42 protein-coding genes and 1 pseudogene (1 of these 43 running past the window's edge) are annotated in these 57,671 nt (G+C 72.1%); 23 read left to right on the top strand and 20 right to left on the bottom strand.

All coding sequences use genetic code 11. The features are described 5' to 3' along the window. The 3 genes in view from ABZ484_RS07950 to ABZ484_RS07940 are tightly spaced (at most 5 nt apart) and all read left to right on the top strand, a layout consistent with a single transcriptional unit that may run on beyond the window. A protein-coding gene (locus ABZ484_RS07950; RefSeq protein WP_358865027.1) for a stealth family protein crosses the window boundary here: on the top strand, positions 1-412 show its 3' portion. Its footprint begins 1,343 nt before the window's first position; only the last 412 of its 1,755 coding nucleotides appear in the window; its start codon lies off the left edge, out of view; its stop codon occupies positions 410-412. Next, positions 409-1,392: a hypothetical protein gene (locus ABZ484_RS07945; RefSeq protein ID WP_358865026.1), complete on the top strand. Its 984-nt coding sequence runs from the start codon at positions 409-411 to the stop codon at positions 1,390-1,392. Before ABZ484_RS07950 ends, ABZ484_RS07945 begins: the two co-directional genes overlap by 4 nt. A 5-nt stretch (positions 1,393-1,397) precedes the next feature. Next, on the top strand, positions 1,398-4,229 hold the full coding sequence (locus ABZ484_RS07940) for a stealth conserved region 3 domain-containing protein (RefSeq protein WP_358865025.1): 2,832 nt from the start codon (positions 1,398-1,400) through the stop codon (positions 4,227-4,229). Between the two features lie 81 nt (positions 4,230-4,310). Here ABZ484_RS07940 and ABZ484_RS07935 read toward each other — a convergent pair whose 3' ends face one another. The 4 genes from ABZ484_RS07935 to ABZ484_RS07920 form a co-directional block, all read right to left on the bottom strand. Beyond that, complete coding sequence (locus ABZ484_RS07935) at positions 4,311-6,812, bottom strand: glycoside hydrolase family 172 protein (protein WP_358865024.1); 2,502 nt, start codon at positions 6,810-6,812, stop codon at positions 4,311-4,313. Positions 6,813-6,884: 72 nt separating this feature from the next. Beyond that, positions 6,885-7,877: a substrate-binding domain-containing protein gene (locus ABZ484_RS07930; RefSeq protein WP_358865023.1), complete on the bottom strand. Its 993-nt coding sequence runs from the start codon at positions 7,875-7,877 to the stop codon at positions 6,885-6,887. 3 nt (positions 7,878-7,880) lie between these two features. Next, positions 7,881-8,993: an ABC transporter permease gene (locus tag ABZ484_RS07925; protein ID WP_358865022.1), complete on the bottom strand. Its 1,113-nt coding sequence runs from the start codon at positions 8,991-8,993 to the stop codon at positions 7,881-7,883. Next, the gene (locus ABZ484_RS07920) at positions 8,990-10,693 is read right to left on the bottom strand and encodes a sugar ABC transporter ATP-binding protein (RefSeq protein WP_358865021.1); all 1,704 of its coding nucleotides are present in this window, start codon (positions 10,691-10,693) and stop codon (positions 8,990-8,992) included. Before ABZ484_RS07920 ends, ABZ484_RS07925 begins: the two co-directional genes overlap by 4 nt. A 270-nt stretch (positions 10,694-10,963) precedes the next feature. Here ABZ484_RS07920 and ABZ484_RS07915 point away from each other — a divergent pair, with 270 nt between their 5' ends. The 4 genes from ABZ484_RS07915 to ABZ484_RS07900 all read left to right on the top strand — a co-directional run bounded on the left by ABZ484_RS07915 (position 10,964) and on the right by ABZ484_RS07900 (position 15,583). Next, the gene (locus ABZ484_RS07915; protein WP_358865020.1) at positions 10,964-12,115 is read left to right on the top strand and encodes an FAD binding domain-containing protein; all 1,152 of its coding nucleotides are present in this window, start codon (positions 10,964-10,966) and stop codon (positions 12,113-12,115) included. Positions 12,116-12,241: 126 nt separating this feature from the next. Then, the gene (locus ABZ484_RS07910) at positions 12,242-14,623 is read left to right on the top strand and encodes a SpoIIE family protein phosphatase (protein ID WP_358865019.1); all 2,382 of its coding nucleotides are present in this window, start codon (positions 12,242-12,244) and stop codon (positions 14,621-14,623) included. Between the two features lie 114 nt (positions 14,624-14,737). Continuing rightward, positions 14,738-15,109, top strand: a complete 372-nt coding sequence (locus ABZ484_RS07905; protein WP_358865018.1) for a hypothetical protein — start codon at positions 14,738-14,740, stop codon at positions 15,107-15,109. A 90-nt stretch (positions 15,110-15,199) separates the two neighbouring features. After that, positions 15,200-15,583: an STAS domain-containing protein gene (locus ABZ484_RS07900; RefSeq protein WP_358865017.1), complete on the top strand. Its 384-nt coding sequence runs from the start codon at positions 15,200-15,202 to the stop codon at positions 15,581-15,583. A gap of 259 nt (positions 15,584-15,842) precedes the next feature. Here the strand turns inward: ABZ484_RS07900 and ABZ484_RS07895 are convergent, their stop codons facing one another. The 4 genes from ABZ484_RS07895 to ABZ484_RS07880 all read right to left on the bottom strand — a co-directional run bounded on the left by ABZ484_RS07895 (position 15,843) and on the right by ABZ484_RS07880 (position 18,695). Next, entirely contained in the window at positions 15,843-16,607 is a 765-nt protein-coding gene (locus ABZ484_RS07895; protein WP_358865016.1) for an alpha/beta hydrolase, read from the bottom strand. 213 nt (positions 16,608-16,820) lie between these two features. Then, complete coding sequence (locus ABZ484_RS07890; protein WP_358865015.1) at positions 16,821-17,234, bottom strand: YrdB family protein; 414 nt, start codon at positions 17,232-17,234, stop codon at positions 16,821-16,823. Then, the gene (locus ABZ484_RS07885; RefSeq protein WP_358865014.1) at positions 17,231-17,731 is read right to left on the bottom strand and encodes a GNAT family N-acetyltransferase; all 501 of its coding nucleotides are present in this window, start codon (positions 17,729-17,731) and stop codon (positions 17,231-17,233) included. Before ABZ484_RS07885 ends, ABZ484_RS07890 begins: the two co-directional genes overlap by 4 nt. Before the next feature lie 40 nt (positions 17,732-17,771). Then, on the bottom strand, positions 17,772-18,695 hold the full coding sequence (locus tag ABZ484_RS07880) for an SDR family oxidoreductase (protein ID WP_358865013.1): 924 nt from the start codon (positions 18,693-18,695) through the stop codon (positions 17,772-17,774). Positions 18,696-18,781: 86 nt separating this feature from the next. Here ABZ484_RS07880 and ABZ484_RS07875 point away from each other — a divergent pair, with 86 nt between their 5' ends. Together ABZ484_RS07875 and ABZ484_RS07870 are read left to right on the top strand one after the other, a co-directional pair. Further along, the gene (locus ABZ484_RS07875; RefSeq protein ID WP_358865012.1) at positions 18,782-19,354 is read left to right on the top strand and encodes a helix-turn-helix domain-containing protein; all 573 of its coding nucleotides are present in this window, start codon (positions 18,782-18,784) and stop codon (positions 19,352-19,354) included. Between the two features lie 500 nt (positions 19,355-19,854). Continuing rightward, complete coding sequence (locus ABZ484_RS07870; protein ID WP_358865011.1) at positions 19,855-21,213, top strand: beta-1,3-glucanase family protein; 1,359 nt, start codon at positions 19,855-19,857, stop codon at positions 21,211-21,213. Positions 21,214-21,719: 506 nt separating this feature from the next. On the opposite strand, the pseudogene ABZ484_RS07865 reads toward ABZ484_RS07870, so the two are convergent. Further along, positions 21,720-22,286: pseudogene (locus tag ABZ484_RS07865) on the bottom strand (class I SAM-dependent methyltransferase); the annotation flags it as partial. Between the two features lie 354 nt (positions 22,287-22,640). On the opposite strand from ABZ484_RS07865, the gene ABZ484_RS07860 reads away from it, so the two are divergent. From ABZ484_RS07860 to helR, 7 genes are all read left to right on the top strand, one after another. Then, complete coding sequence (locus ABZ484_RS07860) at positions 22,641-25,250, top strand: beta-L-arabinofuranosidase domain-containing protein (protein ID WP_358865010.1); 2,610 nt, start codon at positions 22,641-22,643, stop codon at positions 25,248-25,250. A gap of 137 nt (positions 25,251-25,387) precedes the next feature. After that, positions 25,388-28,795 (top strand): glycosylhydrolase-like jelly roll fold domain-containing protein, encoded by a 3,408-nt coding sequence (locus ABZ484_RS07855; RefSeq protein WP_358865009.1) that lies wholly within the window; start codon positions 25,388-25,390, stop codon positions 28,793-28,795. Between the two features lie 55 nt (positions 28,796-28,850). Then, positions 28,851-32,108 (top strand): family 78 glycoside hydrolase catalytic domain, encoded by a 3,258-nt coding sequence (locus ABZ484_RS07850; protein WP_358865008.1) that lies wholly within the window; start codon positions 28,851-28,853, stop codon positions 32,106-32,108. A gap of 157 nt (positions 32,109-32,265) precedes the next feature. Beyond that, entirely contained in the window at positions 32,266-34,818 is a 2,553-nt protein-coding gene (locus tag ABZ484_RS07845; RefSeq protein ID WP_358865007.1) for a trehalase family glycosidase, read from the top strand. Positions 34,819-34,850: 32 nt separating this feature from the next. Further along, positions 34,851-36,926 carry a galactosylceramidase gene (locus tag ABZ484_RS07840; RefSeq protein ID WP_358865006.1) on the top strand — a complete coding sequence of 692 codons (2,076 nt, stop codon included), beginning with the start codon at positions 34,851-34,853 and terminating at the stop codon, positions 36,924-36,926. Positions 36,927-37,037: 111 nt separating this feature from the next. Then, positions 37,038-37,865, top strand: a complete 828-nt coding sequence (locus tag ABZ484_RS07835) for a YhjD/YihY/BrkB family envelope integrity protein (RefSeq protein WP_358865005.1) — start codon at positions 37,038-37,040, stop codon at positions 37,863-37,865. A gap of 173 nt (positions 37,866-38,038) precedes the next feature. Continuing rightward, on the top strand, positions 38,039-40,192 hold the full coding sequence (gene helR, locus ABZ484_RS07830) for an RNA polymerase recycling motor ATPase HelR (protein ID WP_358865004.1): 2,154 nt from the start codon (positions 38,039-38,041) through the stop codon (positions 40,190-40,192). On the opposite strand, the gene ABZ484_RS07825 is transcribed toward helR, so the two are convergent. Continuing rightward, positions 40,179-41,252 carry an NADP-dependent oxidoreductase gene (locus ABZ484_RS07825; protein WP_358865003.1) on the bottom strand — a complete coding sequence of 358 codons (1,074 nt, stop codon included), beginning with the start codon at positions 41,250-41,252 and terminating at the stop codon, positions 40,179-40,181. The genes helR and ABZ484_RS07825 overlap by 14 nt on opposite strands. 100 nt (positions 41,253-41,352) lie before the next feature. Between ABZ484_RS07825 and ABZ484_RS07820 the strand changes: the two genes are divergently transcribed. Continuing rightward, positions 41,353-42,249, top strand: coding sequence for a LysR family transcriptional regulator (locus ABZ484_RS07820; protein ID WP_358865002.1), 897 nt, complete (start codon positions 41,353-41,355; stop codon positions 42,247-42,249). A 28-nt stretch (positions 42,250-42,277) separates the two neighbouring features. Here the strand turns inward: ABZ484_RS07820 and ABZ484_RS07815 are convergent, their stop codons facing one another. After that, positions 42,278-43,519, bottom strand: coding sequence for a SpoIIE family protein phosphatase (locus tag ABZ484_RS07815; RefSeq protein ID WP_358865001.1), 1,242 nt, complete (start codon positions 43,517-43,519; stop codon positions 42,278-42,280). Between the two features lie 406 nt (positions 43,520-43,925). On the opposite strand from ABZ484_RS07815, the gene ABZ484_RS07810 reads away from it, so the two are divergent. Then, positions 43,926-46,715, top strand: coding sequence for a SpoIIE family protein phosphatase (locus ABZ484_RS07810; RefSeq protein ID WP_358865000.1), 2,790 nt, complete (start codon positions 43,926-43,928; stop codon positions 46,713-46,715). 60 nt (positions 46,716-46,775) lie between these two features. On the opposite strand, the gene ABZ484_RS07805 is transcribed toward ABZ484_RS07810, so the two are convergent. The 5 genes from ABZ484_RS07805 to ABZ484_RS07785 all read right to left on the bottom strand — a co-directional run bounded on the left by ABZ484_RS07805 (position 46,776) and on the right by ABZ484_RS07785 (position 50,191). Next, positions 46,776-47,543 carry a thioredoxin family protein gene (locus ABZ484_RS07805; protein WP_358864999.1) on the bottom strand — a complete coding sequence of 256 codons (768 nt, stop codon included), beginning with the start codon at positions 47,541-47,543 and terminating at the stop codon, positions 46,776-46,778. Between the two features lie 89 nt (positions 47,544-47,632). After that, positions 47,633-47,989: a metalloregulator ArsR/SmtB family transcription factor gene (locus ABZ484_RS07800; protein ID WP_358864998.1), complete on the bottom strand. Its 357-nt coding sequence runs from the start codon at positions 47,987-47,989 to the stop codon at positions 47,633-47,635. Continuing rightward, on the bottom strand, positions 47,986-48,435 hold the full coding sequence (locus tag ABZ484_RS07795) for an SRPBCC domain-containing protein (RefSeq protein WP_358864997.1): 450 nt from the start codon (positions 48,433-48,435) through the stop codon (positions 47,986-47,988). The genes ABZ484_RS07800 and ABZ484_RS07795 overlap by 4 nt, the downstream gene beginning before the upstream one ends. 123 nt (positions 48,436-48,558) lie before the next feature. Continuing rightward, positions 48,559-49,569, bottom strand: a complete 1,011-nt coding sequence (locus tag ABZ484_RS07790; protein WP_358864996.1) for a bile acid:sodium symporter family protein — start codon at positions 49,567-49,569, stop codon at positions 48,559-48,561. Positions 49,570-49,759: 190 nt separating this feature from the next. Continuing rightward, on the bottom strand, positions 49,760-50,191 hold the full coding sequence (locus ABZ484_RS07785) for a MarR family transcriptional regulator (RefSeq protein WP_358864995.1): 432 nt from the start codon (positions 50,189-50,191) through the stop codon (positions 49,760-49,762). A 175-nt stretch (positions 50,192-50,366) separates the two neighbouring features. On the opposite strand from ABZ484_RS07785, the gene ABZ484_RS07780 reads away from it, so the two are divergent. Both ABZ484_RS07780 and ABZ484_RS07775 read left to right on the top strand, forming a co-directional pair. Further along, entirely contained in the window at positions 50,367-51,779 is a 1,413-nt protein-coding gene (locus ABZ484_RS07780; protein WP_358865085.1) for a DHA2 family efflux MFS transporter permease subunit, read from the top strand. A 344-nt stretch (positions 51,780-52,123) separates the two neighbouring features. Then, positions 52,124-52,720 (top strand): hypothetical protein, encoded by a 597-nt coding sequence (locus ABZ484_RS07775; protein WP_358864994.1) that lies wholly within the window; start codon positions 52,124-52,126, stop codon positions 52,718-52,720. A gap of 209 nt (positions 52,721-52,929) precedes the next feature. On the opposite strand, the gene ABZ484_RS07770 is transcribed toward ABZ484_RS07775, so the two are convergent. The 4 genes from ABZ484_RS07770 to ABZ484_RS07755 all read right to left on the bottom strand — a co-directional run bounded on the left by ABZ484_RS07770 (position 52,930) and on the right by ABZ484_RS07755 (position 55,440). After that, on the bottom strand, positions 52,930-53,436 hold the full coding sequence (locus tag ABZ484_RS07770; protein WP_358864993.1) for a hypothetical protein: 507 nt from the start codon (positions 53,434-53,436) through the stop codon (positions 52,930-52,932). Continuing rightward, positions 53,433-53,861, bottom strand: coding sequence for an ATP-binding protein (locus ABZ484_RS07765; protein ID WP_358864992.1), 429 nt, complete (start codon positions 53,859-53,861; stop codon positions 53,433-53,435). Before ABZ484_RS07765 ends, ABZ484_RS07770 begins: the two co-directional genes overlap by 4 nt. A 153-nt stretch (positions 53,862-54,014) precedes the next feature. Then, the gene (locus ABZ484_RS07760; protein WP_358864991.1) at positions 54,015-54,812 is read right to left on the bottom strand and encodes a zf-HC2 domain-containing protein; all 798 of its coding nucleotides are present in this window, start codon (positions 54,810-54,812) and stop codon (positions 54,015-54,017) included. Between the two features lie 25 nt (positions 54,813-54,837). After that, positions 54,838-55,440 carry a sigma-70 family RNA polymerase sigma factor gene (locus tag ABZ484_RS07755; RefSeq protein WP_358864990.1) on the bottom strand — a complete coding sequence of 201 codons (603 nt, stop codon included), beginning with the start codon at positions 55,438-55,440 and terminating at the stop codon, positions 54,838-54,840. 259 nt (positions 55,441-55,699) lie between these two features. On the opposite strand from ABZ484_RS07755, the gene ABZ484_RS07750 reads away from it, so the two are divergent. From ABZ484_RS07750 to ABZ484_RS07740, 3 genes are read left to right on the top strand one after another with little or no spacing between them, the layout of a single operon-like run. After that, a complete protein-coding gene (locus ABZ484_RS07750; protein ID WP_358864989.1) occupies positions 55,700-56,257 on the top strand; it encodes a cupredoxin family copper-binding protein in 558 nt (185 codons plus the stop codon). After that, positions 56,254-57,243, top strand: coding sequence for a metallophosphoesterase (locus tag ABZ484_RS07745; protein WP_358864988.1), 990 nt, complete (start codon positions 56,254-56,256; stop codon positions 57,241-57,243). The genes ABZ484_RS07750 and ABZ484_RS07745 overlap by 4 nt, the downstream gene beginning before the upstream one ends. Next, on the top strand, positions 57,240-57,641 hold the full coding sequence (locus tag ABZ484_RS07740; protein WP_358864987.1) for a hypothetical protein: 402 nt from the start codon (positions 57,240-57,242) through the stop codon (positions 57,639-57,641). Before ABZ484_RS07745 ends, ABZ484_RS07740 begins: the two co-directional genes overlap by 4 nt. The last annotated feature ends 30 nt before the right edge of the window (positions 57,642-57,671 follow it).

The following is a 57,671-nucleotide window of genomic DNA, read 5'->3' as shown; positions in this document are numbered from 1 at the left end:
CGGCGACCACATCGTCCGGAAGATGAAGCATGTGCCCCACGCGCTGCACCGCAGCATCCTGCGGGAGATCGAGACGGAGTTCCCCGAGGAGCACCGGCGCACGGCGGCGAGCCGGTTCCGCGGCGTCGACGACATCTCCGTCGCCTCGTCCCTGCATCACTACTACGCGTACCACGCCGGGCGTTCCTTCCCCGGGGAGGGGCTGGTCTACCGGTACTGCGACGTCGGCAGACCGGGCGTGCAGCGGATGCTGGGCAGGCTGCTGGCCAACCGGGACGTGCACGTCTTCTGCCTCAACGACACCACCTCCACGCAGGCCGAACAGGGCCGCCAGCAGAGCGTGATGTCCCGCTTCCTGGACGAGTACTTCCCGGTGCCCAGCCCCTTCGAGCGCGGGTCGGACGACGGATGAGGCGACTTCCCACCCCGCACAAGGTGCTGCGCAAGGGCTACGAAACGCTGCGCTCGGCGCGGTCGCGCCTGGACGCTCTCGTTCTGGTGGGACCGCGCACCGACGACTGGCCCCGCCTCACCGCCGAGCACCTCTCCGTCCTGGACGGCCGGACCCTCAACGTCTGTGTCCGCCTGCCGTGCGGGGCATCGGCTCCTTCCCTGGTGCTGGGGTCGGGCTCCTCGTCCTGTGCCGTTCCGCTGGCCCTCGCCCGGCGCGGCGACGGCGGCGCCGAGGCCCGGGGCACCCTCCTTCTCGGCCTGCGGGAGGGGGACGCCGCCACGGCCGTGCCGGTGCCCGCCGGGGTACACGCGTGTCTCCTGGACGAGGGGCAGTGGCCGCTGTCGGTCGCGTTCACCGACGCGTCGGGCCAGGACCGCCGCTGCGCCCTCGCCAGGGCGCCGCAGCTGATGCCCGACGGGCCCACCCGTCCGCAGCCGGTGCGCGAGGACGGTTCCTTCTGCCGGCTCATCGCGTCGGGCACCGGCCGGGCCCACCTGTCCCTGGGCCACGACGGCCCCCAGGCGGAGATCGTGTCCCTGACCATCGGCTGGTCCGAGGTGACCCTCGAGGGCCGCCTTTTGAACGCACCGGCCGAGGACTGCCGCGGCGGTGTCGAACTGGCTCGCAGGGGTGGCAGGACGACCCGCGTCGTCCCGGCCGCCTGGCACGGCGACACCTTCGTGTGCTCGATCCAGGTGGCCGACTTCGGCGCCCCCGACGAGAAGGAGCGCATCTGGGACGTACGCCTGCACCGCGGGCGGCGCAGGCCGCTGAAGATCTCACGGCGGCGGACCGACGTCCGCAGCCCCGGGGACGTCTTCCGCATGCCGCACCGGCTGCTGGTGGCGGACGACGACACCATGCTCCGCGTCCACCCCTACTACACGCCCATCGGCAGCCTGGCACTGCGCGCCGCCCACCTCGCAACGGGACGTTGACACCCATGAAGATCACCTTTCTGCTCACCTGGGGCGACGAGATGGGCGGCACGGAGCAGGCCGTCTACACCCAGGCGGCGCATCTGGCGCCCCGGCACACCGTCGAAGTGGTCAGCGTGTTCAGGACCCGGGAGCGCCCCTTCTTCACCGTGGACGAGCGGGTCGCCGTGCGCTACCTGGTGGACCGCACGGGCCGGACGGAGCGGCCGGTGCGGCACAGCGAACTGCGGGCCGAGGAGTGCCGTCGCCTGGCCGGCCTGCCGAGCGAACTGATCAACCCGAGGTGGGAGGCCACCTTCGACGCCCTCTCCGACATCGAGATGCACCGCACCCTGCGGACCCTCGACACGGACGTCCTCGTCACCACGTCGCCCGCGCTCATGTCCGCCGCCGCCGATCTGGTGCCGTCCCGTGTGATCACCGTCCACCAGGAGCACCGGCCGTCGCAGCTGCGCGGGGCCACGGGCGAGCCGCTGCTGCCGCGGGCCCCCGAGTTCGACGCCGTCGTGGTGCTGACGGAACGTACGAGGCAGTGGCTGGAGGAGTCGCTCGGCAAGGCGGCACCGCGCCTGGCGGCCATCCCCAACGCCATCCCCGAGGGGTTCCGCCCCCGCTCCAGCCTGACGGGCAAGAGCATCGTGATGCCCCGCCGGCTCGTCCCCGACAAGCAGGTCGACCACGCCGTCGTCGCCTTCTCCAGGGCGCTGCCCCGGCACCCCGGCTGGCGGCTGCGCGTCTTCGGAGACGGCCCGCAGATGTCCCGGCTGCGCAATCTGGTCCAGGGACTCGGCCTGCACGAGTCCGTCGAGATCCTGGGTCCCAGCCGGCACATGGCCGAGGAGTGGGCCAAGGCCAGCCTGACCATGTTGCCGTCACGGGACGGCGAGGCCTTCCCGCTGGTGCTCCTGGAGGCCTTCGCCGCCGGAGTGCCGGCCGTGGCCTACGACATCGTCACCGGACCCGCGGAGATCATCCGGCACGGGGTCGACGGACTGCTCGTCCCGCCCGACGACATCGACGGTCTCGCCGAGGCGATCTCCAAGCTGATGGAGGACAGGGAGCTCCTGTGCTCCTTCGGTGAGAAGGCCTACGAGGGGTCGGCTCGCTTCGCCGCCGACGTGATCGTCGAGCAGTGGGAGGAGCTGTTCACCGGCCTCGTCGGGCGGCGCGACTCCCCCGCGCGGCTGACCGAGCGGGCTGACCGCATGGCCCACCGCCTCGCCCACGGCGGCGCGGGCCGCTTCCACCCCGCGGTCGCGGCGGACCGGACCGCACCGTCCTCCGGCGACCAGCGGGCCCGCGAGGTGGTCATCGGGGCGTCCCACCGCTCCCTCGTCCGGTCCGGCGGCAGACTGTCGGAGGTCCGTGACGACCTTCAGGCCGCGGACATCAGCCAGCGGAATTTCGAGACCGTCGTCACCGCACTGCGGGAGCACGGCGTCCCCTTCGTGGTCCTGCGTGGCAAGGACGACACCCCGAGGTCCCGTGTGGCCGTCGACACCGAGCACCAGGTGCTGGTCCGCAAGGCGCTGGCCGCGACGTACGAGGGCAAGGCGGTGTACGCGGAGCTGCTCAAGCCCCGGACGCACGCCCCGGGTGTGCTCCTCGCCGAACGCCTCGGGGCCGTCGGGGAGGTCGCCGGTCTGCGCGTCTTCCGCCCCGTCGTGACCTCCAGTCGCACGCTGCGCTTCGGGCCCGCCTACGGCTGCGACGTGGAGTTCTGGCGCCGGGTGCCGGCGGAGGAGGGCGGGGACGGGCAGTTCGTCGCGCCGCTGCGCCCGAGCGCCGTGGGGCCCAAGCTGCCGTCTCTGACCGCCGACGCCACGCTGAGGGTGCGCGACCGCGATCACCCCACGCTGGAACCGTTCACCAAGACGCTGGTGAACGACATCACCTTCCCGATCGACGTCGTCTACACCTGGGTCGACGACTCCGACCCCGAGTGGCAGCGGCGGCGGGCCCGGCGACGCGAGGACCTCGGACTGCCGTCCGGGGCCGACGGTGACGAGGCCGCCAGGTTCCGCAACCGGGACGAGCTGCGCTACTCCCTGCGCTCCCTCGCCATGTTCGCCCCCTGGGTGCGGAAGGTCTACGTGGTCACCGACGACCAGACGCCGAAGTGGCTGAACACCACGCACCCGGGCCTTCAGGTCGTGTCACATCGCGACATATTCTCCGACGCCGGCTGCCTGCCGACCTTCAACTCCCACGCCATCGAGACGCAGTTGCACCACATCGACGGCCTGTCCGAGCACTTCCTGTACCTCAACGACGACGTCTTCATCGGCAGACCGCTCGGTGCGCAGAAGTTCTTCCTGCCGAACGGCATGAGCCGCTTCTTCTGGACTCCGACATCCGTACCGGTCGGCGAGCCGACGGAAGCGGACGACGAGGGCTACTTCGCCGCGGCCAGGAACAATCGCAGACTGCTTCAGGACCGCTTCGCGGTGACGGTGACCCATGGATTCGCGCACGCCCCGTGCCCTCTCCGCAAGAGCGTGCTGGAGCGGATCGAAGCGGACTTCGGCGAGGACGTGGCCCGTACGGCGGCGAACCCGGTGCGCGGCCGGCAGGACATCTCCATGGCGGCCTCCCTGCACCATCACTACGGCTATGTCACCGGCACCGCCGTGCCCAGCGGCATCCGCTGCGCCTACATCGACGTGGGCACCTACGCACGTCATCCGGAGCTGACGCGCCTGCTCACGATCCGCGGGCACGACGTCTTCTGCCTCGGCGAATCCCAGGACGCCGAGGTCCCGGCCCAGGAACAGGCCCGCATCATCGCCTCGTTCCTGCCGGCGTACTTCCCGATCAGGAGCCCGTTCGAACGCTGAACGGGGGGATCGGTCCGCCGCGCGGACCGATCGGGCGGCCTCCGTCGCCGGGGCCGCCCGTCCGTCCGGATGGGGAGTGACTCAGCTCAGGCTGTACGCGGTGTACGAGGCGGCCGACCAGTCGGGGGCGCCCGCAGGCGGTGTCAGGGTGATCGTGAGGGCCTTCCCGCCGTGGGTGACGGAGGACGGGATCAGGTAGGTGTCGTCCAGCCAGCGGCGCTCGCCGTTGCCGAGAGGCTGGTACCAGTCCGGGAGCCGGTGGCCGTTCACCCTGACCTCGACCTGTTGGTGTGCGGCCTTCTGGTCGGAGGTGCGGCGCAGCTCGACCCCCTTGTTGCCGGGGTCGACGGCGAGGACGAAGCCGACGGGGGCGTGGGTGGCGCGGGTCGTGGCCGTCAGATGGGCGGGGTCGCGCCGGTCTCCTTCGAAGACGGAGTCGAGGGTGGTGGCCGGCCCGGGGTCGGCCGAGGTGTAGTGGTGGGCGTTCTCGTCGCCGGGGTCGCCGATGCGCAGGCTGTCCGTGCGGTGGGCGCTCGGCCCGTCGGTGCCGTACCAGTAGGCGGTCGACGCGTAGTCGGCCTGCTTGTCGTTGACGGGGCCGTGTTCGATGGAGTACTCGATGGAGCGGGTGAACGGAACGGCGTCGTGGATCTGCAGCCGGTACGCGCCGGTGCAGTCGCGGTCGGCGGCGCACCCCGTGGAGGCGCCGAGGTGCGTCGGGTTGCCGTTGAACGGCTGGGTGTAGGTGTCGCGGTTGAAGTACCAGCCGCTCTGGTAGAAGTCCTCGGTTCCGGTGCCGTGGAGCTGCGGGGTGCGGGAGCCGTCGACGTGGACGCGCTCGTCGCCCTCCAGGTAGTTGCGGTTGGTCTCCCCGGTCATGGTGTGGCTGACGCCGACGAACTTGCCCCGGCCGTCGGCGCTCAGGAAGGGCCAGCTCTCCCCGTCGGTGGTGGGCCCGGCGTGGGACTGGGTCCGGAAGTAGCCCTCGGTCTTGTCCCGCACCGCGCGGGCGTGGGCGGCGGAGGGCGCGGAGGTGACGGCCGCGGTGCCCGTGGTGACAGCGGTGCCGGAGCCGTTGTACAGCTGGACCTCGGCGCTCCGGGCGAACGGCATCGGCCACCACGCCCTGAAGGCACGTGAGTCGGGGTCGATGCCGAACATCAGGGACCGGACGGGCGCCAGGGCGTGCCCGGACCCGAAGAACTCGCCCAGGGGTGAGTCGACGGTGCGGTGACCGTCGAAGGAGATGCGCAGGCGCAGACCCTGAAGGAGTTTCTGAGTCGCGGCGAGCCGGGCGCGCTGCTCGTCGTCGAGCGGGTAGCCGAAGGTGCGTTCACCCTGCCAGGTGGGCGCGGTGATGCGGTACGCGTGGTCCTGTTCGGAGGCGGGTGTGCCGACGTCGACCGTGTCGGTGCGGTGGGTCTGTCCCCCGGTCGCGCTGTCGGCCCAGTAGGTGAACTCGTTGTAGTCCAGGTCCGAGGACACGAAGACGTTCTTGACGGTGATACAGGACTTTCCGGCGGTCAGGGACGCGGGCAGGCGCACGCTCTGCTCGGCCCACAGTCCGCCGCCGAGGGGCTCGTTCGGGCTCCACCGGCCGGCGAGGCGGCCGTCCACGTACACGTCGGCGACCTGGTGGCCGATCCCCGGGTCCAGCCGGCGGGTGAGGGTGACTCCTTGGTTGGCGGGGTCCACGGCGACGGTGAACTCGCTGGAGCCTCCCGTGCCGAAGGCCCGTCCGTTGTCGGTCTCGGTGCGCGGGGTGACGTAGGACGCCTGGGGCAGCCGGATGTCGAGTGCGGTGAGCAGCCCAGGGGCGGTCACCTTCGCGAGGGTCTGGGTCTGTCCGGGGGCGAGGTCGAGGGTGCGTGCGGTGGTGCGGGCGCCGGGCAGCGCGGGCTTGGGGTCTTGTGTCCCGGCCGCCTTGAGTCGGTCGACGACGTCCTGGGCGGGGTCGGAGGGGTCGAAGGTGGTGACGCCGTCGGCGTCCGCGAAGGTGCGGTAGGAGACGTGGTAGAAGAGCGGGTTGTGCTCGGTGGTGATCCGCATGGACCGGCGGAAGGTCATGGGCACTTCGATGAGCACGCCGCCCGAGGAGGCGTCGGCGTCGGCCACGAGCGGCGCCGTGAACGGCGCGCCCAGCTTTCCGTCGACGACGTCCTGCAAGGGTGCGTGCACTACGGTCCGGCCGTCGAGTTCGACGGTGATGGTGCCGGTCCTGGACACGTCGCCGCCGTCGCGGGTGAACCAGATCGCCCCGATCTCGCCCGGCCCGCTGTGCTCGGCGATGACGCAGCCCTCGGTGGTCGTCCGCAGACAGGAGTACGTTCCGTCGAAGCCGTCGTCGTTGCCGCCGGAGCGGTCGAAGCCGGAGAACTGCTGGGTGCGGACACCGCTCGGCAGCTCGCCCAGCCGGTCGAGGTGCCGGTAGGTGTCCCATCCGACGGGGCCGTGGGTGCCCGGCGCGGTGTGCCGGGCCGCGGGGGCGTCGGCGGCGGTGGCCGTCGCCGCGCCGGGTGTGAGCGTGGCCGCGACGGCGACGGCCACCGCGGCCACCCGGCGTGCCCATGTCTCAGCCTTCATGGCGTCCTCTCATGGCGTCCCTTCCTGACAAGCGCCCGGTGGGCGCGGTGGCGTGCGCTGCGACGGCTTTGGTCAGCCGGTCTTGGAGCTCATGTCGAACTCGTCGTAGACCTGGGCGGCGTTCGCCTGGGTGATCTCCACGGTGCCCAGGGTCTGCTTCTTGGTGACCTTCCGGTGCTGCGAGAGGGCGTACGCGGCCTCGGCGGCCTCCTTGGCGCCGGTCGGGTAGACGAACGTGGTCAGCAGGTGGCCCTGCTGCACGGCGCGGATGCCGCCGTCGGGGATCGCCAGGCCGTCGATGCCGATGAACTTCATGCTGTCGGCCTTGCCGGCGCCGGCCGCCGCGCCGTAGGCGCCGATCGCCATGTCGTCGTTGTGGGCGTAGACGAGGTCGATCTTCGTGCCGCGGGCCAGCCACTGGTTCATGACCTGGATGGCGTTGGGCCGCGTCCACTTCGCCTCGCGCGACTCCACGATCTTGATGTCGTGTCCGGCGATGGCGTCGCGGAAGCCCTTGTCGCGGTCGATCTGCGGCTGGGCGGAGAGCACACCGCGCAGTTCGGCGACGTTGCCGCCGCTGGGGAGCGCCTTCACCGCGGCCTCGCCCGCCTTCTTGCCGATCTGGTAGTTGTCGCCGCCGATGAAGGCCGTGTAGCAGTCGGTGTTGACGGTGCGGTCCAGGATGATCACGGGGATGCCGGCCTTGCAGGCCTGCTCGACGGGCGGGGTGAGCGGGGCGGGCTCGTTGGGCGAGACGATCAGCAGGTCGACCTTCTGCTGGATGAAGCTCTGCACCTGGCTGACCTGCGTCGCGTTGTCCTGCTTGGCGTCGGTGATGGGCAGGAGCTTCAGGTTCTTGTGCTGCTTGACGTAGTACTGGAGCTGTTTGTTGAGCTGCTGGCGGTACGGCTCGGCGTTGTTGGACTGCGAGTAGCCGATGACGAACTGGCCGCTGTCACCCTTGTCGCCGCCGGTGCTGCTCGCGGTGTCCGTCTTGGAGGCGCAGCCGGAGGCGAGCGCCGCGACGCACAGGGCGGCGACGGCGGTGAGTGCTTTTCTGGTCATGCCCTACTTCTCCTCGGTCAAGCGGTCGGTGCGGGTGCGGTGGGTGAGGCGGCGGCGCAGTCCGCCCAGCAGGTCGGGGCGTTGCAGGACGACCGCGAAGACGACGATCGAGCCCTTGATGACCAGCTGCCAGTTGTCGCTGACGGCGTTCAGGCCGAGCACGTTGTCGAGCAGGGTGAGGATCAGCGCGCCGACGAACGTGCCGGCGATGGTGCCCTTGCCGCCGGCGAGGCTCGCCCCGCCGATGACGGCCGCGGCGATGGCGTCGAGTTCGTAGCCGTTGCCGGCCATGGGGTCGGCGGAGGCGCTGTACGCGGCGTCGATGGGCCCGGCGAACCCGGCGAGCATCCCGGACAGGGTGAACACGGCGACGACGACGAAGGTGACGTTGATGCCGGACAGGCGGGCGGCGGTGGGGTTGCCGCCGACGGCGTAGATGTGCCGCCCGAACCGGCTTCTGGACAGCACCAGATGGAAGACGACGCAGACCACGAAGAAGGCGAGCACGGGGAAGTAGATGCCGTCCGGGCCGAGAATGCCGACGAGGACGTTGTGCCCCGGGGTCCCCAGGCTCTGGAACGCCTCGGAGTTCGGCGTGAGTTTGCCGTCGGACCCGGCGACGGTGGTGCCGACGGAGGCGTTGTCGGAGAGCTGTCGGTCCAGGCCGCGGGCGATGGACAGCATGGCGAGCGTCATCACGAACGACTGGATGCGCAGCCAGGTGGTGCCCACGCCGTTGACGACTCCGAAGGCCGCGCCGATGAGCATGCACAGGGGGACGATCTGCCAGACCGGCATGTCGTGGTGGAAGAGCATCATCGCCGCGGCCATGGACGCGAACCCCATGAGGGAGCCGACGGACAGGTCGATCCCGGCGGTGATGATGACCAGGGTGACGCCGACGGCGAGGATGCCGCGCGAGGCGAAGTTGCCGATGGCGTTGGTGAGGTTGGTCTGGTCGAGGAAGATGTCGCCCTTGGTGGCGACGCCGACCGCGAAGATGAGGACCAGGCCGATATAGCTCTGCAACGACCCGAAGAGCGGCAGCAGCCGTCGCAACCGCCCGGGTGCGGCGGCGCCCGAGGTGTCCGGGGCGGCCTTGAGAACGCTCGTCATGAGCGGGGCTCCTTGGGGTGGAGTTCGTTGGAGTCGGTGTCGGGTGGGGCATCGGACGCGGTGCCGGATGGGGGGCGGGGCACGGCACCGGTTCCGGGGCCGTGGGCCCGTGGTACGCCGGCGGGTCCGGCCGCAGGCGCGGCGGCCACCGTGCGCCGGGCCATCGCCGCGGTGAGGATCGCCTCCTGGTCGGCGACCGGGCCGCGCGCCGGGTCCCGGTGGAACTCGCCGGTGAGGCGGCCCTCGCAGAGCACGAGGATCCGGTCGCACATGCCGATGAGTTCCGGCAGTTCCGAGGAGACGGCGAGGATGGCGGTGCCCTGGGCGGCGAGGCGGTCCATCAGGGCGTGGATCTGGGCCTTGGCGCCGATGTCGATGCCGCGGGTCGGCTCGTCCACGAGCAGCACACCCGGCCGGGTCAGAAGGCACTTGGCGAGCACGACCTTCTGCTGGTTGCCGCCGGACAGCAGCCCGACGGAGGTCTCCAGGCCGGGCGTGCGGACCGCGAGCGCGGTCATCTGCTCGCGTACGGCAGCGGTCTCGCGCCGGCGTCGTACCGTGCGCCACGGCGTCGCGAACCGGCGGAGCGCGGCGAGCGAGCTGTTGAAGCGGACCGTGTTGCCGAGCACCAGGCTCTGCGCCTTGCGGTCCTCCGCGACGAGCGCGAGGCCGCTGCGGATCGCGTGCCCGGGGCTGCGGGGCACGTAGCGGCGGCCGTCGAGCGTGAACTCGCCGCGGGCCGTTGTCCCGTACTGTCCGAAGACGGCTTGGAGCACCTCGCTGCGGCCGGCCCCCATGAGGCCGGCGATGCCGACGATCTCCCCGGGGGCCACGGTCAGGTCGACGCCGTGCACGGCGGGGCTCCCGTCCGGCGGCGTGACGGTCAGGCCGCGCACCGTCAGCCTCGGTGGCGTGCTCGGGGCCTGCTCCGGGCGGCGTGGATAGAGCTCGTCCAGCGGCCGTCCGACCATGAGGCGGACGAGTTCGGCACGGCTGGTGCGTGCCATGGCGCGGCGGCCCGTGCACGTGCCGTCGCGCAGCACGGTCACCGAGTCGGCGATCTCCTCCAGCTCCTCCAGGCGGTGCGAGATGTAGACGATGCCCACGCCGCGGGCGGTGAGGCCGCGGATCACCTCGTGCAGGCGGCGTACCTCCGCGTCCGCGAGCGCCGAGGTCGGCTCGTCCATCACCAGCAGCCGGACATCGAGACCGAGGGCCTTGGCGACCTCGATGAGCTGCTGCTCGGCGATCCGGCAGTGTTTGACGGCGCGCCGCGGCGGCACGTCGAGGCCGAGTCCGGCGAGCAGCTCGGCGGTGCGGGCCTCCATCTCCTTGCGGCGTACCGTGCCGCGGGCCGTGGTCGGTTCCCGGCCGAGGAACACGTTCTCCGCCACCGACAGCTCCGGCACCAGGTTGAGCTCCTGGTGGATCATGGCGATGCCGTGGCGTGCCGCGTCCCGGGGCGCGTGGATGGCGACCGGTTCGCCCCGGCACTCGATGGTCCCCTCGTAGTCGGCGTGCACGCCCGCGAGGATGTTCATCAGGGTCGACTTCCCGGCGCCGTTCTCGCCGAGCAGCGCGACGACCTCTCCCGCGTGCACCGTGAGATCGACGCCGTTCAGCGCTCTGACGCCCGGGAACGACTTGCCGATGCCCCGCATGGCGAGCAGGGGCGGCGACACCCTTCCGACCGTGGTCACAGGCACTCCTGAGCGATTTGAGACGAAACCGATTTCAGACGTATTTGAAGAGGAATGTCGAGCAGGGAAAGCCGAATGAAGGGCGGTGCGGGCCGGAGCGCGCGTTGGCCACTGAAATCCATTTCACGCGAAGGTAGGTTCTTGCCAGGGACGTGTCAAGACTGCGGGAGGCGACTACCGGGAGGTGTCGGGGACGGCCGGTGGCACGCCGACTGGCGGTGCGTTCACCGGTGCAACACGATGAAACGTGAAGGTGGAGGTGGTCTGTCCGTGTCTGCTGCGCGACACCCCTCGCGGGTGGCCGAGACTCCCGTCCTGCCGGAACGCGGTCCCGGCCCCGTGAAGGTCACCCTGACGGTCAACAGCACCGAGCACGCGCTGGAGATCGAACCACGGGTCAGCCTCCTGGACGCGCTGCGCGAGCGCCTTCATCTGACGGGCGCGAAGAAGGGGTGCGACCAGGGGACCTGCGGCGCGTGCACGGTCTGGGTCGACCAGCGCCGTACCCTGTCCTGCCTCACGCTGGCCATCACCTGCGAGGGGCGCGAGGTGACGACCGTCGGAGGCCTGGCCGAGGACGGCGAACCGCACCCCATCAACAACCTGCCGCTCACCCGGATCGAGGACCGGCCCGACGGCGGCCTGTACATCGGCGCCCTGGCCCGCATGAGCGACGTGGCCGAGGCGCCCATGGTGCGGGAGAGGTTCCCGCTGGTCCGCGAAGCCCTCGTGCTCGGCGCCTTCGCGCAGTTGCGCAACATGGCCGGCACGGGCGGCAACATGGTGCAGCGCACCCGCTGCGCCTCCTTCCGCGACGCCGCCTCGCCGCGCAACAAGCGTGAACCGGGCAGCGGTTGCGGTGCCCTGGACGGCTTCAACCGCGGTCACGCCGTCCTCGGGGTCAGCGACCACTGCATCGCCACCCACCCCTCCGACGTCGCCGTACCGCTGACGACCCTGGATGCCCGCGTCCACACCGAGGGGCCTCGCGGCCGGCGCGTGTACGCCCTCGACGACTTCTTCCCCGAGCCCGGCGACACCCCGCATCTGGAGCATCCGATCGAGCACGGCGAGCTGGTCGTCGGCATCGAGGTCCCCGGCATGCCGGCGGCCCGTACGTCGCTCTGCCTCAAGGTGCGCGACCGCGAGTCCTACGAGTTCGCCCTGGCCTCCGTCGCGGCCGTGGTGCCCATGAACGACGGCGTGATCGGTGACGTACGGCCGGCCCTGGGCGACGTGGCCACCACGCCCTGGCGGGCCCGCCGCGCGGAGAAGATCCCGCGGGGAGCGCCCGCCGGGCGCGAGGTCTTCGAGCGGGCCGCCCGCGAGGAACTGCTGCCCGCCCGCACCACGCCGCTCAACGCCTTCAAGGTCGAGTTGGCCCGGCGGACCATGGTCCGCGCCCTGGAGGACCTGCTCTGACACACCGGATCACACCGCTTCACACCGGTTCACACCCCTTCACACCGCTTCACACCGGGGTGAAGGGTCACTCCGGGCGAGACGGAAGGGACGACCGCACCGGACCTCGAGAACAGTGGGACGATCATGAGCGAGTCGACAGGCGGCACCCGCCGGACGGGTGGCTCCGCGCAGGGCACGACGGGCCCGGCGTCTGTCCTGGTCGATGACCAGGGCATGGTCGTCGAGTGGAGTCCGGCCGCCGAACGCCTGCTGGGCTATCCCGCGCGGCGGATCGTCGGCCGGCCGGCCAAGGAACTGCTGGTCACGGATGCGCCGGGAGACGGAGCGGCCTCCGACGTCGTGCTCCGCCACCACGACGGGCACCACGTCGGCTGCCGGGTGCGGGTGCGTGCCGGACAGCGGGGTCGGGCCACGGCCTGCTGGAGGGTCGACGTGTTCCCGAGCGGGGCGTACGACGCGTCCACGTCCGCCGTCGACCGGGCGCTGCTCGAGGCGTTGTTCACCCGTTCTCCTATCGGCCTGTTCCTCCTGGACCCTCAGTTGCGTCTGATGCGGTACAACGGCGTGGCGGAAGGCATGCAGGGCGTCCGGGTGACCGAGGGGCTGGGGCTGCGGCCCACCGAGGTGTGGCCCGACTTCAACGCCGAGCTGGCCGAGCGGGTGATGACTGAGGTCCTGGAGAGCGGCGAGCCGGTCCTCTCCTTCGAAAAGCGCGGTCGTCCGCCCGGTGACCCCGGCCGTGAGCACGTCTACGAGGCGTCCGCGTTCCGTCTGGAGGACCCGGACGGCCGTGTCCTCGGGGTGGCCGACGTGGTGGTCGACATCACCGAGCGGCACCGGGCCCGGGAGCGGCTCGCTCTGGTCGCCGAGGCCGGTTCCCGGATCGGGACCACCCTCGGTGCGCTGGACACCGCGGCGGAACTGGCCGATGTGACGGTGCCGCGGCTGGCCGACAGTACGACGGTGGATCTCATCGAGCCGGTGCTGTCCGGCGAGGATGTGCCCGCCGGGCCGGGCACGGCGGGCTGGGCCCTGCGGCGCGCCGCGTCGCGGTCCCTCCGCGGCGACGGTCGTTCCGGTGCGTACGGGATCGGTGAGGTCAGCACCATGCCCGGCGATGCGCCGGCCGCCCAGGTCCTGACCGATCATGAACCGCGTCTGGTGCATGTGGTCGGGGAGGACGACGCGTGGCTGCGGAGCGACCCGGTCCGCGGCCGGCGGATGCGCGAGGAGGGGGTCCACTCGCTCATGGCGGTCCCGCTGCTGGTGCGCGACCGCGCGCTGGGCCTCGTCACGTTCTACCGGTGGACCGCACGCGGCGCGTTCGAGGACGACGACCTCACCCTGGCCCAGGACCTCGCCGCCCGCGCCGCCGTCGCCCTGGACAACGCCCGCCGGTATGTGCGTGAACGCAACACCGTGCTGTCGCTGCAACGCGGTCTGCTCCCACGGGACCTCCCCGCCGCGGACGCGGTACGGGCGGCACACCACTGGGTGCACTCGGGCGCGGGCGGCGACTGGACCGATGTCATCACCCTTCCGGGAGCCCGTGTGGCCCTCGTGGCGGGCAGCACCCCCGGCCGCGGTGTGCGCACCGCGGCGACGATGGGGCGGCTGCGCACGGCCGTGCACACGCTGGCCGCCCTCGATCTGGCACCGGACGAGCTCATGGCCCGCCTGGAGGACCTGGTCCGGCAGATGGACATCGAGACCGCCGACCCGGACAGCGGCAGCCCCGTCGGCGCCACCTGCCTCTACCTGGTCTACGACCCCGTCACCTGCCGCTGCACCGGTTCCGCCGCCGGTGCCGCGGGCCTGGCCGTGGTGGCTCCGGACGGCACCGTGGCCTTCCCCGACGTCCCTGCCGGGCCACCGCTCGGCCGGCCCGGACCTCCGCTGACGAAGACCACCCTGACGCCGGCCGAGGGGAGCCGGCTGGTCCTCTTCACCCCGGGGCTGCTCCAGGCGTTCCCGGACGAGACCGGTCGCGCCGCGCTCGCGCGCGTGCTGGCCGCGTCCCCCCTGTCCCCGCAGGACCTGTGCCTGAAGGTCACGGAGGAACTGGTTCCCGCCGATCCGCCGGACGACGCGGCGGTCCTGGTCGGCTGCACGCGGCCGCTCGATCCCGCGCGCGTCGCCACCTGGGTGCTGCCCGCCGACCCGGCGGCCGTCGCCACCGCCCGCTCGCTCACCGCCCGCCAATTGCGCACCTGGGCCATGGACGACGAGCTGTTCTCCACGGAGCTGATCGTCAGCGAACTCGTCACCAACGCCATCCGCTACGCCGCGCCGCCCGTGCGACTGCGTCTGATCTGCGACCGGACGCTGAGCGTCGAGGTCTCCGACGGGAGCAGCGCCGCGCCGTACCTGCGGCACGCCCGCACGACCGACGAGGGCGGCCGCGGTCTGCTGCTGGTCTCGCAGTTCGCGCAGCGCTGGGGAAGCCGCTTCGAGGACCAGGGCAAGACCATCTGGGCCGAGGAGCCCCTCACCTCGGCGGCATGACCGGCATGACCGGCACCTGCGATGCCGCGCAGTTCGCGTCGCGACTCTGGACAATCTCCCTATATAGCCGTAAATCGTAAATCGGGGCACTGGCATGCCGAGGGAGGATGTCTCATGATCACCGAACTCGCCGTGGAGCGCGTCGAATTCGCCTGCGGTCACTGCTGGCACAAGTGGAGCGTCGACTACGACGTGCAGCACGACCGCGACGAGCAGGGCGACGAGTGGGAGTACTTCATCCGCGACGGGCAGGGCGTGCCGTCGCCCTACGACCCGCGGGGCGCTCCCCCGTGCCCGCTGTGCGGCCGGCACTGGGTGGGCCGCCTGGTCGCCCGCCGGCCGGTGCCCCTCGCCCGGGAGACGGCCGACGCCCCGCGCTACAAGATCGCCCCGCTCGCGGAGCACCGCCCCGACCGGCACACGGCGCCGCCCCTGGAGGCGCACGCCCACGCACAGCCGCGGCAGGACCTGGACCGTTCCGTGTGAGGGGCGCCCCAGGACGAGCGAGACCGGACCGGCGAGAGGACAATCGACGGTGTCGGCGACACGGCAGCAGCAGGAGACGGAGAGACGATCATGGCTCTGTTCCTGGCGTCGCACTGGGAGAACGGCTGGGCCGTGATGGAGGTTAGGGGGGTACTGGACACCACCACCGCCGAGGAGCTCCGCGACTTCGTGGCCGCCGTGACCGCGAAGCACAAGCACCTGCTCAATCTGATCGCGGACCTCTCCGAGCTGACGTACACGGACGCGGACGCGCTGAGCCCTCTCGCGACCGCCCACACGATGCTGGAACGCGACGGCGGGGAGCTGCGCCTGGTCTGTCCCGAAGGCCGGGTGGAGCGGGTCCTTCAAGCCAGCGGGCTCGCCCGGGTCCTGCCCGTCTACCCCTCCCTCGACGCGGCCCTCGCGGCCGGACGACCGACCGGGGGCGAGGGGAAACGGGACCCCGCTCGGTGATCGCCCGCCGCGCGCCGTCGGGCGGGCGGGCGGCGGGCGTCGGGCCGCGCGCCGTCGGGCGGCGGGCGGCGGGCGTCGGTATCGGCGTCCGGGGCATCGGCGGCCGGGGCGGGCGTAGGCGTCCGGGGCATCGGCGGCCGGGGCGGGCGTAGGCGTCCGGGGTACCGGTGTCCCTGGGTACCGGTGTCCGCGGTGGGTACCGGTGTCCGCGGTCTGTACCGGTGTCCGGCGCTCGGGCCGGACACCGACACCACTCAGATCATTCCGGTGACGGGGCGGTGCGCCCCAGGTGCCGGGCGAAGAACCGGACCGCGCTGTCGCTCTCGAACCTGGGCAGTTCCTTGTGCCTGCCCGCGTTGACGTGCAACGTCTTCTCCCGCGAGGCGAAGGCGTCGAACAGCGCCAGACCGGACTCGCGCGGGATGTGCTCGTCGTCCCACTGGAGCATGAACTCGATCGGTACGGTGATCCGCTTCGCCGTCTCGGCCAGGGCATCGGGCCAGTGGAGACCGAAGACCGCGGCGGTGATCCTGGGATCGGCCGCCACGAACGGCACGCCGATCGCCGTGGCCATGTTCAGCCCGAAGTAGCCGACCGGCCCTTTTGCGCCGATCTCCGGCAGTTCCTGGAGGGCGTCCAGGGTCGCCCGCCACTCGGGTACGGCGCGCTCGGCCAGGTGGGCGTTGTAGCGGACGACGATCGGGCCCTCCGGCTCGCCCGCCTCCCTCGCCCGGTACAGCGCGGCGATCTCCTGCTCGTCGTACGGCGTGCGCGGCCGGTCGCCGTGACCGGGCGCGTCGATGACGGCGACATGGAAACCGCAGCCGGTCACCAGGCTGTGGGCTCGGCCCGTCATGGCCGGCCACCTCTTGTGAGTACCGCCTCCGTGGCCCATCAGCACCAGAGGCGCGCGATCGGGGCGGGACGCGGGCGACCAGAGCACGCCGGGGATCTCGCCCACGGTGAAGTCGCGTTCGAGGACGCCGTTCGCCGACGTCTGGGCGGTGAAGTGCACGGAATGCATGGGTTGTTGCCTTTCGGGAGTGCCTTCTCGAGGCGCTCCCGGCGGACACCTGTGTCAATCGCCCGACCGTGGGGAAGGAGGGAGCACCCACATCGTTACAGCGTTCATGGGTCTCACCTCCTCGTGCGGTGTCACGGTCGCCCGGAGGCTATCGCCCGAGCGTCGTCCCGCCCAACTCTTTTTCCCGACCCGGCAACGCGCACGCCCAGGTGGTCAGGCGTGGTCACCCGGCCCGGGGAGCCCGCTCGGCACCACGGTCCGCGGGGCGGCACGGAAGATCTCGGCCACCGCGATGTTGGCGACCGTCACCACCGCCACGGCACCCGCCGCGACGGGGTGACCCACTCCGTACAGGGCGGCGGCGCCGGCGCCGAACACCAGCGCCTTCACCGCCAGGACGAGCGGAAGCCGGGGCCGCAGCGGCGCCCGGGGAGCGGCGAACAACCCCCAGACCACCGCGGCCAGCAGGGGTGTTCCCACGCCGAGCAGGATCCGCGGGGCGCCCTCATGACCGGCACCGAATCCCCACCAGCCCAGAGAGCCGAGCGCCGCCAGCTCGAGCAGAAACGCCAGGGCTTCGTTGGCGGCGTACCAGGGCCGCGCACCGAGTCCGGCCGCATCAGTCATGTGTCCGGTCCCCCGCCATCCGATCCCTCCCGCTCCCCCTGCGGGCCCAGCATGACACGCCCGGGCTCGCGCACCATGAACACGTCCACGGGGTCCTCGGTCTCGACGGTGAACCCGTGCCGCTCGTACAGCCGTCGGGCGGGACTGCCCTGGAGCACGTTCAACCGGACGTGGATGCCGCCGCTGTCGCACCGCTGGAGCAGCTCGCGCAGCACGCCCGTGCCGATGCCGCTGCCCTGAAGACGCGCTGCCAGGTAGAAGTGCTCCAGCCAGTGGGCGCCCCGGTCCGGTCGCAGCGCCACACAGCCGGCGAACGAGCCGCCCACCTCGATCACCCAGGTGTGGGCGGGGTCGAATCCGTCCCGCAGCCGCTGACGTACGCGCCGCGCGTCGTACCGGCCGAGCCGTTCCAGGTCCGCCCGCAGCACCACGGCCCGCAACTCGGCCACCGCCTCGACGTCCGACACCGATGCCGGCCGAAGGCCCCAGTCCACCATGATCGCCAGGCTACCGCGCCGGGTTCACGCGCGGCAGCCGTCAGGAGCCGGTGGCGGCGGTGTGGAAGTAGTGGCCCTTGTCGAGGTCTTCGACGAGGCCGGGGCGGGTCGGCCGCCAGTCCAGCAGTTCGCGGGTGAGAGTGCTCGACGCCGGGCAGTCGAGTCCGAGGAAGCCGCCCAGCCAGGCGAAGTGCTCGGCCGCGGCTTCGGGGGCCACCGAGGTCACCGGCACGCCCAGGTGTCGGCCGATCACCTCGGCGACGTCGCGCAGCGCGACGCCCTCCTCGGCGGTGCCGTGCAGCACCGAGCCCGCCGGGGCCTTCTCGACCGCCAGGCGGAACAGCCGGGCGGCGTCGAGGCGGTGGACGGCCGGCCAGCGGTTGGCGCCGTCCCCGATGTAGCCGGAGACCCCCTTGGCCCGGGCGACGGCGACCAGGGACGCCATGAACCCGTTGTCCCCCTCGCCGTGGCAGGTCGGAGACAGCCGCACCACGGAGGATCGCACGCCCCGAGAGGCGAGTGCGATCACCGCCGCGGCGGTGGTCGCGCGGATGGAGACCGGTGAGCCGTCGGCCGTGGCCATGTCCCGCTCGGTCGCCACCTGCCCCGGCTTGAGGCCGGCGAGCCCGGAGGCGAGGACGAAGGGGCGGCCGGTGCCGGCCAGCGCGTCGCCGAGGGCGTCGACGGCGCGGCGGTCCGCGTGGGCGGCGCCCGCGAAGTCGCCGCCGAAGGCGATGTCGTGCTTGAAGGCGAGGTGGACCACGCCGTCCGACGCGGCGGCGGTGGCGCCCAGGACGTCGAGGTCGTCGACGGTGCCGCGGACCACGTCCGCCCCGGCGGCGGTGAGGGCGGCGGCGGAGGCGTCGGAGCGGGCGAGCCCGGTGACCTGGTGGCCCGCGTCGATGAGTTCGGGAACGAGGGCGGAGCCGATCCAGCCGGACGCCCCGGTCACGAAGATGCGCATGGGAGGTTCCCCAGACTGTTGATGTCAGTGACTGTCATCGACAGTAGCACCCGATGTCAGTGACTGCCATCGCGTAGGATCTGCCCATGAGCAGATGGGAGCCGAACGCACGCGGACGCCTGGCGGAGGCGGCGTTGGAGCTCTACAGCGAGCGCGGCTACGAGCAGACCACGGTGGCGGAGATCGCCAGGCGCGCCGGCCTCACCGAGCGGACCTTCTTCCGGCACTACGCGGACAAGCGCGAGGTGCTGTTCGGCGGCTCGGAGGTGTTGCAGGAGCTGTTCGTGAACTCGGTCGCCGAGGCGCCCGGGTCCGCCGCGCCGATCGACGCGATCGCGGCGGGGCTCGAGGCGGTCTCCACGGTGTTCGCCGGGCGCCGCGAGCAGTCCTGTCAGCGGCAGGCCGTCATCGCGGGCAACGCGGAACTCCAGGAGCGCGAGCTGATCAAGCTCGCCTCGCTGGCGGCGGCGCTCGCCGGCGCCCTGCGCGGGCGCGGTGTCACGGAACCGGCCGCGAGCCTGACCGCCGAGGCGGGTGTCGCCGTCTTCAAGGTCGGCTTCGAGCGCTGGATCGCTCCGGCCGAGGAACGCGAGATGGCGTCTTTGATGCGGGAGTCGCTGGACGAACTCCGGGCCGTGGCCACGGGCGGACGCGCGTAGCCGGCCCGTCGGCGGACGCCGGTCGGCCTGCGGGCACTCGTCGCGGACGCGGTGCGCACTCAGACAGGCGGCCGGCACGAACGGGGCGCTTGCACGGACGCGGCGCCTGCACGGACCGGGCGCTTGCACGGACGCGGCACTTGCACGATGCGCCGCGCGCGACGGCGAGTGCAGCGACGACGGCGCCGAGGGCGAACCGTCCGAGGGACGAGGGTCCGACCAAGGATCCGACGGAGAGGTCCAGGTCTGAACCACGTACCTCAAGAGATGAACGAGTCAGCCGGGCCGTCGGGTTGAGGGTTCGCAGAAGTTGAAGGCCGGTCGGGCGACTGCTCCCCGGGGGTCACGCCCGGCAACGCCGTCCAGGCATGAGCCGGCGGGTCTCGATGCTCTCGCGTTCAGTTGTTGACGGTGGACAGCAGGGGGAGTACAAACCGGTGAGAGCGCTCTCAGGTACTGCCGCCCCTCCTCCCCCACAGGCCCTCGGCTCTGGAGACCTCATGCCGACATCGTCCTGCGCGCCGACACCGAGACCGCCGGCCGGCACCGCGCGTTCCCGAACGGCCCTCTGCCTCGTCCTCGCCCTGTTCGCCGCGTGCTTCCTCGCGCTGACACAGTCGTCCGCGCGGGCCGCCGATCTCCTGCTCTCCCGCGGCCGGCCCGTGACCGCGTCCTCGACCGAGAGCGCGGCCTTCCCGGCCGCCGCGGCGGTCGACGGCGATCCGGGCACGCGCTGGTCCTCCGCCTTCGCCGACCCCCAGTGGCTCCAGGTGGACCTCGGCTCCGTCCAGCAGCTCACCCACGTCACCCTGACGTGGGAAGCCGCCTACGCCACCGCCTACCAGATCCAGACCTCCACCGACGCGCGGAACTGGACGACGGTGTACTCCACCACGACCTCCACCGGCGGCACCCAGACCCTGAACGTCAGCGGAAGCGGCCGGTACGTCCGCGTCCACGGCACCGCACGGGCCACTCCGTACGGCTACTCCCTGTGGGAGTTCGAGGTGTACGGGCCCGGCGGCAGCACCCCGCCGGCGGACGACTTCTGGGGCAGCACCGGCGACATCCCGCCCGCGCACAACGTCGTCGAGGTGAAGATCCTCAACCGCACGAACGGCAAGTACCCGGACAGCCAGGTGTACTGGAGCTTCAACGGGCAGGTCCACTCCATCGCGGAGCAGCCCTATCTCGACATGCCGGCGAACTCCGCGGGGCGGATGTACTTCCACCTCGGCTCACCGGACAGCCCCTACTACGACTTCATCGAGTTCACCGTCGGCGACAACGTCTTCAACGGCAACACCACACGTGTCGACGCGTTCGGCCTCAAGCTCGCCATGCGCCTGCACTCCAAGGACGGCTACGACGTGGAGGTCGGCGAGAACCGGCAGACCTTCGCCGAGGACCGTGCCACCACCTTCCAGCGTTTCACGGACGCGGTGCCGGCCCCGTTCAAGGTCCTGGCCCAGACGCAGGCGCCCTACCGCATCATCGCTCCCGGCAGTGACCCGAGCTTCCGCTCCGGCGGCGCCAACGCGAACTACTTCACCGCCTACGCCCAGTCCGTCGGTGTCGACGCGGCCACCTCCGACATCTTCGGGTGCGCCGCCTCCCTGGCGGGCAACCCCGCCATGTGCGCCGCCCTCAACCGCCACGTGGCCACGCTGCCGGCCTCCCAGCAGAGTGACCCCGGCCAGTACTACAAGGCGGCACCGGCGAACTACTACGCCGAGTTCTGGCACGACAACGCCATCAACCGCCTGGCCTACGGCTTCCCGTACGACGATGTGGCGGGCCAGTCCTCGTTCATCTCCCACGGCTCCCCCCAGTGGCTGCTGGTGGCAGTCGGCTGGTAGAGCGGCCTGCACGCACCTGGCTGCGCGGCCTGTCCGTCCAGGCTGCGCAGCCCGTCCGTCCCGGCTGAGCGGCATGCGCGGCAGGCACGGCAGGCACGCGGACATCGTCCGTGAACTGACGGACGGCGCTGTGGGGATGAACGAGAACCATCACAGCATGGCGCGGGGGTGATGCGGCGTGGCGGGAGAACCACCGCAGCCGGCTGGAGCGTATGGGCCCGGGAAGCCGGCCGGGGCGCGTAACGGCCGACCGAACGGCCCGGCACCGTGCCGGTGCGTGTCGGCGATGACGCGCACCACGGCATGATGCGGCGTCACCTGGTCCCTTCCACCAGGCCACCAGGACGCCGGCCGCGTGTTTCACCGGGCCCAGGAGGTTGGTGCCGGTCGGCGTCACAGGGCGGCGGATGTCGTACTCCGGAAGCGGTCTCGGGCCCGCGGCGTGCGAAGAGGATGCCTCCGAGCCTGCTCTCGGCCGAGGTGAGGGTCGTCTGCGCCTCGACCGCGAAGCCGGCATCGACCAGCCGGGCGGCCACGTCACCGGGCTGCCGGAGATGGACGTGGACGTTCATCGGGTGGCCGCCGTAGCCCTGGGTCTTCAGCCGCGTCCCGTCGCCGACGTGAAAGCCGAGCAGCAGCGGGCCACCGGGCCGCACCACGCGCCGGAAGTGCGTGAAGACAGCGTCGATCGCGTCGTCGGGCACATGGATCAGCGAGTACCAGGCGACCAGGCCCGCCAACGAGGCGTCGGCGAGGTCGAGGTCCGTCATGGAACCGACCTCGAACCGCAGGCCGGGATGCTCGCGCCGGGCCGTCGCGACCATCGCGGGCGACAGATCGATCCCGAACGCGTCCACGCCCAGATCCCGCAGGCAGGCGGTGATTCTTCCCGGCCCGCACCCGACGTCCGCGACCGGTCCCCCGCCCGTGGCGTGCACCAGTTCGGCGAACAGCGTCAACAGCGCGCGCTCGTAGGGGGTTTCGTCCAGGAGGTCGCGGACCTGGTCCGCATAACTCGTGGCGACGGTGTCGTAGGACGTCCGGGTGTCGGCCAGCCAGTCCTCGGTGCTCATGGGTGGACACGGTAGTCCAGGGGCGTCCAGGGGCGTGCGGACGGCGGGTGCCCGGTCGTCCGCGCACCGGCATCCGGCAGCGCCATCAGGGATTGAACGTTTCAAAATTTCTGGCCGGCTTCCGGTTCCAGCGCCGCCTCGCACGTCAGCGCGTCCGGGCGCCACGAGGCAACTCCCATGCCGACCGCGGCTCATTGACGCACGACAGGCCGAACACGTCGGCTACCGATCAGTTCTTGTGAGAAGCCTTGACGCCCCAAGTGCCCGCACCTACCGTCTCCCCGCAGCGACTTTAACGATTCAAAACCTTCAGGCGATTTAGGCATTGCTGCCCACCGAAGGGAGCCCAGCACCTTGCCCGCACAGCGCGTCCCCGCGACTCCGTCCCGCCGTCAGATCGTGTTCGCGGCGTCGGCCGCCGCGGCCGTCACCGCCCTGCCCTCCCCCATGGATGCGTCCGCCCACGCGGCGCCGGCAGAGACCTCCGCCGCGGCCACCGCCCCGGCGGCCCCGGAGGGTGGGGGGAGAGCGGGGTCGGAGCCGGCCCTCAGCCCCTTCCCGCTCTCCGAGGTGCGTCTGCTCGACAGCCCCTTCCTGGCGAACATGCGCCGCACCTGCGCCTACCTGCTCTTCGTCGACACCGACCGGCTGCTGCACACGTTCCGCACCAACGTCGGCCTGCCCTCCTCGGCGGAGCCCTGCGGCGGTTGGGAGGCGCCGAACGTGCAGTTGCGCGGGCACACCACCGGCCATCTGCTCAGCGCCCTGGCCCAGGCGCACGCCAACACCGGTGACACCGCCTACGCCGAAAAGGGCCGCGCCCTGGTCTCCGCGCTGGCGCGGTGTCAGCAGGCCGCGCCCTCGGCGGGATTCCACCGCGGCTACCTGTCCGCCTTCCCGGAGTCGGTCTTCGACCAGTTGGAGGCGGGCGGCAAGCCCTGGGCGCCGTACTACACCCTGCACAAGATCATGGCCGGGCTGCTGGACCAGTACCGCCTGAGCGGCAACCGTGAGGCGCTGGACGTCCTGCTGGAGATGGCGGCCTGGGTGGACGCGCGGACCGCGCCGCTCTCCCACGAGCGGATGCAGACCGTGCTGAAGGTCGAGTTCGGCGGCATGAACGACGTACTCACCCGGCTCTACCAGGTCACCGGGGACAGCGCCCATCTGCGCACCGCCCAGCGCTTCGACCACGAGGACCTGTACACGCCGCTGGCCGCCGGCCGCGACGAACTCGCCGGCCGGCACGCCAACACCGAGATCGCCAAGGTGGTCGGCGCCGTACCGGGCTACGAGGCCACCGGCGACCCGAAGTACCTGGCCGTCGCCGACACCTTCTGGACCGCGGTCGTCCGGCACCACTCGTACGCCATCGGCGGCAACTCCGACAAGGAGCTCTTCGGCCCGCCGGACGAGATCGTCAGCCGGCTCTCCGAGGTGACCTGCGAGAACTGCAACAGCTACAACATGCTCAAGCTGGGGCGGCAGCTCTTCCTGCACCGGCCGCAGCGCGCCGAGTACATGGACCACTACGAGTGGACCCTCTACAACCAGATGCTCGGCGAGCAGGACCCGAACTCCGCGCACGGATTCGTCACGTACTACACCGGGCTGTGGGCGGGCTCCGAGCGGCAGCCCAAGGGCGGCCTGGGCGCCGCGCCCGGAAGCTACAGCGGCGACTACGACAACTTCTCCTGCGACCACGGCACCGGGCTGGAGACGCACACGAAGTTCGCCGACAGCATCTACTTCCGCTCCGGCGCGCCGCAGTCACCGCCGGCCCTGTACGTGAACCTGTTCATTCCCTCGGAAGTCCGCTGGGAGAGCGAAGAGGTGACGCTCCGCCAGGAAACCGAATATCCGGCCGGTGACCGGACGCGCCTGACCGTCACCGAAGGCACCGCACGCTTCGCCCTGAAGATCCGGATCCCGTCCTGGGTGGCCGACACCGGCCATCCCGCCGGTCTCGAGGTCAACGGCCGCCGGACCCTCACGCCCCTGAAGCCCGGCACCTACGCCACCGTGGAGCGGCTGTGGCGCACCGGTGACACCATCGAACTGGTCCTGCCCCGCAGGCCCGTGTGGCGCCCCGCGCCCGACAATCCGCAGGTGGCGTCGGTGTCCCTGGGACCCCTGGTCCTGGCCGGCCAGTACGGTGACACCGCTCTGGCCACGATCCCCACCATCCAGCCCCACACCCTGCGGGCGGCCGACGGCAGGCCCACCGAGTTCACCGCCGTCGCGGACGGCCGCGAGGTCGCACTGCGTCCGTTCCACGAGGTCCACCACCAGCGGTACAACGTGTACTGGGCGATCACCCCGCCGCCCAGCCGCGAACGGGACGTCGCCCGCTACCCCTTGCGGGAGGGCAGCGGCACGACGGCCGCCGACACCACCGGCGACTTCGCCGACGCCACGCTCGCCGGCGGCGCCGTCTGGACCCACGACGGCGAGGACACCGCGGTGTCGTTCGACGGCGTCGGCGGCCACCTCGTGCTGCCGTCCGGGCTGCTGAGCGGCCTGGACGAGCTGACCGTCGGTGTACGGGTGCGGATCGACGGCCTCGCCGCGTCCGCCCGGGTCTTCGACCTCGGCTACCACAAGGAGACCTACCTCTTCCTCGCCGCGACCACCGGGGCCGGGCACGCCCGCGCCGCGCTGAGGATCGCCGGCATGGAGGCGGAGGACGTCGTGGACGCCGCCTCGCCGCTGCCCGTCGGCCGGTGGATCCATGTGGCGCTGACGCTGGGCGGCGGCACCGGTGTGCTGTACGTGGACGGCGTGGAGGCCGGCCGCAACACCGCCATGGTCAGCGGTCCGCTGCTGCTCGGCGCGACCACCCGGAACTACCTGGGCCGGTCGCAGAACACGACCCATCCCTACCTGCACGGAGCCGTGCGCGACTTCCGGCTGCACAACCGCGCGCTGAGCGCCACGGAGGTGGCGCGGCTCGCCTCCGGCTGAGCCACGCCCGCCGCCCGACTCCCCCGGCTCCCGCTTCGACCGCTCCCGAACTCCCCGACTCCTCCGCTCTCGACGGCCCGGCGGGCCGTCCGTCATGCGCCCGCCGCGCCCAGCCACCGTCACAGAAAGGCGCCTCCATGCCCGCACCACAGTCCGACTCCCCGCTGCCCAGACGTACCTTCGTCGTCGCGGCCGGCCTCGCCGGAGGCGTGCTCGCGACGGGACTGCCCGCGGTCGCCCGGGCGGCGGACGCTCCCGCCTCCGCGTCGGCGGCCCCGGGCGCCCGGGGCGGATACTCCGCGTCCGGCTTCGCCGACCCCGCCAAGGACAGCCGGCCCACCGTCTACTGGTACTGGAACGGTCCCGTCACGCCCGACCTGGTGGACCGTCAGATGGCCGATCTGCGCGCCAAGGGCATGTACGAGGTCGTCCTGTTCTCCTTCGACAACGCCGAGATGCAGCCGGCCTTCTTCACGGAGGAGTGGTTCGACATCGTCGGCCATGTCCTGCGTACCGCCGAGCGCACGGGCATGCGGGTGTGGCTGTTCAACGACGACCACTTCCCGAGCGGCCGGGCAGGCGAGTACATCGTCAAGGGAGGCACGGTCGGCTCCCGCACCTACCGGCCCCGGCCCGAGCTGCGGCTGAAGGCCCTGTGGCGGTCGACCACCGTGGTCGAGGGACCGGCCACCCTGGACCTGCGGCGCAGCACCGGAGTGGGCGTGGACGCGGGCCGGCTCGTCGCGGACGCCGGAGTGCTGGGCGGCGCGGCCGTGCTGCGCGCCGGCGCGAGCTGGACCGACGTGACCGTCAGCGGCAGCGCGAAGGCCGACCACACCGCCGCCGGACTCGTCGTCCGCGCCGCCGCCGACGGTCTGGAGGGGTACGCGGTCGGTTTCGACCAGACCGGCGTGGTCACCGTGCTCCGTCTGGCCCGGGACTCCGAGCCGGTGGAGCTGCTGCGCAGCACCCGCACCGACGGTTTCAACAAGACGAAGTTCCACACGCTGGCCGTCACGGTGCGCGGCAGCGGCCTGTCCGTCACGCTGGACGGGCGGGACAAGGGCTCCGTGACCGACGACCGGTACGCCTCGGGGAGCGTCGGTGTGCGCGCGGTCGGGGACGAGCGGGGCCTGTGGGACAGCCTGACCGTCACCGCGGCCGACGGCAGCACCCTGTACACGTCGGCCTTCGACACCCCGGACGCCGCCGGGGACTTCCCCGAGCGTGGCGCGCTCGCCGCCGAGGCGGCTGCCGCCGCGGCCCGGCCCGCGGGGTCCGCCGACGCCGCCGGCGTCGTCGACCTGACGAGCCGGCTCACGGGGGACGCCACCTGGCAGGTCCCCGCGGGCCGCTGGCAGGTCGACCTGTTCGGCGGGGTCCCGCTCGTCGACGACAGCCAGGGCTACAGCCGCAGTTACGTGGATCTGCTCGACGACGAACCCGTCGAGCTGTTCCTCGACATCGTGCCCGGCGAGTACCACCGCCGCTTCGGCCGGTACTTCGGCACCGTCATACCCGGCTTCTGGGACGACGAGCCGTTCTTCGCCTCCGCCGAGGCCCACTTCAAGCGGCTGCCGTGGTCACCCACGCTGGACCGGGCGCTGCGTGACGTGGGGGTCACGCCAGGAGTGGCGTACGCGAGTGCCTTCGACGACCTGGGACGGCCGGGCCGCATCGCCCGCGGCCACTACTGGCAGGCCGTGTCCGACCGGTTCGCCCGGTACTTCGAGCGGCAGGCCGGCTGGTGCGAGGAGCGCGGGGTCGCCCTGATCACCAACCCCCTGTACGACGAGACGGCGCCTGCCAAGCGGATCCCGTCGACCGGGGACCTGCACAAGGTCAACCAGTGGGCGCAGGTGCCCGGCGGCGACATCATCACCGCCGAGTACGTGGCCGGGGAGCAGACCATGCTGCCCCGGAACCCGGTGTCGGTCGCCCACCAGATGGGCCGCGACCGGGCCCTGATGGAGATGTTCGGGAACATGGGCTGGCAGGTCACGCCCTCGTTCGTGCACGCGACGGTCGGCGCGCAGGCCGCCCGCGGGGTCAACCTGACGGTGCTGCACGCCCTGTGGACCGACGAGACACGGGTGTACTTCCCGCCGCCGTTCGGTCCCCGAGCGCCCTGGTGGTGGGCGATGCGGCCGCTGGCCGAGTGGATCGGCCGGGTGATGGAGGCCGGCCGTGGCACCTCCGCCGCGCGGACCGCGCTGCTCCAGCCGCAGCGCGCCGCCGAGCAGTGGACCGGGACGGACCGGCAGGGCGAGGTGGACGGCGCGCTCGCGGACGCCGCGTACGCGCTGGAGCGTGCCCAGGTCGACTTCGACCTCCTCCACGAGGGCGCGCTCGCCGGTGACGAGCGGCTGCTGTGCCGGGCGCGGGTGCGCGACGGCGGCCTCGCCGTGGGCGCGGCCCGCTACGACCTGGTGGTGGTGCCGGCCACGTACACGCTGGACGCGGCCTGCGTCCGTACACTCGCCGGTTTCGTCCGCGCGGGCGGCACCGTGGTCGCGGTCGGTGATCTGCCCGCCGACGACGCCGACGGCAACGACCGCTCCCTGGCCCGCGCGCTGTCCGACCTGTTCGGCGACGCGGTGCCCGGCAGTCGCCGGTACGGCGCGGGACGTGCCGTGCGGGTGGCGGACGTCTCCGGTCTGGGGGCCGCCGCGCACGAGGCGGGGGCCGCCGCGGCCGTCCTCGAACCGGCCCGCGACGCCGTACGGGTGCTGCGGGTGACCCGGGGCACGGACACGGCGTTCCTGTTCAACAACGAGAGCGGCACCGCCGTGGAGACCACCGCGACCCTGCCCGTGGACGGCGTCCCCGAGCTGTGGAACCCGGTGACCGGCGACACCGGCCCCGCTCCGCTGTACCGCACCTCCCGGCGGGGCATCCACCTGCCCGTCTCGCTCGACCCGTACGAGACCCGCGTCGTCGTGGTCCGGCGCGGCGGGCCGGCCGCGCCCCACCTGACCTCCTCGCCGCTGCCCGTCGTGGCCGTGGCCGAGGCGGGCCGCTCCCTGCGGGCGACCGTCGAGGCCTCGGCACCGGGCGAGCACCGGCTCACCGGCACCTCCGGCGGACGCGCCTACGAGGGCACGGTCCGCGTGGACGACCCGCTCACCCCGGTCGCCGTCACGGGCGACTGGACCCTCACCCTGGAACGCGACGGCGCCACCCCCGTCACGGCTGCCCTGGGCAGCTGGACCGACCACGACCGGCTGTTCTCCGGCAGCGGCACCTACACGATCACCGTCCCGGTCGAGAGGTCCCTGCTCGACGGACGGCGCGTCCTGCTCGACCTCGGTGACGTGCGCGACGTGGCGGCCGTGACCGTCAACGGCACCGCGCTGGAGCCGCTGCTGTGGGCGCCGTTCGTCACCGACGTCACCGGCCTGCTGGTGGCCGGCGACAACCGGCTGGAGGTCCGCGTCGCCAACACCCTGTCCAACGAGCGCAACAAGCCACTGCCCTCGGGGCTGCTCGGCCCGGTGACGCTGCGCTTCCGCCGCCGTGTCACCACCGACCTCACGCGCGTCTGAACCGCCGCGCCGCCCCGACCGGTCCCCGTACTCCCGAAGGATCACAAGGATCACCATGCCCAGACCCCGCAGACGCGGCCGCACGCGCCGCGCCCTCGTCCTGCCCGCCGCCGCCACCGCGTTCGTCACCGTGCTGGCCGGAGCCGTCACGGCCTCCGGCGCACCGGAGGCCACCATCACCCCAGCCGGCCTGCGGACCCAGCATCTGAGCCAGGCGCTCGGCATCGACGACACCACACCCGACCTCAGCTGGCGGACCACCGCGCGCGACGGGAACGTCCTCCAGGGCGCCTACCGCGTGCAGGCCGCCACCTCGCTCCAGCGGCTTCTCGCCGGGCGGCCCGACCTGTGGGACTCCGGCAAGGTCGCGTCGGCCACGCCGGAGACCACGTACGACGGCCGGACGCTCGGCTCCCGCACCCGCGTGTACTGGCGCGTGATGCTCTGGTCGCAGGGCGGCGAGCACTCCTCCGGCTGGAGCGCCCCGGCCGTCTTCGAGACCGGCCTGACCAGGCCCTCGGACTGGGGCGCGGACTGGATCACCCATCCGGACTGGCAGCTGAGCCGGCGCGGCGTCGAGCCGGTGGTCGTCAAGGTGCCCCGCACCACGGCCCGTTACGTCCGCCTGGACGTCACCCGCCTCGGCCTGCCCCTCGCGGAGAACTTCCCCGGCCGCGCCTGGCGGCTGCAACTGGGCGAGATCGACGTCCGCGACTCCGTCACCTCGGCCACCGGCCTGGCCAAGGGCGCCGCGGTCACCGCGTCGGAGAGCAACACGGTGCGCAAGACCTGGGAGCCCGCCCTGGCCGTCGACGGCCTGCCCAACAGCGCCCTCCAGACCGCGGCCGGCTACTCCAGCGCCGCCCACGACTCCGCGGACGTCTCCGACCACCCGGTGATCCTCACCCTCGACCTGAAGACCGCCAAGACCTTCGACGAGGTGGCCCTCTACCCGCGGGCGGACGTCCTCACCGACGACGGCCGGGTCCCCGGCTTCCCCACCGACTACGCGCTCGCCGCGGGCGACGCGGCCGACGGGCCGTACACCACGCTGGCCCGGGTGACCGGGCAGCAGCCCCCGAAGCCGTATCTGCCCGCCGGACTGCCCCTGCTCGCCAAGGACTTCACCCTCCCGCGCGCCGTGCGCAGCGCCCGTCTCTACATCGCCGGGCTCGGCGTCTACGACGCCACCCTCAACGGCGAGCCGGTGGGCGACGCCGTCCTGGAACCCGCCAACACCACCTACACCCGGCGTGTGCAGTACGCCACGTACGACGTCACCGACCGGCTGCGCACCGGCGCCAACACCCTCGGCGTCGCCCTCGGCAACGGCATGGCCAACGTCGTCAGCACCGCCGACCGGTACCGCAAGCTCTACGGAAACATCAGCGACCCCAAGCTCATCGCCCGGCTGGAGGTGACCCTCGCCGACGGCAGCGTGCGCACGCTCACCAGCGGCGACGACTGGCGTGCCACGCTCGGCCCGACGACCTCCTCGAACTGGTACGGCGGCGAGGACTACGACGCCCGCCGCGCGATCCCGCACTGGGACGAGCCGGACGGCGACCGCTCCTCCTGGGACCGGGCGGTCACGGTGTCCGGGCCCGGCACGGAGCAGGCGCCGGCCGTGCTCAGCGCACGCGAGACGGAGCCGATCCGGAACGTGGAGACGCTCACCGGCAAGGAGGTCGACGGCGCCGCCGGCAGCCGCGTCTTCGACCTGGGGCGCAACATCGCCGGCTGGCCGGAGATCACGGTGAGCGGCGCCCCCGCCGGGACCGGGATCCGCATCTACCCGGCCGAGAGCCTGAAGGACGGCCACGCGTTCCAGTCCATCAGCAACGTCGGCGCCCCGCTGTGGGACAGCTACACCACCGGATCCACCCACACCGCCACCTGGCACCCCGACTTCAGCTACCACGGGTTCCGGTACCTGGAGCTCAAGGGTGTGCCCGAGGGTGCGACGGTCACGGTGCGGGGCAGGGTGCTGCGCACCGACAACGCCTCCGCCGGTGACCTCACCACCTCCGATCCGCTGATCAACGGCATCCACTCGCTGATCCGCCGCGCCATCGAGGGCAACATGATGAGCGTCCTGACCGACTGCCCCAGCCGGGAGAAGCTGGGCTGGCTGGAACAGGACCAGCTGGTGTTCCCCGCGCTCGCCGCCAACTTCGACATGGAGTCCCAACTCCGCAAGATCGTCCGGGACATGGCCGACGCGCAGACCCCCGACGGGCTGGTCCCGAGCACCGTGCCGGAGTACACCAGCCTGCCGGGCGCCTACCGCAACGACTCCAACTGGGGCGGCGCCTTCGTCCTGGTCCCCTGGCAGCTGTACACCACGTACGGCGACCTCGACACCCTGCGCACCTACTACCCGCGGATGCGGCAGTACGCGGCGTTCCTGGAGAAGCAGGTCTCCGGCGGCATCCTGGACTACGGCCTGGGCGACTGGTTCACCCCGGACCGCACCTTCCCGCGCGCCGTGGCGGGCACCTACGGCTACTGGCGCGTGGTGGACACCCTGGCGCGGATCGCCACGGTGCTCGGCGACCGCACGGCGGCCGACGACTACCGGTCGAAGGCCGACGCCAGTGTCCGTGCCCTGTCGGACAAGTACTACTCCACCCAGACGGGCACCTTCGGCGGGGGCGGCCAGGGCGCCGAGGCGCTCGCGCTCGACATGGGCGCCTACCCGGCGGGCGAACGCGACCGTCTGCTCGGTCACTTCGTCTCCTCCGTCGAGGGCGCCGGCCATCACCTGGTGCTGGGTGAGATCTCCCTGCCGTCCGCCTTCCGCGTCCTGTCCGCCGCCGGACGCGACGACGTGGTCGAGAAGGTCGCCACACAGACGACCAGCCCGAGCTACGGCTACCAGGTGCTGGCCGGCAACACCACGCTGGGCGAGTCCTGGGACGGTGGTCCGGGGCAGTCGCAGAACCACTTCATGCTCGGCGCGATCGACTCCTGGTTCACCACCCGTGTCGCGGGCATCGACCAGACCGCCGACTCGGTGGGCTACCGCGAGCTGCTGATCGACCCGGCGGTGGTGGGCGGCCTGACGTCCGCCTCCGGCTCCTACCGCACTCCGTACGGCCTGGCACGTACCGAGTGGGAGCGGACCGGTGACCGGTTCCGGCTGAGCGTCGACGTCCCGGCCGGCAGCACGGCCGAGATCCACGTCCCGGCGGCCGGGGGCCGGGCTGAGGCCCCGCAGGGCGCGCGCCTGCTGCGGTCCGGTGACACCGAAGCGGTGTACCAGGTGGGCTCCGGACAGTGGCGGTTCGAGTCGGTCATGCCGTCGTCCTAGGGGGCGGGGCGCCGGGGCGGACCGGTCCGCCGGCCCGCCCCGGCGCCTCCCCGGCAGCCCTGACTGTCCAGCCGTACGCCCGCGCCTCAGACGCGGAGCCGTATGACCGATTGTTCGATCGACATCCGATATACCGAACAAGAGGAGTTCTGTACACATGACACAGCATCAGGTGCCCAGACGTCGCTTCCTCGGTGCCGTCGGCGCGGCCGGCCTCGGCGGCGCCACGATCGGCCTCATGACGGGTGCCACCTCCGCGGAGGCGGCCGCGTCGCCGGCGGAGCAGGCGTCCGCCGGGCAGGAGGCCGCCGGGCAGGAGGCCGCCCTGCCGTACCCCACGCAGCGGCGGCCGTTCGCCATGCCCGGCGTCAGGGAGCAGGACTGGACCGGCGCGCTGTTCGTCGGCAGCGGCGAGTCCCGGTTCGCGCTGCGCGTGGGCCTGCTCACCGCGCAGGGCAAGCTGCTGCGCGAGAAGATGACCAACTACCTCTGGCGGATCGGTCCCATGACGCCGGACGGCGCCTACAAGGAGGTGCAGGTCACCACCGACGACCGCACGATCATGCCGGCGCACCTCCAGGCGCTGCGCGAGGTGATCGCGCACCCCGACCAGTGGTCGCAGAGCGAGGTCGCCGACGCCACGGCGAAGCTGCCGCAGCTCCAGCAGAAGTACGACCGGACGCAGAGCGAGAAGCGCACCATACGGGTGCGGTACACGCGCACCGGCGACGGAAGCGGCCTGGTCGGCGCCGTCACCGCGCTCGACGACGACACGACCGTCGTACTCGAGCTGTCCTCGCCCTGGGGCGAGCAGGCGGCCTTCGCCCTGGACGGCCAGAGCCTGACGGGCAGTGCCCCGGGCCTGCTGGAGCAGAACCGCACCGGTCACATACGGCTGTCCCCGACCGAGCCGGCCGACAGCGGCGGCTGCTACGCCTCGGTGGCCGACATGACGGCGGCCGTGACCGGCGGCAGCGGCGCGCCGGGCACCGCCGTCGCGGCACTCGTCTACCGGCTCGGCAAGGGACGGACCATCACGTTCGCCGCCCGCGTCGACGACCGGCCGCTCGAAGCCCGGACGCCGGAGGCACACGAGGTGGAGCACGCCCTCGCCACCGCCGGGGCACGGGTCCGTGGCGCCAATCTCACCGGTTCGGGGCCGGTGGGGCGGGCGGCGGACGCGGTGCGCGACGCGCTGTCGCTCAACACCAACTACGACAAGGAGCGCCACCGCAACTACGTGATGTGGGGCTGGGGCGGTGGCGGCGGTCTGTTCACGGGATGGGACTCGGCCTTCGACGCCGTGGACGCCGCTCTCGTCAGCCGCCCGCTCGCCGTCCAGCACGAGACGGACGTCTTCGAGGCACCGGCGCCGCCCAACCAGGTGCCGCTGCCGGGGCCGCGCTACGACCAGCAGAACTCCGGGCCCATGCACGCGTACGCCGTGTGGCGGCTGTACACCAAGTTCGGTGACCGCTCGCTGCTGGAGAAGACCTACCCCCAGCTCGTCACCTTCCACGACCTCCTGCCGGAGTGGGACACCGACAGGGACGGCCTGCTGGAGACCCCTTACTTCGGGGACCGGATCGGCGGCCGGGGCAACCACCTCGGCCTGGACGACAGTCCCGTCTACGCCTCCTACCACCGGATCGCCAAGCAGGGCGGCAGCGGCGACAAGCGCGACAACACCGACCTCACCGACGTGGCGCTCAACTCCTACTACGCGCTGCTCGCCGAGACCCTGGCGAAGATGGCCGGCGTGCTCGGCAAACCAGAGGACGCCACCCGGTTCGCCGCGCAGTACGAGACGATCCGCCGGCTGCTCAACGAGCGGCTGTGGCACCCGGACAAGGGCCTGTACCTGAGCCGCTACCTCGACGGCACCTGGAACGAGGTGGTCACGCCGACCGTCTTCTACCCGATGTTCGCGGGCCTCGCCACGCCGGAGCGCGCCCGGATCCTGGTCGAGCGACACCTGCTGGATCCGGAGGAGTTCTGGGGCGAGTACGTCGTCCCGAGCGTCGCACGCAACGACCCGGCCTACTGTTCCGGCGGCCCGGTGCACCCCTCCTCCGAGCACTTCCGCTTCTTCGACCGGTACGGCGAGGACACCGCCCCCGAGCAGTGGAAGGGCGCCGTGTGGCCGCCGATGAACGCCACCGTGTACGACGGCGTCAAGCGGTACGGCTTCGACGACGTGGCCGGCCGGTTCGCCGCCCGGAGCACCGCCATGTACCTCGACGCCTGGGACAAGGAGAACTGGTTCCCGGAGTCCTTCGATCCCGAGCCCGGCCAGTCCATCATGGACTCCGCGGTCGACACCGCCTGGCGCACCTACTCCTGGTCCAACGCGATGGCCGTGCAGGGCCTGCACGAGCTCATCTCCGACAACCCCTGGGACGGCGACCCGGCCGCCCTGATGTTCGGCACGCTCTCGCTGCCGGGCACCAACACCGTCGCCAACGTGCGGCTGCGCGGCCACACCTACACCGTCTCCGCGGGACCGGACAGGACCACGCTCGTCCGGGACGGCCGCACCGTCTTCCGGGCCACCGGCGCCCGCGTGGCGGTCCGCGGCTTCGTGCTCCGCGGCTCCGGGGCCTCCTTCGACATCAACGCCGACGGACCCGCCCGCGTCGAGGTGTTCCCCGAGGACGGCCGTGCCCGAGGACGCAAGGTGCCTCGCGGCCGCACCCACGTCGTGCTCTGAACGCCCTGCCCAGCGACTCTCACGGAGGACCCATGCCCAGAACAAGCAGACGGACCGGCGGACCGCGCCGGCTCCCCGGGCGCACCGCGCGCGCCGTGTGCGCCCTGCTCGTGTCCTGCCTGGCGCTCGTCGCACCGGCGACCGCGCACGCCGAGACCGACGCGCCCCCCGTACAGCGGATCACCGTGGACGGCGCCGGCACAGGGCGTGTCTTCGACGGTGTCGGCGCCATCAGCGGGGGCGGCGGCACCTCACGGCTGCTCGTCGACTACCCGGAGCCGGAGCGCGGCCGCATCCTGGACTACCTGTTCAAGCCCGGGTACGGCGCCTCGCTCCAGATCCTCAAGGTGGAGATCGGAGCGGACACCAACTCCAGCAACGGAGCCGAGCCCAGCCACATGCGCACCCGCACGCAGGTCGACTGCGACCGCGGCTACGAGTGGTGGCTCATGGAGCAGGCCAAGAAGCGCAATCCGGACATCCGGTTCTACGGTCTGGAGTGGGGCGCGCCCGGCTGGTTCGACGGCGGCTTCTGGTCCCAGGACAACATCGACTACCTGATGCAGTGGCTCGGCTGCGCCCAGCGGCACGACCTGCACGTCGACTACCTCGGCGGCTGGAACGAGAAGGGCTGGGACGCGGCCTGGTACGGAAAGCTGAAGGCCGCCCTGGTGAGCCACGGCCACGCCGACGTCAAGGTGGTGGCGGCCGACAACGCCGGCTGGCAGGTCGCCACCGACATGAAGAACGACCCCGCCTTCGACGCGGCCACGGACGTCGTCGGCATCCACTACCCGTGCTCCGCCGTCCACTGCTCCAGCTCGGCGGACGCCCTCGGTCTCGACAAACCCCTGTTCGCCAGCGAGTCCGGCTGGAACAACTACCTCACGGGGGCGACGAGGCTCGCCGCGGAGATGAACCACGAGTACGTCGACTCCCGCATCACCGCGTTCATCAACTGGCCGGCGGCGTACGCCTGGTACCCGACCGTCCAGATGCAGGGCAGCGGTCTGCTCCGGGCGAACGAGCCGTGGAGCGGTCACTACGAACTCGGTCCGACGCTGTGGACCATCGCCCAGACCGCGCAGTTCACCCGGCCGGGCTGGAGCTATGTCGACTCCGCCAGCGGTTACCTCGACGGCGGCGGCACCTATGTGACCCTGCGCTCTCCCGGCCCGCGCCCCGCCTACACGACGGTGTTCGAGACGACCGCGGCGACGGCCCCCCAGAACGTCAGCGTCACGCCGACGGGGAAACTGCCACGCGGGGCGCTGCACCGCTGGACGACGACCCTGGAGTCCACCGACCCCGGTGACTGGTTCGTCCGGGGCGCCGACGTGTCCCCGGACGCCACGGGCGGCCACCGCATCACCCTTCGGCCGGGCACCGTCACGACACTGACCACCATGCCCGGCGGCAAGGGCAGTGCGACCGCGCGGGCACCCCGTGCGGAGGTCATGGCCCTCCCCTACCGCGACGGCTTCGACAGCTACCCGACCGCGGCCACACCGCGCTACATCTCCGACATGGAGGGCGCCTTCCAGGTCGCGCCCTGCTCCGCCGCGCCGCAGGCCGCCTCCGGCAGCGGGGGAACCGGCGGATGTCTGCGCCAGGTCGTCACGACCCAGCCCGTCAAGTGGTCCAGGGTGGCCAGTCCGCTCACCCTGTCCGGCGACAGCCAGTGGACCGACTACACCGTCTCCGCCAAGGTCATGATCGACCATTCCGGCACGGCCTGTCTGCTCGGCCGTGTGGTGAACCAGCTCAACAACGCCGGGCCCGCACGCGTCAACGTGTGGGAGGGCTACTACCTGAAGCTGTCGGACTCCGGTACCTGGTCGCTCGAGGTCATCGCCCCGGACAGGACCACCCGCGTCCTGGCGAGCGGCAGCCTGCCCTCCGCCGCGGCGGACGCCTGGCACCGGCTCACGCTGGGCTTCTCGGGCGAGAAGATCACGGCCCGCGTCGACGGGGCCGAAGTCGCCCACGTCACCGACTCCACCTACGACCACGGCCAGGTCGGGCTGGGGCTCGACTCCTACACGACCTCCCAGTTCGACGACCTGGAGGTGCTGCCGGCCCGGGCCGCGTCGCCGGCCGCGCAGTAGTCCGTCGCCCGGGCGGCCCCTCGCGAGCGCGCGTGGGCCGTCCGGGCGAAGCGCCCGTCACGTGGCCCGGACGGCGTGCGGACGGCGGGCGATGCACTCTAACGTGCGGGCATGACGTGGACGGCGCGAATCCGGCGTCTGCTGACGACCGTCGAGCAGCGCTTCCCCGTCGTGACCGAACTGGCCAACCGCCTGCTGTCCGCGAACCTGCTGGACGCCGGCACGCGACTGGCCGCGCAGGCGTTCCTGGCGGCGGTGCCCGTCCTGTTCGCCGTCGCCGCGTTCGCCCCGCAGAGCATGCGCGACCAGCTCCGGGAGTCGCTGCGCGCCATGTTCGGCCTGGCCGGAGCGTGCGACGAGGAACTGCAACGGGTCCTGACCGACCCCGGTGGCAAGAGCCTGCGCGAGACCACCGGGGTCATCGGCCTGCTGATCACGCTGCTCTCCGCGACCAGTTTCAGCCGTGCCATGTCCCGGGTCTGCGAGCGCGCCTGGCGACTGCCCAGGAGCGGCGCCCGTACCGCCGCCTGGCGCTGGCTGGTCTGGCTGCTGGCGCTGGTCCTGGTGGTCTTCCTTCAGGGTCCGATCCGCGACGGCTTCGGCGCCGGACTCTGGCTCGGTACGCCCCTGCTCTTCGTGGTGGCGACGGGCGTATGGCTCTGGACGCAGCACCTGCTGCTGGCCGCCCGCGTCCCCTGGCCACGGCTGCTGCCCGGTGCGCTCCTCGCCGCGGCGGCCACGAGCGCGCTCGGCCTGACCGCCCGGCTCTACATGCCCACGGCGCTCAACCGTGCCCTGTCCGAGTACGGCGCTCTCGGCATGGTCCTGGTCATGCTGTCCTGGCTGATCGTCCTGTGCGCCGCCATCACCTTCGCGGTGACCATCGGTGCCGTCCTGGCGGACGAGCCGCCCTTGGACCGCTACCTGCGCCACGGCTGACGGCAAAAAGGAAAGGCAAGGAGGTCGCCCACTCCTTGCCACTCTCAACTTATAACACACAGGGGGCCTTGCGGCAAGGCCCCCTTCGTGCCGCAGAATCTCCGGCCGAGGTGCCCGTCCACCCGCGCTTCCCCGCACGACGGCCGCGAGCGGCCACAGATCGGAGCCATCACGTGAACCCGCTGACGTCCAGCGTGTTTGACCTTGCCGACCCCCTCTCACCCAAGGCCGACCCGGCGCTGATCGCCCGCGACGAGCAGCAGTTCGCGGCCGTCGCCGACACCCTGGAACGGACGGTCGCCGAACTCTCCGACCGCCTCGACGCCGAACTGAAGGCGCCCGGCGGAGTGGGCCAGGAGGCGATGGACCGGGACATCGAGGTCCACCGCCTCAGCGCCCGGCTGCGCACCCTGCGCCGCTTCGGCCTGGACCTGTGTCTCGGGCACATGGTCCCCGAGGACGGCGCCGAGCCCGTCTACATCGGACGGCTGGGCCTCACCGACGACGAGGGCCGCCGGCTGCTGATCGACTGGCGCTCCCCGGCCGCCGAGCCGTTCTTCGGGGCCACCCATGCCAACCCGATGGGTCTGGTGAGCCGCCGCCGGTACCGGTGGACCCGCGGCCGGATCAGCGACTACTGGGACGAGGTGTTCACCGCCGACGCTCTCGAGGGGCGCGCGGCCCTCGACGACCAGTCCGCGTTCATCGCCGGCCTGGGCACCAACCGGTCGTCGCGCATGCGGGACGTGCTCGCCACCATCCAGGCCGACCAGGACGCCATCATCCGGGCGGGGTCCCGCGGCGCCCTCGTGGTGGACGGCGGGCCGGGCACGGGCAAGACCGTCGTCGCCCTGCACCGCACCGCCCACCTCCTCTACTCCGACCCGCGCCTCGGCCACCGGCGCGGCGGGGTGCTGTTCGTCGGCCCGCACCGGCCCTACCTGTCCTACGTCTCCGACGTCCTGCCCAGCCTCGGCGAGGAGGGGGTGCAGACCTGCATCCTGCGCGACCTGGTCGCCGAGGGCGCCTCGGCGACGGTGGAGACCGACCCGGAGGTGGCCCGTCTGAAGTCGTCCGCGGACATGGTGAAGGCCGTCGAGAAGGCCGTCAGGTTCTACGAGGAGCCGCCCACCGAGGCACTGACGGTCACGGTCGACTGGTCGGACCTCCGGCTGACCGCCGGCGACTGGGCCGAGGCCTTCGAGGCGCCGGAACCCGGCACCCCGCACAACGAGGCGCGGGAGCAGGTCTGGGACAAGCTGGCCGAGATCCTGATGGACAAGTACGACGGCGACGTCTCGCCCGACCTGTTCCGCAGAGCGCTGCGGCAGGACGAGGAGCTGAACGCGGCCCTCGGCCGCGCATGGCCGCTGATCGAGGCGGCCGACCTCGTCGGAGACCTGTGGTCGGTACCGGCCTACCTGCGGATGTGCGCTCCCTGGCTCGGCCCGGAGGACGTCCGCAGGTTGCAGCGCGCCGACCCCCGGGCCTGGACGGTGTCCGATCTGCCGCTCCTGGACGCGGCACGGCAGCGGCTCGGCGACCCCGAGGCGTCCCGGCGCAGACGCCGGCGGGAGGCCTCCGTCGCCGCCGAACGCGAGTACCGGGCCCAGGTCACCGAGAACCTGCTCAGGACCGACGACGACTGGCAGGGCATGCTGATGACGATGCTGAAGGGCCAGGACCTGCAGAACTCCCTGGTCGACGAGGACGCGCTGCCCCAGACCGAACCCGGCCTGCCGGCCGGCCCGTTCGCGCACATCGTGGTGGACGAGGCGCAGGAACTGACCGACGCGGAGTGGCAGATGCTGCTGCTGCGCTGCCCGTCCCGCAGCTTCACCGTCGTCGGGGACCGCGCCCAGGCCCGGCACGGGTTCACGGAGTCGTGGCAGGAGCGGCTGGCGCGGGTCGGGTTCGACCGGATCGACGTGGCCTCGCTGAGCATCAACTACCGGACGCCGGAAGAGGTCATGGCGGAGGCCGAGCCGGTCATCCGGGCGGTGCTCCCGGACGCCAACGTGCCGACCTCCATCCGCAGCGGCGGTGTACCCGTCGTCCACGGGCCGGTCAGTGACCTCGACTCGGTCCTGGACACCTGGCTCGCCGCTCATGCCGAGGGGATCGCCTGTGTCATCGGCCGTCCCGCGTTCCGCGGCACGTCCTCGCGTGTCCGGTCGCTGACGCCGGAGCTGTCGAAGGGGCTGGAGTTCGACCTGGTCGTCCTCGTCGACCCGGACGAGTTCGGCGAGGGTGTCGAGGGAGCCGTCGACCGCTATGTCGCGATGACCAGGGCGACCCAGCGACTCGTCGTCCTCACGAGCCGCTGACGGCGGCGCGGGGCGTGCGGCCGGCGGCGCGGGTGGTGCCGCCGGCGCCGACGGCCTGCGTGCGGTCCCGGACGATGATCTTGCCGGTGTTCTCGCCGCGCAGCATGCCCAGGAACGCGTCCACGATGTGCTCGAACCCGTCGACCACCGTCTCGTCGGCGGCGAGCCGGCCGCTGCGCAGATGCGGTACGGCGATGTCGTACAACTCCTCCTGAACGTCGCGGTGGTTGCGCACCAGGAAGCCCTCCATGCGGATGCTCTTCTCCACGATGTCCGCGTGGTCGAAGCGCGGCTGCGGCGCGCCGGGGGTGTTGTACTGGCTGATCGTGCCGACGCGGACGATCCGCCCGAACTCGCGCAGCGCCCCCACCGCCGCGGCCAGTTGCTCGCCGCCCACGTTGTCGACGAACACGTCGATGCCGTCCGGTGCGGCCCGGCCGAGCAGGTCGGCGGCGGGCCCCTCGTGGTAGTCGAAGACGGCGTCGTAGCCCACCTCCCGCACGAGGTGGGCGGCCTTGGCCGCCGAGCCCGCGCTGCCCACGAGCCGTCCGGCGCCGAGCAGTCGGGCGAACCGTCCGGTCGCCGTGCCGACCCCGCCCGCGGCACCCGACACGAACAGATCCTCGCCCTCCTTCAGCCGGGCGATCCGGGTCAGGCCCACATACGCGGTCAGTCCGGTGCCGCCGAGGATGCTCAGGTGCGCGGTCACGGGCACGCCGTCGAGGCGGGGCAGCCGCCGGACCTCCCCGGGTGTGACCACCGCGTGCGTGCGCCAGCCCTGCCGGTGGAACACCAGCTCGCCCTCGGCGAGCCGAGGGGTGCGCGAGGCGACCACCCGCCCGATGGTGCGGCCCTCCAGTGGGACGCCGAGCGCGAATCCGCCGGGCACGTCGTCCATCATCTCGCGGTGGTAGGGGTCGACGGACCAGTAGAGGTTCTCCACGAGCGCGCCGCCGGCGGCGGGCTCGGGCAGCGCGGACTCGACGAAGGCGAAGTGGTCGGGGGTGGGAAAGCCGTGGGGACGGGCGGTCTGGTGCACGGTGAGCGCGGTCTCGTTCATGCCGGGACCGTAGGACGGGAATGCCCCTGCTCGGCAGCCGGTTGGGTTCATGCGACACACCGTTCCATGAGCAGTTCTCATACGTTGAGGTGAGCGCCCTGTGGCCCGCACGACCGACCCCGATCTCGCCCCGCACGAGCTGCGCGTCCTGGTGGCGGTCGCGGACACCGGCGGTTTCTCGGCCGCGGCGGAGGCGCTCGGAGTGACCCAGTCCGCCGTCTCCCATTCGGTGCGCGGCAGCGAGCGGAAGATCGGCGCGGTCCTCTTCGACCGTGCGCGCGCCGGCGCCCGCCCCACGCCCGCCGGGGAGAAGGCCGTCGCGCACGCCCGCCGCATCCTGCGCCTGCTTCAGGTCCTGACCGCCGAGGCCCGCGAGGCGGCCCGGCCCGACGCGACCCGGGGTCCGCTGCGGATCGCGGCCTTCCGCAGCGCGGCGCTGCACCTGCTGCCGCCCGTCCTGGAGCGGCTGCGCGCCCGGCACCCCGGGATCGAGCCGCGGGTACGGATCGTGCGCGAGGTGGGGCGCGGCACCGCGGGCGAAGTGGCCGACGGGAAGGCCGACATAGCGATCGCCACACTGGGCGGCTCCGTGCCTCCGCCGGCGGGTCTGATCGCGAGCGGGCTCTTCGACGAGCCGTACGCCCTGGTGCACCCGGAGGGCCACGGCGACCCGCGCTCGCTGCCGCTGGTCGACTGGGCGGAGAACTGCGGGTCGTACACCCGCCGCTGGTGGGCCGCGCAGGACTGGATCCCGGCGGCGACCGTCGAGGCCGAGGACGACGGAACGGTGCTGTCGCTGGTGAGCGCGGGACACGGCATGGCGATCATGCCCGCGCTCTCCCTGACCGGCGCACCGGACTCGGTCGCCGTCACCGATCTCGGGTCGGACCGCCCGACCCGGCGGGTCGGCTACGTCACCACCTCGGAACTGGCCCGGTCCGCCGTCGTGCGCGCCTTCGTGAGGGAGCTGCGGGCCACGGTTCCCCAGGAGGTCTGAGGCCGCCACGGCGGTCAGGGGTGCGGGCCTACAGGCGGACGACGATCAAGGCGATGTCGTCGTGTCCGCCGCCGCTGACGCCGAGGCGGGACAGCAGGGTGTCGGCGAGGTGGTCCGGGTTGAGACGCGGGTGGTCGGTGAGGACGCCGGTCAGCCGGTTCAGGCCGGCGTCGATGTCCTCACCCCGGCGCTCGACGAGGCCGTCGGTGTACAGGACGAGGGTGTCACCGGGGCTGTAGGGCACGGCGGCCTGAGGGCGCGGGACATGTACCGGACGCGTTCCCAGCGGCGGGTCGGTGGCCTGGTCGAGCAGGACGAAGGTGCCGTCGGGGTGGGTCAGGACCGGTGGCGGGTGCCCGGCGCTGCTGTAGGTGATGTGGCGTCGTCGGGTGTCGACGACGGCCTTGACGGCGGTGGTGGCCAGCGCTCCGTCCACCGAGCGGGCGTACAGGCCCAGCACCTCCATGGCGCGGTCGGGCTCGCGCAGGGCGCGGATGGCGGCGGACAGGGCGCTGCGGAGCATGCCCATGACGGCGGCGGCCTCCAGGCCGTGTCCGACGACGTCGCCGACGGCGACGGTGAAACTGTCGTCGGGGAGGTCCACCACGTCGTACCAGTCGCCGCACACGTTGAGCCCCTTGGCGGCGGGCAGGTAGCGCACGGCGATGTTGCGGTGCCCGGCCAGGTCGGGGGCCTGGAGCATGGCCTCCTGGAGGGTGACGGCGACCTGCCGTTCCCTGGCGTGGGCCTGCCGCAGCTGTTCGTTGAGCATTTGCAGTTCCCGCGCCCGGGCGTAGAGTTCGGCCTCCATGGCCTGCCGCTCGGTGAGCGCCTGCCCCGCCTGTGGCTGCTCCGTGTGGGAGAGCACGAACGCGGTGACGTCCTCCACCCGGTGGATGATCCAGGCCACCTGTCCGTCCGGGCCCAGCACGGGTGTGTTGATCGGGGACCACCAGCGTTCCTCGAACACCCCGGGGTGTTCGGAGACGGGGATGTCGTACTTCTGCACGGCCATCGTGTCCGGCTCCTTCGAGCGCAGCACCCGGTGCAGTGAGGCGCTCAGGTTCCGCACGCCGTCGGCGTCGGGGTCGGCCGGGTTGTCGGGGAAGGCGTCGAAGAGATACCGCCCGATCAGGTCCTCGCGGGGGCGCCGGCTGGCGAGACAGAAGGCCGCGTTGACGTCGAGGATCACCAGATCGGGGCCGAGAACCACGTACGGACTGGGTGTGGCGGCGAACAACGCCTGGTAGTCGATCGGCGGTGTCGTCACAGGCGCTCTCCCGTCCGGTCCGGCGGCCCCTTCCCTCCCACTATGCGCGTCGGCGGCCACTGCGGCGCGGTCGGTCCCGCCCTGTCACGGAGCCGCTGACCAGGACGGTGCGGGGTGCTGACCAGGACGGTGCGGGGGTGTCCGTCGCCGCGCCGGGACGAGCGTGCCCGGGACACGCGACGCGGCCCTCGTCGAAGATCACCCGATCTGACGACTCCGGGCGCGGTGCCGGCTCCGGGCGGGAAGCCGGCTCCGGGCGGGAGGCCGGTGGAGACGTCGCGTGCCCGGCCTGGTGGCCGGCTCCGGCCGGACTCGGACGCGAGTCGGCTCCGGCCCGAAGCAGGCGCAAGATTGAGGTATGTCCGGATGTCGCATCCGACCCGGCTCTACCCCGGCCGCAGGGTTCATGGACAGTGCCACCCGTGGCCGGCGGCGAGGGCGCTCCTCGGTGCTGAGTGTCCGCAGTGTCGTCGGCCAGATGTTCCTGCTGCAGGTGGCGGTCGTGCTGCTCCTCGCCGTCGCCGGGGTCGGCCTGCTGGTCCTGACCACCCAGCGGGAGAGCGTCCGCGAGGCCGGAAGTCGTTCGCTGGCCGTCGCCGAGGGCTTTGCCAGCTCTCCCGGGGTCGCGGAAGCCCTCGGGTCCCAGCATCCCACCGCGACGCTCCAGCCGCGGGTCCAGCAGGCCCAGCAGCGCTCCGCCGTCGACTTCATGGGTGTCCTGAACCGGCACGGAGTCTATGTGGCCCTCTCCTCCATCGTCGGCCGCCCCGGTCTGCGCACCACGACGGACATGCCCGACCTGCTGGCCGGACGGACCGTGACGGAGCAGGGCGTCGGCTCTCTGGGGCCCCAGATCCGGGCCTTCGTCCCGGTCAGGGAACCCAGCGGCCCGGTGGTCGGCGCGGTCGGCGCCGGGGTCACCCTCGAACACGTCAGCCAGAGGGTCACGGCGCGGCTGCCGGAGGTGCTGGGCGCCACCGCGGGCGCGGTGGCCGTCACCACGGGCGGGGCGGCGGTGCTCAGCCGGCGGCTGTGGCGCCAGACCCGTGGCCTCGGCCCGGCCGAGATCACCCGGATGTACGACCACCACAACGCGGTCCTGCACTCGGTACGGGAGGGCGTACTGATCATCGGCGGCGACGGGCGGCTGCTGCTGGCCAACGACGAGGCCCGGCGGCTGCTCAGCCTTCCCGCGGACGCCCAGCGGCGTCCGGTCTCGGATCTCGGCCTGGATCCGCACATGACCGAGTTGCTGACCTCGGAGCAGGTGGTGACCGACAAGGTGCACCTGGCGGGTGATCGCCTGCTGGCGGTGAACGTGCGGCCGACCGCCGCCCACGGCGGACCCGCCGGGGCCGCGGTGACGCTGCGCGACACCACGGAGCTGCGGGCCCTGGCGGGCACGGCCGAGGCGGCCCGGGATCGGCTCAAACTGCTGTACGACGCCGGGACACGCATCGGCTCCACGCTGGATGTGGTGCGCACGACCGAGGAACTCACCGAGGTGGCGGTGCCGCGCTTCGCCGACGTCGCCACCGTCGAGCTGCTGGAGCCGGTCCTCAGGGGCGACGAGCCCTCCGAGGGGCACACCGGGATGCGCCGCACGGCGGTCAGCGGGCTCACCGAGGACTCACCGCTGTACCCGTTGGGAGAGCTGGTCGGTTTTGCACCCACCACCCCTGTGGGGGCGGGCGCGGCGGGCGGGCACGCGCTCCTGGAGGCCGATCTGAGGACCGCGGCCGGCTGGCGCGCCCAGGATCCCGAGCGGGCCCGAAGACTCCTGGACCACGGCATGCACTCGCTGATCACCGTGCCGTTGCGGGCTCGGGGCATGGTGCTGGGGCTGGCCGACTTCTGGCGTCTGCGCGGCACCGAGCCGTTCGTGGAGGAGGATCTCTCGTTCGCCGAGGAGCTGGCGGCACGGGCCGCGGTGGCGATCGACAACGCCCGCCGATACACCCGCGAGCACACCATGTCGGTGACGTTGCAGCGCAGCCTGCTGCCGCGGGGCGTGCCGGAGCAGTCCGCCCTGGAGGTGGCCCACCGCTATCTGCCCTCGCAGAGCGGCGTGTGCGGCGACTGGTTCGACGTGATTCCGCTGCCCGGTACACGTGTCGCCCTGGTGGTCGGTGACGTGGTGGGCCGCGGCCTGCACGCCTCGGCCACCATGGGCCGGCTGCGCACCGCCGTGCACAACTTCTCCGCCCTGGACCTCTCCCCCGACGAGCTCCTGGCCCACCTGGACGAGCTGGTCGCCCACCTGGACCAGCCGGCCGCCGACGCGGACAACGGCGAGGCCGACGGCCCGGCCGGCGCGGACGGCGCGAACGGCGCGAACGGCGCGAACGGTGACAGGGCCGACGGCATCACCGGCGCCACCTGCCTGTACGCCGTCTACGACCCGGTCTCCGGGGTGTGCACCGTCGCCAGCGCCGGTCACCCGGGCCCTGCCCTGGTCGGCCCCGACGGCACGGTCGCCTTCCCCCGCACACCCGTCTCACCGCCGCTCGGCCTGGGCAGCGGTCACCCGTTCGAAACCGCCGCGCTGGAGCTGGCGGAGGGCAGCCGGCTGGCCCTGTTCACGGACGGACTGGTCGTCAACCGCAGGCGCGACCTCGACACCGGCCTGGCGCTGCTGCGAGACGCCCTGGCCCGCCCGGGCCTCGGCCCGGAACAGACCTGCCAGGCGGTCCTGGACGCCCTGCTCCCGAAACGCCGAGGCGACGACATCGTCCTGCTCGTCGCCCGCACCAGGCTGACGGACCCCGCCCGGGTCGCCGAGTGGGACGTGCCCTCGGACCCGGCGGCCGTCTCCCGCGTCCGCTCCGAGGCCGCCCGTCAGCTGGAGGCCTGGGGTCTGCACCTGACCGCCTTCAGCACCGAGCTGATCGTCAGCGAGCTGGTCACCAACGCCATCCGGTACGGCACCCAGCCCATCCGGCTGCGCCTGCTGTACGACCGAAGCCTGATCTGCGAGGTCGCCGACGGCTCCAGCACGTCCCCGCACCTGCGCCGCGCCCGGCTCACGGACGAGGGCGGCCGCGGCCTGTTCCTGGTCGCCCGGTTCGCCCAGCGCTGGGGTACCCGGTACACCTCCCGGGGGAAGGTCATCTGGACCGAGCAGGTGCTCCACGGCGGGGCCGCGGAACCCGACATGGACCTCGCCGACGTCTTCCTCGACCACTGGGAGGCCTGACGGCGACGGGGCGCCGGCCTCGCTGCGGGGCTCACTGCGGGGCCGGCGCCCGGTCCGGCGTCACTGGTCGTCGTACTCGTCGTGGCGGCGCCACCAGAAGCCGGTCTCGTTGCGTCCGAGTGGTGCGCGGTCGAGCCACTGGTACATGCCCCACAGGACGTCCAGCCCGCGCTCGTACGTCGAGTAGGTGTGGTACACGACGCCGTCCTGGAGGGCGAACGCGCTCATGCCGGGCCCCTCCCGCCGGTACGTCGGCCAGTCCGTGCCGACCGTCGCCGCCATCTCGACGAGCGCGGGGCTCTCCTCACCGGACTCCGGGGGCCGTACGTCCATCGGGCGGAAGTTGTACTCGACGAATCCGGACTCCCACTCCTCCTTGGTGTGGGCCACCCCGAAGTCGTGGTTGAAGTCGCTGCCGAACGACGAGGCCCAGGGGAAGCTCCAGCTCATGCGCCGCCGGTAGGCCTGAAGCTTCGCCAGCGGCGCCCGTGACACCGCGCACAGCGTGACGTCGTGGTGCGCGAGATGGGCGACGGAGCCGTCGAAGCCGTCCGCGATCGCCGAGCAGGAGGGACACCCCGCCCGGTAGTCCGGCCCGAACATGAAGTGGTAGACGAGCAGCTGCGAGCGCCCGTCGAAGAGATCGGCCAGGGACGCCGTTCCGTTGTCCGTCTCGAAGCGGTAGTCCTTGTCGATCCGGACCCAGGGCAGTTCCTGCCGCTGACGCGCCACGGCGTCGCCGCGCCGGGTCAGTTCCTTCTCGGCCTCGAGCAGCTCCAGCCGGGCCGCCAGCCACTCCTGACGTGTTCCGGTCCTGTGCGCGGTCATGGTCCGTCTCCTTTCCCTCTCCCCGTCATTCCTGTCTTCCTCCCTCTCTCGTGTTCCTTCCTTTCCGTGTTCGTCCCTTCCCGCGAGACCTACTGGTCCGGGTCCCGTTCCGCGGCCTCGGCGGCGTGCTTGATGTTCGCCAGGCGCCGGTCCCAGTCGGCCGCGAGCGAGGCCATCCACCGCGCCGTCGCGTCCAGCGCCGCGGACCGCACGGCGTAGCGCACCTCGCGTCCGACCCGGCTGCCGGAGACCAGCCCGGCGGCGTCCAGGACGGCGAGGTGCTTGGCCACCGCCTGCCGCGAGACGGGAAGCCGTTCGGCGAGCGTCGTGGCGGTGGCCTCCCCCCGGCCGGCGAGCAGATCGAGCAGCTGCCGCCGTGTCGGGTCGGCCAGCGCGGCGAGCACGCTGTCGACCGCGGTGCCGTCGCCGCGGTGTTCGTCCGTCACACGGACGGCTGTTCTTCGGCGCGCTTCTTCAGCGCGTCGAGCTCCAGCGGCCAGCCGCCGGTGTTGTCCTTCAGCGCCTTGTGCCGCAGTTCCTCGGACCCGGCCAGCCTCGCGAACCCGCTTTCGACGACGCGGAGCCGCGTCCCGGCGCCCTCCGGCGTCAGGGTGAACTCCACGAGGGTGCTGTTGTCCTCGCGCAGCTCTTCGCCGGGGAACGCGCTGGCCCAGCGGTAGGCCAGGTACGTGGGCGGATCGACCTTCTCCACGCGCACCGGGAAGTCGCCGTACTCGGGGTTCCTCGCCACCATCGACTCGCCCTCCCTGGCCACCGTGCCGGGCAGGGTCGCCTTGTCGGCCACCCAGAACCCGGGCTGGGCCACCAGTGACCAGACCCGTTCCAGGGATGCCTGGATCAGGGTCTCGCGTTCGATCCGGTCCTCGCTCATGAGGGCACTCCTTCGCTCACGTCCTCGAATGTGCAACTCCAGAGTTGCACGCTGGTCCCTCCATGTGCAACCCGGCGGTTGCACTTCGATCGGGTGACGCGGACCGCGGACGCCGGCCGCGGCTCACTCGCCGACGTCGTCGGCCCGCCCGTGCGTACGCCGCGCCATGCCCGCGGCGACGAGCGCGCCCGAGATGTTGTGCCACACGGAGAAGACGGCGGCGGGCAGCGCGGCGAGCGGGCTGAAGTGGGCCGTGGCGAGCGAGGCGGCGAGCCCGGAGTTCTGCATGCCGACCTCGAAGGCCATCGCACGGGAGGCGGGCCGGCCGAGACGGGCGAGCCGGCCGCAGCCGTAGCCGAGGGCCAGTCCGCAGCCGTTGTGGAGCACGACCGCCAGCAGGACGGTGAGGGCGGCGGACTTCAGGGCGTGGGCGCTGCCCGCGACGACCACGGCGACGATGACGGCGATCGCGAGCGAGGACAGCCACGGCATGGCGCCGAGCACCCGCTCGACGTACCGCCCGGCGGCCAGGCGCACCACGAGACCGGCGATCACGGGCAGCAGCACGGTCTTGAGGATGTCCGTCACCATCGACCCCGCGTCGACGGGCAGGTACTCGCCCGCGAGCAGCAGCGTCAGCGGCGGCGTCAGCAGGGGCGCGAGGACGGTGGAGACGGTGGCGACGGAGACGGACAGCGCGACGTCGCCGCGGGCGAGATAGGTGACCACATTGGAGGCGGTGCCGCTGGGCGCGCAGCCGACGAGGACGACGCCGGCCGCGAGGGCGGGTGGCAGGTGCAGCAGATGCGCGATCAGCCACCCGAGTCCCGGCATGATCACGTAGTGGGCCGCGAGACCGAGGAGGACCGCCCAGGGCCGGCGTGCCACGCCCTTGAAGTCGTCGAGGGACATGGTGAGTCCCATGCAGAACATGACCACGCCGAGGAGGTAGGGCACGTCGGTGCCGTACGCGGCGAAGGTGCCGGGCAGGGCGAGGCCCGCCACGCCCGCGGCGATGACGAGGAGGGGGAAGACGGTGACGGCTCGGCGGGCGGCGCGGTCCGCCGGGGCGGAGCCGACCGCGTCCGGGGTCGAGGCGGCGGCGGTGCGCGGGGCGTGAGGGCTGCTCTGCATGCGATGCATGTAAGTGCCACGTATCAGTTGCGGCAACCGCGTCTCGCGATCCGGGCCGCGCCCCGCGGGCCGGCCCGCCATCGTCCGGCGGTGAACCCGTGGCCGTCAGGCGGAGAGCCCGTCGTCGTCAGGCGGTGAGCCCGCCGCCGCCAGCCGGTGAGCCCGCCGCCAGTCAGGGAGCCCGCCGTCGTCAGCCCGTGGTCTCGCGGATGCGGGCGAGCAGGGCACGCAGTTGGTCGCGGTCCTCGGCGGTGAGGGCGGCCGTCGCCTCGGCGAGCGCCACGCGGTCGATCTCCTCCGCCTCGCGATGGCAGCGCAGACCCTCGTCGGTCAGGCGCAGCAGGAACGCCCGCCGGTCCTGGGGGTGGCGCACCCGCTCCACCAGCCCGTCGCGTTCCAGGCTGTCGACGATGGTGGTCGTGGTCCGGGCGGCGATCCCCGCCATCTCGCTCAGGTCCCGCATCCTCAGGGGCCGTTCCGCCCGGGCCAGCATCCTCAGCGCGCGCAGCCGGGCGACCGACGCTCCCCCCTCCCGCAACCGGGCCTCCACGAACTGCCGCAACCGGTACGTCGTTTCGAAGAGCTCGTCGACCAGGATGTCGCTGCTGCCGTGCACTGCCATGGAACGTCTCGATTCCCTTCTGCCCCCGGCTCCGCCGGCGAACGAAAAGCCATTCTATGAGCAGACACATAATGTGTATGCTCAGCATGTGTCTCCACGTCGCTTCGCGCTGCCTGCTCTCCCCCTCTTCACCACCTTCTCCTCCCGCCTCAGCCAGCGCCTGGTCGTCCCGGTGATGTGTGTCAGCGTGACCTTCATCGCGATCGCCGATGGTGCGATCACCACGGTGGCGCTGCCGGCCATCGCGCGGCAGTTCCACCTCACGACGGCGGCCCTGGACGGGGTCGTCGTGGTCTACCCGGTCGCCCTGGCCATGGCCATTCCGGCATCGGCCTGGCTGGTCGAGCGGTTCGGCGGAAAGCGCGTCCTGCTGACCGCGCTGGTCGGCTTCCTCGCCGCCTCGCTGCTGTGCGGCACGGCCGCCTCCCTCGGTCAACTCGTCGCCTACCGTGCGGTGCAGGGACTCTCGGCCGGCGTGCTGTTCCCCGCCTCGGCCGCGCTGCTGTTCGCCACCTTCACCTCCTCGGAGCAGGTGCGCATATCCCGTTACATGATCATCCCCCAGCAGATCGCGCCGGCCGCCGCGCCCGTCCTCGGCGGGCTGCTGGTGGATCACCTGACCTGGCGGTGGGTCTTCTACGTCAATCTGCCGGTGGGCCTGCCGGCCGCGCTGTTCGGCGCGGTGTTCCTGGCCGGGCACCGCGGCGGCCGGCCCGGCCGCTTCGACCTGCCGGGGCTGCTGCTGAGCGCGGCCGCGCTGGGCAGCGTGATGTTCGGCATCTGCGAGGGCCCCAACCGCGGCTGGTCGTCGGCCTCGGTCATCGTCCCGCTGGCGCTCGGGACGGGGCTGCTGGCGGCGGCGGTCGTGGTCGAACTGCGTGTGCGGGAACCGCTGCTGAAGCTCCGGCTGTTCGGGCACCGCCTCTTCCGGGACACCAACCTGATGAACCTGGTCGGCCTGATCCCCATCCTCGGCGCCATGTACATCGGCCCGCTCTTCCTCCAGCAGGCACAAGGACGTACGGCTCTCGAGTCCGGCATCACCACCTTCCCCGAGGCCTTCGGCGTCCTGCTGACCGTCCAGGTCGTCGGGGTCCTGTACGCCAGGGTCGGTCCGCGCCTCATCATCGGCTGCGGCCTGGTCGGGGTGTGCGGGGTGCTGCTGCTCTTCGCCACCTGCGACGCGCACACCGGTCTGTGGACCTTCCGCGGCTACATGTTCCTGCTCGGTCTCGCCATGGGCTGCTTCTTCGTGCCGACGACGGTGGCCTCGCTGGCCACGATCGGCCGGCCGGACCTGGCCCAGGCTTCCACCCTGAACACCGTCGTACGCCAGACCGGTGGCGCGCTCGCGCCGGCGGCGGTGACCACCGCGCTCGTCCTGGGCACCCCGCCGGCGACCGCCGCGGACCCGCCCGTGACCGCCTACCAGCACGCCTACCTCGCGCTCGCGGCGATCGCCGCGGTGGTCGCGGTCTTCGCCTTCACGCTCCCCGACGGGCCCGCTCGCGCCGCCGCCCGCGGCGGCGCCGCCCCTGCGGGCCGGCCGGTGTTCCTCCGGCGCCGACGCGAACGGATCGAGGGGTAGCCCCTGCCCACCACCCGAGGTGACGGGTGATCAGGGGATGCGGGACGGCATGTCAAGCACCGACCCGCCGTACGGGGCGGCGCTTCCCGCTGCTCCAAAGGTGACCAGGCGTCAGAAGATCACCTCTAAGGACTAATTGTCCGTCAATCCGCCAATCTGACATGGCACTTTGCTTCTCCGCCCGTGTCGCCCGAGGACGTGCGCGAACGCCTCGGATGCCCCGATCGGCCCCTCCCGCCGTCGCGCCCGCTGTTCCCGAAATGACAGCTATGGGGGGCATCAGTACGTTCGATCACACATCGGCTGCCGAGCCGATCGCTCCCTGAGACAGGAGAAGCAGAGCCATGATCATCACTCGTTCGCACGCGATGACCACCGCCGTCGCGGCTGCCGCGGCCCTGGCCGCGAGCGGCATCACCTACGCCTCGGCCGCCGTCGAACCGTCCCAGGCGATTGCCGCCCTCCGCCAGGCGCCCGCTCCCGCCCAGGCCCCGATGGGCGGCGACACCGGGAACAACAACAGCAAGGGCAATGAAGGCCACGAAAACAACCATGGCGGCAATCATCGCCACTACGAGGAGGGCTGGATCCACATCAACGAGCGCTCCTACTCCGCCCACCCGGGCGGCTGCATCACCGTGGTGAGCGGCCTGGGCTCCACGAGCCTGAACATCCGCAACGACAGCCGCAGGACCGTCGAGGTGTTCCGCGGGGTCACCTGCGACAACGGTGCCCCCGTCGCCACGGTCGGGCCCCGCAGCGAGAGCAACGGCGTGAGGCCCGGCCAGGCCGGCGACGTGTTCGTCAAGAACGGGGTCGTGGGCAGCTTCCGGGTCATCGACCGCTACGACGACTGGGACGACTACGGCGGCCGCGGTGACCACGGCGGCGACCGGGGTGACCGAGGCGACTACGGGGACGACTACGGAGACGACTACTAGAGGCAGCCGCAGCACGCAGGCGAAGCGGAACACCGGCCCGCCGTAATCGCGCCGGACCTCTGACGCCGAGACCGCAAAGACGCCGACACCACGAAGACACAGAATCCCGGCCCGCCGTAATCGGGCCGGGGTTCTGCTTTCGGGGGCGCGGCGGCGCCGGGGAACGGTGCCGGACGCCGGGGGAATGGTGTCAGCCGGCGGGGACGAGGTCAGCCGGCGGGGAACCCAGCGGCACTCCAGGCGGCGTACTCCTGGCGGACGTAGGGGCGGCGGCCGAGGTCGAACTCGACCGAGTCGGGGCGGTGCGGGCCGGCGACCAGTTCGGGGTGGCGGCGGTCGTACACGACGAGTTCCTCGGCGGTGCGGATCGCGGCGCCGACCGCGTCGGTGCCGGGGGCGTCCAGTGCCATCCGGTCCATGAGGGCGGCCCGGCGCAGCAGCAGGAGTCGCTCGGCAGCCGCGGCATCGCGGGGCGGGGCGGTGAGGCACCTGGCCTGACGTCCGTCGCGTTCGGCCCCGAGCGCGAGCACCTCGTGCATCTCGCGGCGCAGGACCGGGGCGTTCGCGTACGCCTGCCCCGGGACCGGGGCGTCGAATCCCTCGCCGGTGCCGGGGTCGACGTTCCCCTCGCTGGCCTCCGGGCCGGCGCTCGCGGTCACAGCGGCGCCGGGTCCGGCGTGCCGGCGCGGCTCGCAGCCGTGGTCGCGGCCGGTCATGCGCGGCACCGGAGGTGGGCGCGGACCTCGCGGCCGCCGCACGTCTGGTGTATCTCGGTCGACTGCGCGAGGTACTGGACGATGCCGGTGCCGCGACCGTGCTCGTCAGGGGCCACGTCATGCCCGCGGTGCTCCACGGGAGTTCCGGAGTCGGTGACCACGATGTGCAGGGTGTCGTGGTCGAGGACGAGCAGCAGCGTCATCGACTCACGGCCGTACTGGGCGGCGTTGGCCGCGAGTTCGTCGACGATGAGGACGGCGGAGTCGCGCTCGCTGTCGGGAACGCTCCAGCACCCCAGCAGGTCCGCCGCGAAGTGACGGGCGGCGGAGACATGCGCCTCGTGCGCGGGCAGGGTGAGCTGTGCCTGGTGGCGCCACGGCCGCGGGAGCGGCGCGTTCGTCGGGGGGAATTCGGTCACAGACATGGTCTTCTGGCTCTTCTGTGCAGGGTGCGGAAGCCGGAGCGCGAGGTCGCCGTGAACGGCGGGGCGGTTGTTCCTTCCGGAAACTCCGAGAGTGTGCTCACTGGGTTTCACGGTTCGCGGACGCCGGACGGTTCGACACTTCTGCGGCTTTTCTCACGCCCGGACCGTGACCAGTTTCTGGCCGTTGCCCGCGACGATCTCGAAGTGCCCGATGGCCGTCGGAGACATGGCGACCGCCCCTGGGATCATGGTCCCGGACGGGTACTCGCCCGCCCGCCAGGTCGCGCCGTCGACCCTTGCCCCGCCGGGCCCGACGGCCTGCAACCGGCAGGTGATTCCGGCGGGCGCGCCCTTGGCGGACACCTGGAGCACGCTGCCCCAGGCGGCGGCGGAGACCTTCACCGACGCGGAGACGCCGGTGACGGGATCGGTTCCGGAGAAGGTGCGTACGGGCACCGGCGCCGTCGGTGCCGGACGTGTCGCCTCGGGGCCCACGCTTCCGACGGTGGCCAGCCAGGTGCCGCCCGCCGCCGCCGCGACGAACATCAACGAGGCGGCGGCGCCCGCCAGTTGCAGCCGCCAGGTCCTGCGGCGCCGGGCCGCGGCCTGCTGGAGCAGCCGGTCGAGCAGGCCCGGCTCGGCCGCCGGCGGTGCCGTGGCCGTGTCGGGCCGTGCGGGCGCGGAACCCCGCGCGCTCTCGGCCGCCCGGGCCACCAGCCGATCGGCCAGTTCGTCGCCGGGGGCCGGCACCGTCTGACCCGAGATCTCGGCCACGGTGACCGTCGAGAGCAGTGCGGGCAGTCCCGCCAGCTTGGCGTGCTCCGCCCGGCACTCGTCGCACACCGCGAGGTGGGCGCGTACCTGTTCCATGTCCGCGGGCGGCAGCGCGCCCAGGACGTAGTCTCCCAGCGCCAGCCGGAGATCCTCGTGGTGGTCCGCGTTCTCGTTCATCGTCCACACCTCCCGCCGTGCGCGCTCATGGCTCGATGCCCCGTTCCTGCAACGCCAGCCGCAGGGCCTGCAGGGCGTAGTAGGTCCGCGACTTCACGGTGCCCAGGGGAATGCCCAGGACGTCCGCGGTCTGCGCCATGGTCCGGCCCCGGTAGTACGTCTCCAGCAGCACGGCACGGTGGTCCGGGGACAGCGTCCGCACCGCGTCGGCCACCGCCCAGCTCTGCAACGCCTGCTCGATCTGGTCCTCGGCCGGGGTCTGCTCGGCGGCCCGCTGAAAGGCCTCGCCGTCCGCCTCGGCAGGCCTGGCCTGCCGGGCCCGGTGGGCGTCGATGACCAGGTGCCGGGCGACCGTGCACAGCCATGCCCGGGCCGGGCCGCGTGCGGGGTCGAACGCGGCGGGGTGCTGCCACGCCCGCAGCAGCGTCTCCTGCACCACGTCCTCGGCCCATTGCCGGTCTCCTGAGGTCAGCCGCAGCACGAAGTGGAACAGGGCTCCCGCGTGCTCGGCGTACAGAGTGCGAAGCAGTTCCTCGTCGGCGGTCGAAACGGTCCCTTTACCGGAGACACGGCTCGCGGAGCGATCCGGATCGGCCGTTGGCCCACGTTTTCGGGAACTCCAGGGCATATGCCGATCATCACATATATGTCCTGCTTTCGCCGCGCAACACAGAGTGCGGAACCGGTGACGCCGCGGTCAGGACGACACCTGTCAGGCTCGACATGATCAACAAGAAATCACACAAAAGGTGCGGATCGACCGAACCTTGCGGCACCTGTCACCCGTGGAGCCAGACATGGGCCGATCGTGTGCCCCGCCGGCGCACCTCCGCCCCCGCCTCTTCCGGATCAGCAAGGACCAGCAAGGACCAGCAAGGACCAGCATCATGCACCTGAACCTTCGTCCACCAGGCCGGCGATCCCGCGCCGCGGCCACCCTGGCCGTCGCCGTCGTCGCCACCGCGGGCACGCTGGGGCTCCTGAGCGCGTGCGGCCAGTCGGATTCCTCGCCCAGCGGAGCCGGAGCCCTCACCCCCGGCCAGGGCCAGCACCAGACGGCCGGAATGCCCGGTGACACCGGGCAGAACGGGCAGGGCGGCACGGCGGGCTCCCACCCCGGCGGCTCGCCGATGCCCCACATGACCATGCCCATGAGCCCGGGCAAGGGGCCGTCGACGGCGCCGGTGTCCGGGCACACCGTCGCGATCAAGAACTTCGCCTTCGCCCCGGCCACCCTGAAGGTCCCCGCGGGCACGACCGTGACCTGGACCAACGAGGACACAGACGCCCACACCGTCACCAGCACCTCGTCGGGCGGACCCCTGCACTCCTCCGCCCTGGCCACCCACGACACCTACCGCTACACGTTCACCAAGCCCGGCACCTACGCCTACCTCTGCACGATCCATCCGTTCATGACCGCCACCGTGGAGGTGACCCGATGACCGAGTACCCCGACCGTCACGACCGGTTGCCGGACGCCGATGCCGAGCTGCCCGCCGAGGAGCACGGGATGACCCGGCGCCAGCTCATGCGGCACGCGGGGTGGTTCGGCGGAGCAGTGGTGCTGACCGCCGCCGGCGGCGAGGTGATCAGCCACATCGCCGGCTCCCAGGACACCGCCGCGAGCGCCGCCGCGGCGACCGACGGCGCGCTGCGGTTCGTCCAGGTCTCCGACAGCCACATCGGCTTCGCCGGCCCGGCGAACACGGACGTCGCCGGCTCCTTCACCGAGGCGATCCACCAGGTCAACTCACTCGGTTTCAGGCCCGACTTCGTCATGCACAGCGGCGACCTGACCCACCTGTCCACCAAGGGCCAGTTCGACCAGGTCAAACAGATGATGACCGGCATGCGGACCGACCGCGTCTTCACCGTGCCGGGCGAGCACGACTCCATCGGCGACGCGGGCCGCGCCTACCGGCAGACCTTCGGCAGGGGCACGCTCGGCGACGGCTGGTACAGCTTCGACACCCACGGTGTGCACTTCGTCGCCCTGGTCAACACACTGAGCCTGGAAAAGCTCGGCCATCTGGGCAACGAACAGATCGACTTCGTCCGCAAGGACCTCGCGGGAGTGTCCTCGGACACCCCCGTCGTGGTCTTCAGCCACATACCGCTGTTCGCCATGTACCCGCGGTGGGGCTGGAGCACCGACGACGCCCTGAAGGTCATCGCCCTGCTGCGCCGCTTCTCCTCGGTCACCTGCCTCAACGGGCACGTCCATCAGCTGTTCACCAAGACGGAGGGCAACATCACCTTCCATTCCGCCACCACCACCGCCTACCCGCTGCCGAAGCCCGGCCGGGCCCCGGCCCCCACTCCCCAGGTCGTGCCCGCCCGGCAGCTCAAGGACGCGCTCGGCATCCGCACCGTCGACTACCGGCAGGGCGACCGGGAACTGGCCGTCAAGGATGAGAGGCTGGCATGAACGACCGACGTCTCCTCGATCCCGCCCTGCGCGCGGGGATTGCCGCCACGCTCGCGGGCAGCGGTTACATCCACGCCCAGCTCTACGTCGACGAGTACCGCTTCATCCACGTCGTCGGCCTCCTCTTCCTGCTCCAGGCCAGCGTCTCCTTCGCCGTCGCGGCCCTGCTGCTGATCGGGATGCCGCCGCTGCTGAGAGCGGCCGCGGCCGGTGTGGCCCTCGGCGCCCTCGCCGGCTTCGCCGCCTCACGCACCGTCGGCGTGTTCGGGTTCACCGAGAAGGGACTGCAACCCGCCCCGCAGGCCCTCCTCAGCCTCCTGGCCGAGACCTGCACCCTGCTGCTCCTCGCCGTCTGGCAGGCGACCGTGCCCGACCGGGTCGTGGCCGCCCCCGCATGAGGTTCCGTGCGCGGCCCGCCACGGCGGGCC

This window comes from Streptomyces sp. NPDC006393 (assembly GCF_040628575.1).
Lineage (GTDB): Bacteria > Actinomycetota > Actinomycetes > Streptomycetales > Streptomycetaceae > Streptomyces.
The sequence above is the reverse complement of the archived record's forward strand: the minus strand, read 5'-3'. Positions and strand labels throughout refer to the sequence as shown.

Bases quoted from the DNA above. Each gene is read 5' to 3' on its own strand.
- ABZ484_RS07945 (WP_358865026.1), top strand. From the start codon at position 409: ATGAGGCGACTTCCCACCCCGCACAAGGTGCTGCGCAAGGGCTACGAA.
- ABZ484_RS07940 (WP_358865025.1), top strand. From the start codon at position 1,398: ATGAAGATCACCTTTCTGCTCACCTGGGGCGACGAGATGGGCGGCACG.
- ABZ484_RS07935 (WP_358865024.1), bottom strand. From the start codon at position 6,812: ATGAAGGCTGAGACATGGGCACGCCGGGTGGCCGCGGTGGCCGTCGCC.
- ABZ484_RS07930 (WP_358865023.1), bottom strand. From the start codon at position 7,877: ATGACCAGAAAAGCACTCACCGCCGTCGCCGCCCTGTGCGTCGCGGCG.
- ABZ484_RS07925 (WP_358865022.1), bottom strand. From the start codon at position 8,993: ATGACGAGCGTTCTCAAGGCCGCCCCGGACACCTCGGGCGCCGCCGCA.
- ABZ484_RS07910 (WP_358865019.1), top strand. From the start codon at position 12,242: ATGAGCGAGTCGACAGGCGGCACCCGCCGGACGGGTGGCTCCGCGCAG.
- ABZ484_RS07905 (WP_358865018.1), top strand. From the start codon at position 14,738: ATGATCACCGAACTCGCCGTGGAGCGCGTCGAATTCGCCTGCGGTCAC.
- ABZ484_RS07900 (WP_358865017.1), top strand. From the start codon at position 15,200: ATGGCTCTGTTCCTGGCGTCGCACTGGGAGAACGGCTGGGCCGTGATG.
- ABZ484_RS07895 (WP_358865016.1), bottom strand. From the start codon at position 16,607: ATGCATTCCGTGCACTTCACCGCCCAGACGTCGGCGAACGGCGTCCTC.
- ABZ484_RS07890 (WP_358865015.1), bottom strand. From the start codon at position 17,234: ATGACTGATGCGGCCGGACTCGGTGCGCGGCCCTGGTACGCCGCCAAC.
- ABZ484_RS07885 (WP_358865014.1), bottom strand. From the start codon at position 17,731: ATGGTGGACTGGGGCCTTCGGCCGGCATCGGTGTCGGACGTCGAGGCG.
- ABZ484_RS07880 (WP_358865013.1), bottom strand. From the start codon at position 18,695: ATGCGCATCTTCGTGACCGGGGCGTCCGGCTGGATCGGCTCCGCCCTC.
- ABZ484_RS07875 (WP_358865012.1), top strand. From the start codon at position 18,782: ATGAGCAGATGGGAGCCGAACGCACGCGGACGCCTGGCGGAGGCGGCG.
- ABZ484_RS07870 (WP_358865011.1), top strand. From the start codon at position 19,855: ATGCCGACATCGTCCTGCGCGCCGACACCGAGACCGCCGGCCGGCACC.
- ABZ484_RS07855 (WP_358865009.1), top strand. From the start codon at position 25,388: ATGCCCGCACCACAGTCCGACTCCCCGCTGCCCAGACGTACCTTCGTC.
- ABZ484_RS07850 (WP_358865008.1), top strand. From the start codon at position 28,851: ATGCCCAGACCCCGCAGACGCGGCCGCACGCGCCGCGCCCTCGTCCTG.
- ABZ484_RS07845 (WP_358865007.1), top strand. From the start codon at position 32,266: ATGACACAGCATCAGGTGCCCAGACGTCGCTTCCTCGGTGCCGTCGGC.
- ABZ484_RS07840 (WP_358865006.1), top strand. From the start codon at position 34,851: ATGCCCAGAACAAGCAGACGGACCGGCGGACCGCGCCGGCTCCCCGGG.
- ABZ484_RS07835 (WP_358865005.1), top strand. From the start codon at position 37,038: ATGACGTGGACGGCGCGAATCCGGCGTCTGCTGACGACCGTCGAGCAG.
- ABZ484_RS07825 (WP_358865003.1), bottom strand. From the start codon at position 41,252: ATGAACGAGACCGCGCTCACCGTGCACCAGACCGCCCGTCCCCACGGC.
- ABZ484_RS07810 (WP_358865000.1), top strand. From the start codon at position 43,926: ATGGACAGTGCCACCCGTGGCCGGCGGCGAGGGCGCTCCTCGGTGCTG.
- ABZ484_RS07805 (WP_358864999.1), bottom strand. From the start codon at position 47,543: ATGACCGCGCACAGGACCGGAACACGTCAGGAGTGGCTGGCGGCCCGG.
- ABZ484_RS07795 (WP_358864997.1), bottom strand. From the start codon at position 48,435: ATGAGCGAGGACCGGATCGAACGCGAGACCCTGATCCAGGCATCCCTG.
- ABZ484_RS07790 (WP_358864996.1), bottom strand. From the start codon at position 49,569: ATGCAGAGCAGCCCTCACGCCCCGCGCACCGCCGCCGCCTCGACCCCG.
- ABZ484_RS07785 (WP_358864995.1), bottom strand. From the start codon at position 50,191: ATGGCAGTGCACGGCAGCAGCGACATCCTGGTCGACGAGCTCTTCGAA.
- ABZ484_RS07780 (WP_358865085.1), top strand. From the start codon at position 50,367: ATGTGTGTCAGCGTGACCTTCATCGCGATCGCCGATGGTGCGATCACC.
- ABZ484_RS07775 (WP_358864994.1), top strand. From the start codon at position 52,124: ATGATCATCACTCGTTCGCACGCGATGACCACCGCCGTCGCGGCTGCC.
- ABZ484_RS07770 (WP_358864993.1), bottom strand. From the start codon at position 53,436: ATGACCGGCCGCGACCACGGCTGCGAGCCGCGCCGGCACGCCGGACCC.
- ABZ484_RS07765 (WP_358864992.1), bottom strand. From the start codon at position 53,861: ATGTCTGTGACCGAATTCCCCCCGACGAACGCGCCGCTCCCGCGGCCG.
- ABZ484_RS07760 (WP_358864991.1), bottom strand. From the start codon at position 54,812: ATGAACGAGAACGCGGACCACCACGAGGATCTCCGGCTGGCGCTGGGA.
- ABZ484_RS07755 (WP_358864990.1), bottom strand. From the start codon at position 55,440: ATGCCCTGGAGTTCCCGAAAACGTGGGCCAACGGCCGATCCGGATCGC.
- ABZ484_RS07750 (WP_358864989.1), top strand. From the start codon at position 55,700: ATGCACCTGAACCTTCGTCCACCAGGCCGGCGATCCCGCGCCGCGGCC.
- ABZ484_RS07745 (WP_358864988.1), top strand. From the start codon at position 56,254: ATGACCGAGTACCCCGACCGTCACGACCGGTTGCCGGACGCCGATGCC.
- ABZ484_RS07740 (WP_358864987.1), top strand. From the start codon at position 57,240: ATGAACGACCGACGTCTCCTCGATCCCGCCCTGCGCGCGGGGATTGCC.